General features: G+C 32.3%; 47 protein-coding genes and 1 pseudogene (1 of these 48 only partly in view). 20 read left to right on the top strand and 28 right to left on the bottom strand.

The genetic code is table 11. From position 1 onward, the window contains the following. From GBO31_RS06055 to GBO31_RS06015, 9 genes are all read right to left on the bottom strand, one after another. On the bottom strand, positions 1–982 hold a 982-nt coding region (locus GBO31_RS06055), incomplete at its 3' end, for an acyl-CoA dehydrogenase family protein (protein ID WP_219007433.1). Positions 983–1,099: 117 nt separating this feature from the next. After that, positions 1,100–1,915: a helix-hairpin-helix domain-containing protein gene (locus GBO31_RS06050; protein WP_219007432.1), complete on the bottom strand. Its 816-nt coding sequence runs from the start codon at positions 1,913–1,915 to the stop codon at positions 1,100–1,102. Between the two features lie 165 nt (positions 1,916–2,080). Next, a complete protein-coding gene (locus GBO31_RS06045) occupies positions 2,081–3,682 on the bottom strand; it encodes an alanine/glycine:cation symporter family protein (RefSeq protein ID WP_219007431.1) in 1,602 nt (533 codons plus the stop codon). A gap of 100 nt (positions 3,683–3,782) precedes the next feature. Then, a complete protein-coding gene (locus GBO31_RS06040; RefSeq protein ID WP_219007430.1) occupies positions 3,783–4,790 on the bottom strand; it encodes a potassium channel family protein in 1,008 nt (335 codons plus the stop codon). Between the two features lie 2 nt (positions 4,791–4,792). Further along, entirely contained in the window at positions 4,793–5,014 is a 222-nt protein-coding gene (locus GBO31_RS06035; protein ID WP_219007429.1) for a PspC domain-containing protein, read from the bottom strand. 23 nt (positions 5,015–5,037) lie between these two features. Then, the gene (locus tag GBO31_RS06030) at positions 5,038–6,324 is read right to left on the bottom strand and encodes a DUF2851 family protein (protein ID WP_219007428.1); all 1,287 of its coding nucleotides are present in this window, start codon (positions 6,322–6,324) and stop codon (positions 5,038–5,040) included. A gap of 481 nt (positions 6,325–6,805) precedes the next feature. Beyond that, a complete protein-coding gene (locus tag GBO31_RS06025; protein ID WP_219007427.1) occupies positions 6,806–7,786 on the bottom strand; it encodes a helix-turn-helix domain-containing protein in 981 nt (326 codons plus the stop codon). Between the two features lie 161 nt (positions 7,787–7,947). After that, a complete protein-coding gene (locus tag GBO31_RS06020; RefSeq protein WP_219007426.1) occupies positions 7,948–9,309 on the bottom strand; it encodes a pyridoxal-phosphate dependent enzyme in 1,362 nt (453 codons plus the stop codon). Between the two features lie 100 nt (positions 9,310–9,409). Then, positions 9,410–10,651 carry an ABC transporter permease gene (locus tag GBO31_RS06015; protein ID WP_219007425.1) on the bottom strand — a complete coding sequence of 414 codons (1,242 nt, stop codon included), beginning with the start codon at positions 10,649–10,651 and terminating at the stop codon, positions 9,410–9,412. A gap of 8 nt (positions 10,652–10,659) precedes the next feature. Here GBO31_RS06015 and GBO31_RS06010 point away from each other — a divergent pair, with 8 nt between their 5' ends. The 3 genes and pseudogenes from GBO31_RS06010 to GBO31_RS06000 form a co-directional block, all read left to right on the top strand. Continuing rightward, a complete protein-coding gene (locus tag GBO31_RS06010) occupies positions 10,660–11,994 on the top strand; it encodes an exo-beta-N-acetylmuramidase NamZ family protein (protein WP_219007424.1) in 1,335 nt (444 codons plus the stop codon). 125 nt (positions 11,995–12,119) lie between these two features. Further along, positions 12,120–14,336, top strand: a complete 2,217-nt coding sequence (locus GBO31_RS06005; protein WP_219007423.1) for a tetratricopeptide repeat-containing sensor histidine kinase — start codon at positions 12,120–12,122, stop codon at positions 14,334–14,336. Beyond that, positions 14,311–14,868 (top strand): annotated as a pseudogene (locus tag GBO31_RS06000) (response regulator); the annotation flags it as partial. The gene GBO31_RS06005 and the pseudogene GBO31_RS06000, both read left to right, overlap by 26 nt. 49 nt (positions 14,869–14,917) lie before the next feature. Here the strand turns inward: GBO31_RS06000 and GBO31_RS05995 are convergent. Together GBO31_RS05995 and GBO31_RS05990 are read right to left on the bottom strand one after the other, a co-directional pair. Beyond that, complete coding sequence (locus GBO31_RS05995; RefSeq protein WP_219007422.1) at positions 14,918–15,655, bottom strand: PorP/SprF family type IX secretion system membrane protein; 738 nt, start codon at positions 15,653–15,655, stop codon at positions 14,918–14,920. A 4-nt stretch (positions 15,656–15,659) separates the two neighbouring features. Beyond that, the gene (locus GBO31_RS05990) at positions 15,660–21,848 is read right to left on the bottom strand and encodes a gliding motility-associated C-terminal domain-containing protein (protein WP_219007421.1); all 6,189 of its coding nucleotides are present in this window, start codon (positions 21,846–21,848) and stop codon (positions 15,660–15,662) included. 314 nt (positions 21,849–22,162) lie between these two features. On the opposite strand from GBO31_RS05990, the gene GBO31_RS05985 reads away from it, so the two are divergent. The 13 genes from GBO31_RS05985 to GBO31_RS05925 all read left to right on the top strand — a co-directional run bounded on the left by GBO31_RS05985 (position 22,163) and on the right by GBO31_RS05925 (position 32,587). Continuing rightward, positions 22,163–23,488 (top strand): DKNYY domain-containing protein, encoded by a 1,326-nt coding sequence (locus GBO31_RS05985; RefSeq protein WP_219007420.1) that lies wholly within the window; start codon positions 22,163–22,165, stop codon positions 23,486–23,488. A 372-nt stretch (positions 23,489–23,860) separates the two neighbouring features. After that, positions 23,861–24,283, top strand: coding sequence for a hypothetical protein (locus GBO31_RS05980; RefSeq protein WP_219007419.1), 423 nt, complete (start codon positions 23,861–23,863; stop codon positions 24,281–24,283). Between the two features lie 117 nt (positions 24,284–24,400). Continuing rightward, positions 24,401–24,742 carry a zinc-ribbon domain-containing protein gene (locus GBO31_RS05975; RefSeq protein ID WP_219007418.1) on the top strand — a complete coding sequence of 114 codons (342 nt, stop codon included), beginning with the start codon at positions 24,401–24,403 and terminating at the stop codon, positions 24,740–24,742. 32 nt (positions 24,743–24,774) lie between these two features. Then, entirely contained in the window at positions 24,775–25,464 is a 690-nt protein-coding gene (locus GBO31_RS05970) for a Lipl32 family lipoprotein (RefSeq protein ID WP_219007417.1), read from the top strand. A gap of 127 nt (positions 25,465–25,591) precedes the next feature. Then, positions 25,592–25,792 (top strand): hypothetical protein, encoded by a 201-nt coding sequence (locus GBO31_RS05965; protein WP_219007416.1) that lies wholly within the window; start codon positions 25,592–25,594, stop codon positions 25,790–25,792. 25 nt (positions 25,793–25,817) lie between these two features. Then, the gene (locus GBO31_RS05960) at positions 25,818–26,582 is read left to right on the top strand and encodes a hypothetical protein (RefSeq protein WP_219007415.1); all 765 of its coding nucleotides are present in this window, start codon (positions 25,818–25,820) and stop codon (positions 26,580–26,582) included. Between the two features lie 19 nt (positions 26,583–26,601). Continuing rightward, on the top strand, positions 26,602–27,648 hold the full coding sequence (locus GBO31_RS05955; protein ID WP_219007414.1) for an SPFH domain-containing protein: 1,047 nt from the start codon (positions 26,602–26,604) through the stop codon (positions 27,646–27,648). Between the two features lie 27 nt (positions 27,649–27,675). Further along, positions 27,676–28,773, top strand: a complete 1,098-nt coding sequence (locus tag GBO31_RS05950) for a DUF6620 family protein (RefSeq protein ID WP_219007413.1) — start codon at positions 27,676–27,678, stop codon at positions 28,771–28,773. Between the two features lie 182 nt (positions 28,774–28,955). Then, positions 28,956–29,555 (top strand): hypothetical protein, encoded by a 600-nt coding sequence (locus GBO31_RS05945; protein WP_219007412.1) that lies wholly within the window; start codon positions 28,956–28,958, stop codon positions 29,553–29,555. A gap of 3 nt (positions 29,556–29,558) precedes the next feature. Continuing rightward, positions 29,559–30,428: a hypothetical protein gene (locus GBO31_RS05940; RefSeq protein ID WP_219007411.1), complete on the top strand. Its 870-nt coding sequence runs from the start codon at positions 29,559–29,561 to the stop codon at positions 30,426–30,428. 36 nt (positions 30,429–30,464) lie between these two features. Then, complete coding sequence (locus GBO31_RS05935; protein ID WP_219007410.1) at positions 30,465–31,412, top strand: tetratricopeptide repeat protein; 948 nt, start codon at positions 30,465–30,467, stop codon at positions 31,410–31,412. A gap of 51 nt (positions 31,413–31,463) precedes the next feature. Then, the gene (locus tag GBO31_RS05930; RefSeq protein WP_219007409.1) at positions 31,464–32,105 is read left to right on the top strand and encodes a hypothetical protein; all 642 of its coding nucleotides are present in this window, start codon (positions 31,464–31,466) and stop codon (positions 32,103–32,105) included. 80 nt (positions 32,106–32,185) lie between these two features. Then, positions 32,186–32,587 carry a hypothetical protein gene (locus GBO31_RS05925; RefSeq protein ID WP_219007408.1) on the top strand — a complete coding sequence of 134 codons (402 nt, stop codon included), beginning with the start codon at positions 32,186–32,188 and terminating at the stop codon, positions 32,585–32,587. Positions 32,588–32,607: 20 nt separating this feature from the next. Here GBO31_RS05925 and GBO31_RS05920 read toward each other — a convergent pair whose 3' ends face one another. After that, positions 32,608–33,126 (bottom strand): YkgJ family cysteine cluster protein, encoded by a 519-nt coding sequence (locus GBO31_RS05920; RefSeq protein WP_219007407.1) that lies wholly within the window; start codon positions 33,124–33,126, stop codon positions 32,608–32,610. A 52-nt stretch (positions 33,127–33,178) separates the two neighbouring features. Between GBO31_RS05920 and GBO31_RS05915 the strand changes: the two genes are divergently transcribed. Next, positions 33,179–33,901, top strand: a complete 723-nt coding sequence (locus tag GBO31_RS05915) for a class I SAM-dependent methyltransferase (RefSeq protein ID WP_219007406.1) — start codon at positions 33,179–33,181, stop codon at positions 33,899–33,901. On the opposite strand, the gene GBO31_RS05910 is transcribed toward GBO31_RS05915, so the two are convergent. Then, complete coding sequence (locus GBO31_RS05910; protein ID WP_219007405.1) at positions 33,879–34,409, bottom strand: DUF2059 domain-containing protein; 531 nt, start codon at positions 34,407–34,409, stop codon at positions 33,879–33,881. The two genes, GBO31_RS05915 and GBO31_RS05910, sit on opposite strands and share 23 nt — an antisense overlap. A gap of 43 nt (positions 34,410–34,452) precedes the next feature. Between GBO31_RS05910 and GBO31_RS05905 the strand changes: the two genes are divergently transcribed. Then, positions 34,453–35,223, top strand: coding sequence for a hypothetical protein (locus GBO31_RS05905; RefSeq protein ID WP_219007404.1), 771 nt, complete (start codon positions 34,453–34,455; stop codon positions 35,221–35,223). Positions 35,224–35,226: 3 nt separating this feature from the next. Here the strand turns inward: GBO31_RS05905 and GBO31_RS05900 are convergent, their stop codons facing one another. The 3 genes from GBO31_RS05900 to GBO31_RS05890 form a co-directional block, all read right to left on the bottom strand. Next, positions 35,227–36,852, bottom strand: coding sequence for an amidohydrolase (locus GBO31_RS05900; protein ID WP_219007403.1), 1,626 nt, complete (start codon positions 36,850–36,852; stop codon positions 35,227–35,229). A gap of 142 nt (positions 36,853–36,994) precedes the next feature. Next, the gene (locus GBO31_RS05895) at positions 36,995–37,507 is read right to left on the bottom strand and encodes a hypothetical protein (RefSeq protein ID WP_219007402.1); all 513 of its coding nucleotides are present in this window, start codon (positions 37,505–37,507) and stop codon (positions 36,995–36,997) included. Next, a complete protein-coding gene (locus GBO31_RS05890; RefSeq protein ID WP_219007401.1) occupies positions 37,485–38,045 on the bottom strand; it encodes a hypothetical protein in 561 nt (186 codons plus the stop codon). The genes GBO31_RS05895 and GBO31_RS05890 overlap by 23 nt, the downstream gene beginning before the upstream one ends. 189 nt (positions 38,046–38,234) lie before the next feature. On the opposite strand from GBO31_RS05890, the gene GBO31_RS05885 reads away from it, so the two are divergent. Further along, a complete protein-coding gene (locus GBO31_RS05885; RefSeq protein ID WP_219007400.1) occupies positions 38,235–39,110 on the top strand; it encodes a helix-turn-helix domain-containing protein in 876 nt (291 codons plus the stop codon). Between the two features lie 127 nt (positions 39,111–39,237). Beyond that, on the top strand, positions 39,238–39,873 hold the full coding sequence (locus GBO31_RS05880; protein ID WP_219007399.1) for an NAD(P)-dependent oxidoreductase: 636 nt from the start codon (positions 39,238–39,240) through the stop codon (positions 39,871–39,873). A gap of 105 nt (positions 39,874–39,978) precedes the next feature. On the opposite strand, the gene GBO31_RS05875 is transcribed toward GBO31_RS05880, so the two are convergent. The 12 genes from GBO31_RS05875 to GBO31_RS05820 form a co-directional block, all read right to left on the bottom strand. Then, the gene (locus GBO31_RS05875; RefSeq protein ID WP_219007398.1) at positions 39,979–40,815 is read right to left on the bottom strand and encodes an SDR family oxidoreductase; all 837 of its coding nucleotides are present in this window, start codon (positions 40,813–40,815) and stop codon (positions 39,979–39,981) included. 10 nt (positions 40,816–40,825) lie between these two features. Then, positions 40,826–41,311 carry a DUF1772 domain-containing protein gene (locus GBO31_RS05870; protein WP_219007397.1) on the bottom strand — a complete coding sequence of 162 codons (486 nt, stop codon included), beginning with the start codon at positions 41,309–41,311 and terminating at the stop codon, positions 40,826–40,828. 4 nt (positions 41,312–41,315) lie between these two features. Continuing rightward, on the bottom strand, positions 41,316–41,720 hold the full coding sequence (locus tag GBO31_RS05865; protein WP_219007396.1) for a hypothetical protein: 405 nt from the start codon (positions 41,718–41,720) through the stop codon (positions 41,316–41,318). 90 nt (positions 41,721–41,810) lie between these two features. Beyond that, positions 41,811–42,662: a helix-turn-helix domain-containing protein gene (locus tag GBO31_RS05860; RefSeq protein ID WP_219007395.1), complete on the bottom strand. Its 852-nt coding sequence runs from the start codon at positions 42,660–42,662 to the stop codon at positions 41,811–41,813. A 112-nt stretch (positions 42,663–42,774) separates the two neighbouring features. Then, complete coding sequence (locus GBO31_RS05855; RefSeq protein WP_219007394.1) at positions 42,775–43,686, bottom strand: helix-turn-helix domain-containing protein; 912 nt, start codon at positions 43,684–43,686, stop codon at positions 42,775–42,777. Positions 43,687–43,695: 9 nt separating this feature from the next. Then, positions 43,696–44,208: a hypothetical protein gene (locus tag GBO31_RS05850; protein WP_219007393.1), complete on the bottom strand. Its 513-nt coding sequence runs from the start codon at positions 44,206–44,208 to the stop codon at positions 43,696–43,698. A 10-nt stretch (positions 44,209–44,218) separates the two neighbouring features. After that, a complete protein-coding gene (locus tag GBO31_RS05845; RefSeq protein ID WP_219007392.1) occupies positions 44,219–45,169 on the bottom strand; it encodes an SDR family oxidoreductase in 951 nt (316 codons plus the stop codon). A gap of 217 nt (positions 45,170–45,386) precedes the next feature. Continuing rightward, complete coding sequence (locus GBO31_RS05840) at positions 45,387–45,740, bottom strand: hypothetical protein (RefSeq protein WP_219007391.1); 354 nt, start codon at positions 45,738–45,740, stop codon at positions 45,387–45,389. Further along, complete coding sequence (locus tag GBO31_RS05835; RefSeq protein ID WP_219007390.1) at positions 45,733–48,156, bottom strand: penicillin acylase family protein; 2,424 nt, start codon at positions 48,154–48,156, stop codon at positions 45,733–45,735. Before GBO31_RS05835 ends, GBO31_RS05840 begins: the two co-directional genes overlap by 8 nt. 97 nt (positions 48,157–48,253) lie before the next feature. Then, positions 48,254–49,657 carry an AraC family transcriptional regulator gene (locus GBO31_RS05830; RefSeq protein ID WP_219007389.1) on the bottom strand — a complete coding sequence of 468 codons (1,404 nt, stop codon included), beginning with the start codon at positions 49,655–49,657 and terminating at the stop codon, positions 48,254–48,256. 81 nt (positions 49,658–49,738) lie between these two features. Then, positions 49,739–50,140, bottom strand: a complete 402-nt coding sequence (locus GBO31_RS05825) for a hypothetical protein (RefSeq protein ID WP_219007388.1) — start codon at positions 50,138–50,140, stop codon at positions 49,739–49,741. Between the two features lie 43 nt (positions 50,141–50,183). After that, positions 50,184–51,469, bottom strand: the final stretch of a protein-coding gene (locus GBO31_RS05820; RefSeq protein WP_219007387.1) for an AsmA family protein. The gene runs 1,909 nt beyond the window's last position; the window shows 1,286 of its 3,195 coding nt (coding positions 1,910–3,195); its start codon lies beyond the right edge, outside the window; it ends in the stop codon at positions 50,184–50,186.

Below are 51,469 nucleotides of genomic sequence, written 5' to 3'. Positions count from 1 at the left end.
CTTCATCCGCAATTTTAGTAGACAATAATTTTGACATACTAGCTTCCTTCACTACATATTGACCATCATTTAGCCTTTTTGCGATTGAGTAATTAAACTCTTTACACATCTCAACCTCACTAGCCATATCAGCAACAGAATGTCTTAAAGCCTGAAATTTATCTATTGTTCTTCCGAAAGCTTCACGCTCTCCCATGTATTTGATTGCGTAATCAAGAGCAAACTCTGCCCTAGCGTGCGCATTGATACCCATAATCAATCTCTCAAGGGCGAAATGTTGCATGATATAAGAAAAGCCTTTATCCTCTTCTCCCATTAAATTCGCTATAGGAATTTTTACATTATCAAAAGCTATCTCACCAGTATCTGAAGCCCTCCAACCTAATTTATCTAATTTGGTAGCTGAAATACCAGGAGTTTCTCGATCCATAATGAAGATACTTATACCTTTATTACCAAGTTCTGGAGATGTTTTAGCGGCAACCACAAGATAATCACTATAAACTCCATTAGTGATAAATGTTTTGGAACCATTTATAACGTAAGAATCACCTTCTTTTACAGCGGTTGTTCTCATACCAGCTACATCAGACCCTCCAAATGGTTCAGAAATACAAAGGCACCCTATTTTCTCTCCAGATATACTAGATCTTAAATATTCTTCTTTTATCCTGGCATCACCTTCCTTATTCACATGTGTCATTGCTAAATATACATGAGCCCACATTGCGGCAGCAAAACCTCCAGAATTAATCTTTTGTAATTCTTCTAAAAATATTACTGTATAAAACAGGTCTAGTCCTAAACCTCCATACTCTTCTGGATATGCTATTCCAAAATAACCCATTTCGCCAAATTTCTTCCAAATAAAGCGTTCTATATCACCTGTTTTTTCCCACTTTTCTATATGTGGAACTACTTCTTTTTGTAAAAAATCTTTAAGACTTTCTCTAAATAATTCGTGCTCTTCTGTAAAATACATGTTGTTTAAATGATAACTTTGATTTATATAGCTAACATAATTACCGTAAATAGAGGATATTTAAAACTCAATACAAATTCACATATTGTCAAAATTCACAGTAATTTTTTCCGATTTTTAATTTAATGTCAAATATAATGCTATTCTATCGATTTTTTCTAAAGAAAACCCTTCAATTTTTCCTAATTCTTCAAAGTCAGATATACCATTATTTTGTTCAATGAAATCTTTTATCTCCAGAGCAGTTTCAAAATCAAAATATGGAACCTCCATTAGCTGCTTTACTGAAGCTTTATTAATATTTATTTTATTTATCTGTAACGGTGTTTTTACCGTATATAATAATAGAATTTTATTGTGCTTATTATTATATAAACCCTTAACATCCTTCAGTTGTATATCACTGACAAAACCATTTAATTCAACTCTACGGGCTATAATTCTTTCTGCAATAAAATCCGGAACACCTATCGTTTCTTGTAATTCTTTTGCAGCCACTATATTCAGATCTCCCTTCTCTGCAAAAGATTTTTCAGGAAACTTCTTCTTTCTACTATAAGAAGTTTGATTTTTAGATCTATTTACCCAATCAGGAAATTTGAACAATGGTGCAATAACAGTTAATAAAGAATCCGAAACTCCTGTAACCTTCTTGAAATCTTGTTTCGAATTTATCCATTTATCTTTTTTGCGATATTCTAGTAGTTTATTTAACTCATTTACCGACAATCCTAAAACATATGCTTTATATTCTGTAATGAAATTCGGATTAAAAGGCTTTAATTTATAGGCCTTTTTTTTATTATTAGCTTCTACTCTTAAAACATCAATTTGTGTTTGATATTCGGCTAATTCAACAAAATTATCTGTATTATTTTCTCCATTTGGAAAAAAATATAAAACTAAAATTAGACTAAAAATTAATAATGACAAAAGTAAAATCCCATTCCGGAACCTTAGGTGTATCTCGAAATGGGATTTTGTTAGTTTCATCTGTTTATATATACTATTTTAAGGTCAGATGGAATCGTCATAGAATCATTCCTGTTATGTATCAACCTAATTCTAATGACTTATTTCATGTTTTAAAAAAAGTTCTTATCCTTTAGATGCTTTTATTGCATCAAAATACCTTATCAATTGTTTCTTCACAACAGGGAAAAGGAAATATAAACCTATCATATTTGGGAACACCATTGCAAAAATCATCGCATCAGAGAACGCCCATATAGAATTCATACTTGCTGCTGCTCCAATAACAATAAATGTTAAGAACAATAATTTATATACCAAATCCGCAGTTTTACCTCTTCCAAATAAGAACTTCCAAGATTGTAATCCATAATATGACCATGATATCATTGTTGATACAGCAAACAATACTACTGCTATCGTTAAAAATATATTAGAATACGGTATATACTTAGCAAAGGCTTGTGCTGTAATTCCAGCACCCTCATAAGATATTCCATCAATTAAAACTGATCCGCTACCATCGCCTCCATACTGAAAAGCTCCTCCAGAATTAAATATAATAATTACCAGAGCGGTCATCGTACAGATCACCACCGTATCTATAAAAGGTTCTAGTAAAGCCACAAGTCCTTCAGATGCAGAATACTTTGTTTTTACTGCAGAATGCGCAATTGAAGCCGATCCGGCTCCAGCTTCATTAGAAAAGGCTGCTCTTTTAAATCCTACTAATAAAACCCCAATAAGTCCTCCTACTCCAATAGCTTTTGGATTAAAAGCTTCAGTTACGATCATTCCAATTGCATCATCTATAAATGAAAAATTACTAAAAATAATGTATAGACAAGCCAATATATACATAACTGCCATTAATGGAACTACCTTTTCAGTAACAGAAGCAATACGTTTGATACCTCCAATTATGATAATCCCCACTAGTATTGCCAATACAACTCCGATTACAGTCCCTGCTCCAGTACTCTCTAATCCCATCAACTCTTTTAGTACGATAGTAGCCTGATTAGATTGTGCAGCATTTCCTCCACCGAATGATCCTCCGATACAGAAAATAGCAAAAATTACCGCAGCAATTTTACCTAAAGTAGCAAAGCCTTTTTCTTTTAATCCTTTACTTAGATAGTACATTGGACCTCCATATACAGTTCCATCTTCTCCAACATCTCTATATTGAACTCCAAGTGTACATTCAACAAACTTTGTAGACATCCCTAATAATCCACATACTATCATCCAGAACGTTGCTCCTGGACCGCCTAATGCGATCGCCAAAGCTACACCGGCAATATTACCATTACCTACTGTTCCAGAAACTGCTGTAGCTAATGCCTGAAAGTGTGAAACTTCTCCTTCTTTACTCTCATCTCTTATCGTATCTGGTATATCACCATCCACTCCTGCATTTGGATCACCTAAACTATGATTTTCTAAGTCATCATATTTACCTCTTACTACATTGATTGCTTTTGGAAAATATCTAATATTAGGGAATCCAAAATAAATAGTGAAAAATATAGCACTTAGTACTAATAATATAATTACAAAAGGTGCTCCTGAAAAGACCTCGAAAAAAATTACTTTGGAAAAAAAGTCTGATACTGGCTGAAATGCTTCATCTATCTTCTGATCCAAACCTTTTTCTGCCTCCTCTTGTGCAAAAGTTAAAAATGGAATTGTTATTGCTAAAATTGAAAGAAGAATTCTCTTCATAATGTGTGAGTTAATTGAATTTAGTTTTTTTAGAAGTGAGCAAGATGCTAAAAAAAACATTTGTTTACAATAATTTAACGGTTAAATCTTCAGTAATCATTTAAATATTAAACTCTTTATTTAGTTGATTTACTTGTTCTGGTCTTCCTAAAACGACTACTTTGGAACCTGGTTTCAAGATGGTATCTGCTTCCGGATTTACAATATATTCGCCTTCTGGAGACTTATATCCTATAATAGTACAACCAGTTCTAGATCTCATAGCAATTTCACGAATAGTTCTTTCTTGCAGATCATCAAATAAATCCTCAAAAGAAACCTCTTCTATATTGATAGATTTTTTACCTACAATGGATAAATTATCCAAAAACTCTATTAAATCAGGAACCACAACTAGAGATGCCATATGATCACCTCCTATTCTATCAGGCATGATAACATTATCAGCTCCTGCTAATCTTATTTTTTTATAAGATGCATCTTGGGATGCTCTACTAATAATTTTTAGATCCTTATTGATTTGCCTTGCAGATAAAACGATGAATAGGTTATCTGCGTCTTCTGGTAAAGTACATATTAGACAAGATGCTTTTTTGATTTGTGCTTCGATCAGCACACTATCTTCTGTAGCATTTCCTTCTAGAAAGAAACGCTCATCACTTTGATATTTTTCAATAACTGTTTTATCATTTTCAATAATTAAAAAAGGCTTATTGTATGCAGATAATTTATCAGCCGCTTGTTTACCATTACGTCCATAACCAACGATAATGATATGATTTTCTAACTTATTAATCATTTTTTGCAGTTTTCGATATTGTACTCTTTCGGGATCACTCTTACCTACAATATATTCTGTAATTACAGATAACGAATATCCTAATATTAATGCACTGGTAGTGATTAAAAATACAGTAAATAATTTGGCAGTATCATCTAGGGGTTCCACCTCTCCAAAACCTACGGTAGAAACTGTTATCACAGTCATGTAAAGAGCATCTGTCCAAGAATAATCCGAAAAAAAACGGAAACCAAGAACTCCAACTGCTATAACCGTTACTAATAGTGTTAAGGCTATATATATTTTAGACCCAAACCTCTTAAACATACTTATAAATCAAATACTGAAGTTCTTTTTGTGTAGACTAAATCTTTTAATTTTAACCAAAATGCCATGTTAAGGTATATTACAAAACCTAATCCTGCTGTAGCAAAGGTTAGGTAAATAAAAAATAAACGTACATTTTTAGCACGCATTCCGAATCTATCTGCTAGCCTGCTAGAAACATAAAATCCATTTCTCTCTAAAAAGTGTCTTAGATTGTAAAGCATAATGCAAAATAATTATATTATCCCTAATTACCTTCTTCATTCAACAAATAATTACCAATTGCACATTTTAAACAAGCTTTTCGATCGCAATAGTTGATCTTTAAATGAATCATAGCCTGCGAATGTAATGCATCTTCTATACAGACACCAAGTGTTGTAAATTTATCCACAATAGAATTTCTCTCATATGGTAATTGAGACATTAACCTAAAGATATCTTCTTCAACCTCGACTCCTATGACTTTTGCATATATAAATTTGAGAGGTATTATTGTATTGATTATAATTAAATCTATAAATGGTTTGGTTAATTTCTTACTCTTTGGAGATGAATCTTTTGTAAATGTATAGTGAGTTCTCCAAAAATCACTAGTGCTTACATCAAATAATTCATAGAATTTATCTAGGTCGTTTGCTTTAATAATGCTACTAAAAAGTTGTTTATTTTGAACATACAAGTTTGCTAATTGAGATATGCGAATGGTAGGAAAGTTAGGAGGTCTTAATCTAAAAAAATGAACATTAAGCACTCCTATGTTTTCTAAATGATATTTACGCTTTAAATATTCATAGTGCTTTATTAACTTCTGAACATATGTAATATCCAAATCTTTATCCAATAGATTAGCCTGACCAAACAATAATGCTTCTACTTCCATTAAATCGTCACAGCATTTCCTTAGAATCGAAAAATCAAATGAGTTAGCTAAACTCAAAAAAGCATCACTATTTACATTCAGTCCAAAACCTTTTGCCAATAATTTAAAGAGTACAGCTTCCCAATCATAAGAACAGCCTTCTAACAAATCTATGATCAGCTGAGATTTTTGTTCTAATCTTTCAACATATAATCTTTCTTGCCAATTGAATAGTGTAAATGATGAAACTGTAGGAAGTTGTTTTTCACATTGTATCCACTTCATATTCTGATTACAAAATAGATTTTGATATTTAGTAAGTAGATTATTATTCAAATATTCCTTTAATTGTAATGTTGGTATTTTCGAATTATCTTTTCTAAAGATATCCATATCATCTTCCCAAACCACATGTAATACTACATTATCATATGCAGGATCTATTTCATGATGATGTCGATACCAATCACTAGACTTTAAATGGATTTCAACATTTCCTGCCCATTTTTGATTATCAATAATCAATTGGGTATTGAAAAAATCAGGACCAGATTTTGTTTCATTGTGGTCACCAACTCTTATAATTACCACATCTTGTCCGTCCGTTGTTTTTAGGTTCGAGGAGTTGATCTTTTTATATTTCCATAAATAATGGAGAAAATCTTCATTCATAAAAGGTAAACTATTTAAACAATCATAAAAACACGATTAGCTCTTAGCTATATATTATTGTGTTTTCACATACCGGATTGTTACCTCTTATCTATTATAAGGTTTTAAGAAATGCTCTAAAAATTCTATTCTATTATTAAAAGCCTCAAAATTTGTTGCTATGTACTTAATATTTTACACAAGAAGCATACATGATCGACTCAAAAACTGTAATATTCTATCCAGAATAGTAGTATTTTCCCCCTTTTATTCTTAAAAAAGCCTTAAAAACATTAAAAATGTACTATTGGTAAGATTTTATGTATTAATGGAAATTATTAGCACAATATCATTTCTTTAATTTGTTAAAGAATTAGGGAAGATAAATTCAAAAAACATATATAAAGATTTCAAAATCCTAAGCTTAGTTGAGTTTGTGTTAGGTTATAGATGGTTGTCAGATGACAACCATCTTTATTTTATATAGATTTCTAATTTATATCTAAAATTGAATATCAGGATAGATATCGAACTTGTTAAAGAAAGCTTTTTTAAATTTTGAAGAGTTAGAATAATTGAGATTATCCATCACTTCTTTAATAGACAGTCTTTCAGTAAAGATCATATTGTAGGAACTTTCTAATTTCTTATTATTAAAAAACTCTAAGGGTGTCTGATTATGTATTTCTTTAAACATATTAAAGAAATTTGTTCGACTCATATGCGCCATAGAAGCTAAATGATCTACTCCTATAAATGGTTCGTGTAAGTTATTTTCTAAATAACTACTAACTTTATAAATATTACCTACCTGTGTGCTGTTAATTTTAAATGGATTACTTTCAGTTTCCCACATCAAAACATCCTTCCAGAACGTTTCCAGTAATCGAATTCCTCTGGCTATAAAGAACAAGTAGTTTTCTATCTTACTTATGTCAGGAGATACTATTTGATCAAATAAAACGGATTGTTTATAGGAAAGATAAAACTTATTGATATGTTGATGAGAGTGTCTAATATATCGATCCATTTTCTCAGCCATATCATTATTCTTGAGGAAATAAGGTTTAGTATACTTACTTTTCAATACGATCATGATTGATTTTACTTCAGCACCTTTTGTAATATAAACTCTTTCTCCTTGTTGTGAATTCATACATCTCATATTACCAGGAGTATAACCATCAGAGTAAGAGCTTATAATTTCATTCTTTTTGATTTGATGATCCAATGAGTATTTACGGAAGTGAAGAATAATATCCTTTTCATCTATAGGCTCTCTAACATATTCAATATCAACATGTGCTTTGTAATTATTGATAAAAAGAAAAACTTCTGGCGAAATCTTATAATAACTAAGATATCCCTCTCCAATTTCTGGTGGAAAACAAATTCTATCAGAAGTCCCATTAGGTTCCAATTGGGATCTAAAATAACTTCTTAATACATCTATATCAGCAAAGTCAAATGAATATTTCTGCATAACCCATCGATTTTATACGAATCCTTAATCTAAAGATTACATTTTTAGCATAACGTTGCGTAAAACGAAACTTTAAATCAAAATAAAGTATAAAAACAACCCCTATATTAGTTCCGTAAACTAATAAAGGGGAAACCTTTAATGATATAAATATAAATAATTTATTTTATATGGCTTATTACATCATATTTAGTGATAATATGATGCTTTCCATTTTCAAGAGCTACCAATACAGCAGGATTACCATTTTTGATTAATCCTGATATTTCATCTAATGAAGTTCCAGCATTCACAATTGGAAAAGGATCTTTCATGATGTCCTTAATAGGTGTATCCGCAGTATTCTTATCTTCTAAAAATGCCGAAAACAAAGCACTTTCATCTACTGACCCAACAAAACCTTCGCTGTCTATAACAGGTATCTGAGAAATTTGGAATTTTCGCATTCGTTCGATCGCATGAGAAACCAATTCTTCAGTTTTTACTGTAACTAATGGCTTATCTATATGGTTTTTAACCAAATCTACTGCTGTAGAAACTTCTTCTTCCAAAAATCCACGTTCTCTCATCCAATCATCATTGAACATTTTTCCAACATATCTGCTTCCATGGTCATGAAATAACACAACTACCACATCATCTTTCTTGAAATGTTCTTTTAATTGCAATAAACCTTTGATAGCAGCTCCGGCACTATTTCCAAGAAACATACCTTCCTCTTTTGCTAATCTTTGCGTATATACGGCTGCGTCCTTATCGGTAACTTTAGTAAAACCATCAATAATGGAAAAATCTACATTCTTTGGTAAAATATCTTCTCCAATACCTTCGGTTATATAAGAGTATATCTCATTTTCATCAAATACACCTGTCTCGTGATATTTTTTAAAAACTGATCCGTAGGTATCAATTCCCCAAACCTTTACATTTGGATTCTTTTCTTTTAAATATTTTCCAACACCAGAAATTGTACCTCCAGTTCCAACACCAACAATAAAATGAGTTACTTTCCCATCTGTTTGTTCCCAAATTTCAGGCCCTGTACTTTCATAATGAGCTTTGGCATTAGAAGGATTATCATACTGATTTACATACCAAGAGTTTGGTGTTTCTTCTGCCAATCTTTTAGAAACCGAATAATAAGATCTTGGATCTTCTGGTTCTACATTAGTTGGACATACCATTACTTTGGCTCCAACTGCTCGTAGGATATCCATCTTTTCTTTGGACTGCTTATCTGCCATTACACAAACAAGTTTATATCCTTTTACAATAGCAGCAAGCGCAAGTCCCATACCAGTATTACCAGAGGTTCCTTCAATAATAGTTCCACCTGGTTGTAATCTTCCATCTGCCTCAGCATCTTCTATCATCTTCAATGCCATTCGATCTTTTACAGAATTACCTGGATTAAAGGTTTCATATTTAGCTAATACTAAAGCATCTACATCCTTTACTAGGGCATTCATTTTTACCAAAGGTGTATCTCCAATGGTTTCTAATATATTATTTGCGTACTTCACAAGCTTACTATTTTAATAAAGTCTTCTTTTATTGTTTTTTATGCGGTGCAAAGATACAAATACAAACCTATTAAGTGAATGTAAGATGTACGAATTCCTATTACTGAAAACGAATTGCCTTGGATGGAGATATTTTGGCAATTACATAAGAAGGAATTAGTAGCATAATTAGACATAAAATCATAGTCCCTATATTAAGTAATAAGATATAACCAATACTTATATACACAGGAGCTGTACTAACATAATATGTTGCAGGATTTAGACCAATAATTTCATAATGCTTTTGTATAAAGAGTAAACCTATTCCTATAAGATTTCCCCAAAAGAGACCTACTAGTATTAAATAACCAGCATTATACAAAAACACTTTTCTGATACTCCAGTCATTAGCACCCAATGATTTTAATATCCCTATCATAGAGGTTCTTTCCAAAATCAACACCAATAATGCAGTGATCATATTAATACCAGCCACTAGTATGATAATACTAATAATACCAATTATATTAAGATCAAATAACTTTAACCACTCGAAAATACTACCGTATTTCAGTGTTATGGTTATTGCTTCTAAATCAGAAGGAATATTTTCAAAAATCTGTAATCCTTTTTTATCGATCTCGTTGAAATCATCTATAAACACCTCGAATCCTCCAACTTCATCTTCTTTCCACTTATTCATTTTTTGAATATGACGAATATCAGCAAGGATAAATTTTTCATCAAACTCTTGAAAACCGGAATCATAAATTCCAACAATCTCGAATGCTCTTATATTAGCAGGAATATTAGAACTAGAATTTTTCTTTAAAAAAACTGTATTTGCTTTATCACCAAGCCCCAATCCTAATCTAGATGCAGTATGAGCAGAGATTAAAATTTGATTATTCCTAGGATCTGTAAAATCAGGAATCACTCCTTCTATTATATATTCTTTGAAATGTGACCAATCATAATCTTCTCCTATTCCTTTGACAACAACACCTTCGAAATCATTTTCTGTTCTAATCAAACCACCTTTTGTAGCAAACCCCTGCACATGTTTAATTCCTTTTACATCTGTAAAGGTCGGATAGAAATGTTGATCTTTCTTAATAGGGATCAAGGATTCAAGGCTACTGTTATTATCATAACTAGTAATAATCACATGTCCATTAAATGCGGCAACTTTTTCTCTTATTTTACGTTGTAATCCTATACCAGTAGCAATGGTTATTAACATCATGATCATTCCAATAGCAATAGCAAAAATTGCAATTTTTATGATTGTAGATGATATGCTACTTTTATGTTCCTTACCTTTGATAAGGCGTTTGGCAATAAAATATTCGAAATTCAAGGTTACTTATGGTTTTTATAAGAAATGCTTTCAAAAATACGTTTTTATTCTTTTTTATACTCTTTATTTCTTGTGTAAGCGGAACAAAAACCTCATCTCGGACGTTACAGGATGATGAACAGCCGATTCAAAATCAGAAAAATATCGTTTCTGAGACTCAAATCCAGGATTCTGTAGATGTATTAGCTCCGGTAATCGTTGGAGCGAATCAAACAGAATTATACCTGCCTTTACTACAAAATAAGAAAGTTGCGATTGTAGGGAATCAAACTTCAGTAATTTTTAAATTCCCAAATTTAAAACCACTGCTTCAAACAGAAAAAATAGCAGCTAATTCTTTAAATCAATATACCCACCTAGTCGATTCTTTATTAGCTCGAAATATTAAAATACAAAAAGTTTTCGCTCCAGAACATGGTTTTAGAGGTAAAGCAGATGCAGGAGAATTAGTTGCAGATGAAAAGGATATTAAAACAGGATTACCTATTATTTCTTTACATGGTAAAAACAAAAAGCCATCGGCCGAATCACTTGCAGACGTAGACATTGTTGTATTTGATATTCAAGATGTAGGAGCTCGTTTTTACACCTATATTTCTACGCTACATTATGTAATGCAAGCATGTGCAGAGAGTAATATTCCTGTTTTAATCTTAGATCGACCTAATCCTAATGGTCACTATATAGATGGACCTACTTTAAAACCAGAACATAGCAGTTTTGTTGGTATTCATCCTATTCCTTTAGTACATGGAATGACAATTGCAGAATATGCTAAAATGATAAACGGAGAAGGATGGTTAGGAAATGATTTAAAATGTGAAGTGAATTTTATTCCAGTAAAAAATTACACACATCAGACTTATTACAGCTTAGCTATCAGGCCATCTCCTAATTTACCTAATGACAGATCTATTAACTTATATCCAAGTCTCGGTTTTTTTGAAGGAACAACGATTAATGCTGGACGAGGTACAGAAATACAATTTCAGATTTTTGGATCTCCAGATTTCCCTATTGATCAATATGATTTTGCTTATACGCCTCAACCTAATTTTGGAGCTAAATACCCTAAACATAAAGGTGAAGTATGCTATGGAAAAGATCTAAGAAAAACAGAACGCCTTGCCTCTATTAACTTACAATGGCTTATTGATGCCTACAATAACTCTAATAACAAAGAAGGTTTTTTTAATACCAAATCTTTCACTATCCATGCAGGTAATACAAAACTACAAGAACAAATTCAACAAGGCTATACTGCACGTGAGATAAAAAAAACCTGGATAAAAGATCTTGAGATTTTTAAAAAAATAAGAGCACAATATCTTATTTATGAATAACCCAAAATACGGATATCAAGACCCCTGTTTTCAGGGATATTGAAGACTTTCGAAATTAATACCTTTGATTACTCTTGGGCTTGAATTGTTAAAATCAAATAATGGCGTTATTTTTAGAGTAAGAAATGAAATCTGTTCGTAACAATATATTGGATAATGTAAGAAATAGTATTGCGATACTTCTCTTATTATTTTGTTTTGGCCTGCAAAGTCAAGTTGATACCAAACGAAGGTTTCCATACCCCAATAAAAACGAAAGAGAAATTGTTGATGAGTTAAAATTCCTCGCTGATATTCCTGAAAAACGTAAAGAAAGTTATATAAGAGCTCATCAAGAATTCAAAAAACCTAAAGTTAAAAGCAATAGATTTAAAGCTGATCTAAGTTTAATTTTATGCTCATATTTTAGAAGTATTTCTCAAATTGATTCTATCAAATACTACGCAAAAAAAATCTTAGAACTAAAAGAATTCGGAAACGATACACTTACAAACAACATTCATGGTCTTGCCTACTTCACCCTTGGTCAAGCGAATAGTTTTACTGGTTTAAATGAAAAATCCAAAAAATGGTACCTTAAAGGGATAGATATTTCCTCAAAATACGAAGATAATCGAGTGTATTATATCAATTCTTTTGGCTTAGCGAATATTTACATTGCTACACACGAATATGACCTGGCTTTGGAGCTTTTAGAAAAATGTAAACAATTCGAGAAAAATGAGGAAATGGTATTTGGCTCTATTGTAAATATGGCAAATATTTACGGATATAAAGAAGAGTATGATAAAAGCATATCATATTTAGAGCAGGCCAGAGAACTATGTATAAAAGCAGATAGAAAAAGTTGTATCGGAACGATATCTGTTAATCTAGGTATAACCTATAAAAAGTTGGGCAATCCTGAGAAAGCGTTAATTTCTTTTGACAATGCTTTGGCAATTGCAAAAGCAAACAACTTTGATCGAATGCAAATCATTGGCGGTGTTGAAAAGGGACGTTTGTTAAACGAACTGAACCGAACTCAAGAAGCAGAAGATATTACACTCAATGCGCTGGAAATTGCAATAAAAATAGGTTTTCTAAATGAACAAGAAAAAATTTACTATAGATTAAAAGAAATAGCTGTTGCCCAAAATGATTATAAAAAAGCTCTAGATTATCGCGAAAAATATGACCAAGTAAGTGATTCTATTAGAACCTTGGATAAAGACAAGGAAATACGTGAACTAGAAGTAAAATATAAAACACTTCAAAAAGAAAAAGAAATCAAGTTTCTACAAATTGAAAATACCAATAAACAACTTGAATTAGCCAACCGTGAAGAAGCGATAAGCAATTTAAAATTAAAACAAGAAATAGAAAATAAGGAGAATGAAATCCTTAGAAGGGAAAATGAAAATAAATTATTAACTTTTCAAAACACTACCGAAAAAGCATTAAAAGATAATATCATTCTTAAGAAAAATCAGGAACTCAAAGATGCTCAATTAAAAATTCAACAAGATGAAACCAGTAAACAACGGGCATTTAAAAATATCATTTTATATTCATTCCTAATTCTTCTAATTCCAGTAATAGGTCTGCTAATCACTTATTATCAAAAAATTAAGGTCCAAAGTGAATTAAACCAAAAACAAAAAGAAATAAACGAAGAAAAAATCTCTTCTTTATTAAAAGATCAGGAATTACAAGTAATTAAAGCTTCTCTAGAAGGTCAGGATAAGGAACGTAAGCGTATTGCGCAAGAATTGCATGATAGTATAGGAGGAAACTTGGCAGCCATTAAGCTTCGTTTAAATAATTCTTATAGCAATCAAAATGGAATATTAAAAGGGATTAACGCTCAAATTGACGATACATACGAACTAGTTCGTAACATTTCGCATGACCTAATTCCAAAAAAATTTATTAAAAATAATTTTTGCGATGTAATACAAGAATATATTGATAATATTAAAGGAGCTAGTAATTTGAAAACTTCTTTTCATGCGTATCCAAGAAAAAGCATAGATGCCTTACACGAAAATTTGCAAGTAGAAACATTTAAAATCATTCAAGAATTAGTAACAAATAGTATTAAACATGCTCAAGGTTCTATCATTGAATTACAATTAAATCTTGTAGAAAACGAACTAAATATACTTTTTGAAGATGATGGAGTAGGTTTTGATGTAAGTAAAAAGGCAGAAGGTATTGGATTTAGAAATATAAGAAGTAGATTAGATAAAATAAATGGTACTATCAACATAGATTCAAGAATAAAAAGAGGTACCATCATTAATATAGAAATAACCAACGTAACAACTACTATAAATGAAGTACAACCTAATTATAGCTGATGATCATAAAATGTTTTTAGATGGGTTACTTAGTATTCTAAATTCTGAAAACGACTACAATATTCTCCTTACTGCTAAAAATGGTAAGCATATTGCTAAATATCTAGAAATTAATCCAGATGAAAAGATTGATTTAATTATTACAGATATTACAATGCCAGAAATGGATGGAATTGCGCTGAATAAAATTGTAAAAGAAAGAAATAGAAATATTAAAACATTAGTGGTAAGCATGCACAACAATCCAGATATGATCGATACACTTATCGAACATGATGTGGATGGATATGTGCCTAAAAATGCTGAAAAAGAAGAGCTCTTAAAAGCAATACAAACTATACTGAGTGGTGAAAAATATTTTTCCAGAGAAATTAAGGACATTTATATGGAAAATAAATTCTCCAAAAAGAAAGATGAAGAGGTGAGACTGACGCAAAGAGAAATTGATGTTATCACCTTAATCGCTCAAGAGTTTACTACTCAAGAAATAGCAGACAAATTATTCTTAAGTAAACACACTATTGAGAGTTACCGAAAAAATTTAATTGCCAAACTAAATGTACGAAACCTCGCTGGGCTTACTAAATATGCTTTAAAAATGAAATATATAGTTGTAAAGGAGCTCCAGAAACATACTTTAATAAAACATTTGGTTTTATCATTACTTCTTGAAAACGAGTTGCAAAAAAACGATATCCCATATAAGCGTAATATGGGGTTTCTATAGCTACATCATCTCCAGAAGCTAAAGAAGTGCCTAAAACATTTTGAGCAGAAAAACCTATATAAATACGTTCTCTATTATATAAAATTCCAATTCCTATAGTTGGAATTGTAGTATTTATATTGTTTTCGAAATTAGGATCATTCTGTATTCCTAATTCCTGTAAATTTTCATTAAAAAGAAGTGCTCCTGCAGTAATACCAAAAGATAATACATTAGGATTATAAGACCACCATCTTGCCCTATTATAATTATGATCAAAGATTAGTTTATAAGCATATGAAGCAAACAAATTTGTGGTTCTTGTAACACCAATTTCATCGCTAATAAATCCAGCGCCTAAACCTACTTTCTCTGACTTCAAGGGAGAATTAAAAACCAATCCAATATTTCTAGGACTTCCTTCAAATTGATTTAAATATCCTCTATTAGTTAATGTTATATCTGTATTCGAATAGAACCCAGCATGGGCAGGATTTATAAGTAATGTGTTGTAATTATAATCCGCAAAAACTGGTGTTTGTTGTGCAAAAACTGAACACAAATAATTACTTGACAGCATTATAACTGTCAATATTATATAAATTTTTCTCATTGTATTAACGTTTTAAAACAAGGAAACCAGTTGGTTTTCTCAAATTATTTTCCCCGCTTGTTTTAATATTAAAAAAGTAAGTTCCTCCAGGAAGCTTGTCGGCTCCAAGACCGCGCTTTCTATTAGCAGTTCCATCAAAAACTCGTGATGTATTATTATAACCACTTATTTCAAAAACCAAATCTCCCCAACGATTGTAAATAGAAACTACATTATCTGGATAGTTTTCGATATTATGAATTTCCCAAAACTCATTAATTCCATCTCCATCTGGAGAAAAGCCGTATTTGGTTTCATCTTCAGGAACTAATTCCACAAATACGGTAATTGTATCTTCAACAATACAACCCTCCTCGCTCATAAAAGTTACTGTATATGTCATGGTTTCAGTAGGACTTGCAATGGGATTAAAAATGGTAAGATCATTCAGCCCAATATCAGGAGACCAAACCACAGAACCTGTAGTTGATACTACTGCGTTTAATTGAACTTCTTCTCCTTGCATAATTGTCTCATCTTCTCCAACATCAAGGGATATAGTTTCTACAAAAACTCTAAACCTACACTCCGAACTATTCCCACTAGCATCGGTAGCGGTAATAACTATCTCGGTTCCATCTACCAATTCACTTCCTGGGATTGGAGTTTGAATAATAGTAGGGTTTGAATCAATATTATCTGTTACTGTTAGTAATGGTCTATAATCAGGAACTGTTTCTACATCACAAGAAGTATTTTGCTCGGGTAAACAAGTTATAGAAGGTGATTCAGTATCTGTGGAAGATGTAACTATAAATGTACAACTATTAGAATTTCCACTAGCATCAGATATTGTGAGTTGAATCGTCATTCCATCAGTAAAATCAGTTCCTATTGCCGGAATTTGTTCTATACTTAAATCGGTATCACAATTATCAACCGGGTTAATTAAATTTCTATAATCTGGAAGAACAGCTCCTACAGGTAACATCTGAGTATCTGGACAATCTACTGTAGGTGCCATTGTATCTTCGATCGTAATGGTTTGAGTAACTGTAATACTATTCCCTACTGCATCTGTAACACTATACGTTCGAAGTATTTGTCCAGCAACCGAAGTGTCATCACCCACAAATGCTACATCTGGAGTTCCACAGTTATCTGATGCTTCTGTGACCACTGAAATATCTGGATCAGGAACATCATCAGAACATTGTACAGTAACTGATAATGGATTACTAGCTGTAGGTGTAGTCGTATCTTCGATAGTAATGGTTTGAGTAACTGTAATACTATTCCCTGCTGCATCGGTAACACTATAATTTCGAAGTATTTGTCCAGCAACGGAAGTGTCATCACCCACAAAKGCTACATCTGGAGTTCCACAGTTATCTGATGCATCAGTAACCACTGAAATATCTGGATCAGGAACATCATCAGAACATTGTACAGTAACTGATAAAGGATTACTAGCTGAAGGTGCAATCGTGTCTTCGATAGTAATGGTTTGAGTAACTGTAATACTATTCCCTGCTGCATCGGTAACACTATAAGCTCGAAGTATTTGTCCAGCAACCGAAGTGTCATCACCCACAAATGCTACATCTGGAGTTCCACAGTTATCTGATGCATCAGTAACCACTGAAATATCTGGATCAGGAACATCATCAGAACATTGTACAGTAACTGATAAAGGATTACTAGCTGTAGGGACAATCGTATCTTCGATTGTAATGGTTTGAGTAACTGTAATACTATTGCCTGCTGCATCGGTAACACTATACGTTCGAAGTACTTGTCCAGCAACGGAAGTGTCATCACCCACAAATGCTATATCTGGAGTTCCACAGTTATCTGATGCATCTGTGACCACTGAAATATCTGCAGATGGAATATCTGAATCACATTCTACCGTAATTGGTAATGGATTACTAGCAGAAGGTGCAATCATATCTTCAATTGTAATGGTCTGAGTAACTGTAATACTATTCCCTGCTGCATCGGTAACGCTATACGTTCGAAGTACTTGTCCAGCCACAGAAGTATCGTCACTCACAAATGCTATATCTGGAGTTCCACAGTTATCTGATGCATCTGTGACCACTGAAATATCTGGATCAGGAACATCATCAGAACATTGTACAGTAACTGATAATGGATTACTAGCGGAAGGGACAATCGTATCTTCGATAGTAATGGTTTGAGTAACTGTAATACTATTGCCTGCTGCATCGGTAACACTATACGTTCGAAGTACTTGTCCAGCTACAGAAGTATCGTCACTCACAAATGCTATATCTGGAGTTTCACAGTTATCAGATGCATCTGTAACCACGGAAATATCTGGATCAGGAACATCATCAGAACATTGTACAGTAACTGATAATGGATTACTAGCGGAAGGGACAATTGTATCTTCGATAGTAATGGTTTGAGTAACCGTAATACTATTCCCTGCTGCATCCGTAACACTATATGTTCGAAGTACTTGTCCAGCAACCGAAGTGTCATCACCCACAAATGCTACTATTGGTGGTTCTCCACTATTATCTGCTTCATCTGTTACTACTTCAATATCTGGATCAGGGACATCATCAGAACATTGTACACTGATAGGATCTGGATTGCTTGCTGTTGGATTTTCGGTATCTGGGACAGTTTCTTCATTTACCCAAAAACTACATTCTCCCTCATTCCCACTATCATCAATAACAGTAATGGTTACAGTAGTTGTAGCAGTAAAAGTTGTTCCTGGAACTGGATCCTGAATAATTTCTAAACTAGAATCACAATTGTCAGTTGCAATTACTGAGGTGGTATAATCCGGAAATGAAGATCCTACGGCCAGTACTTGATCATCCAAACAGGTTGTTATTTCGGGAGACTCAGTATCATTGCTTAGTCCTCCAAAAATAATGTGTGTATTTCCTATAACTTGATCAAAAAGATCAGGTATCTCTCCTATAATAACATCATCGAATCCATCACCATTAAAATCTCCAATATTACTAACAGAAGCTCCTATATGATGATCACTAATCTCATATTCATTTCCTATATTTAATCCATTTACCCCATTTAAAGTATTCAGATATAAGGGATCTTCCCAATTTTCTTTTCCAAATACTACATACGCATCTCCTCCTCTACCCCATGGACCACCAAGTATTAGATCATCAATCCCATCATTATTAAAATCTCCAGCAAAGCTTGATGAATATCCAGCCTGACCAATGAACTGTAATCCATAAATTAAAGCACCATTAGTACCATCGATAGTGGACAGGTCAAAAGTTGAGGAATATCCGGTTGATGTTCCGAAAATAACAAAGATTGCCCCATGAACTCTATCATTATTGATATCAAAATCTTCTTCGGGAGCTGTTACTACCATATCGGATATTCCATCATTGTTTAAATCCATTCCTCCAGCTACCGAAGCTCCTAAACGTCCTCCTGAATTTACGGCATTGATTATAAAACCGTTATTTCCATTTAAAGAAGTAAGATCTATTTGAGCTGGACTGGATGAACCTGGACTAAACACAACATAAGCAACCCCTTCTCTACTAACGCCATTAGGTTCGGCATACGAAGCTCCAATAATGATATCATCAAAATCATCTCCATTTAAATCTCCTGCACCCGATACACTTATTCCAAATTGATCTACTGTGTTCAATTCATCAATAAAAAATCCATTAGCTCCATTAATAGTATTCAGATCGAACAAATTACCTGAAATACCTCCATAAATCACAAAAACTTTTCGTGCTCCATTTACTCTTCCGGAAACTATTACATCGTCAATACCATCATTATTTACATCTCCAGCGGCACTAACATCAGTAGGATTAAAGCCTGAAGTGGAAATTTCAAGTCCATCAGTTGCGCTTAAATTTGTAATATCGAATGTAAATGGAAAATTTCCATTTCTTCCATACATGACATAGATACTACTACCATCTCCAATAACCAAATCATCAATACCATCATTATTAAAATCTCCAATAGCATCAACCAAATAAAATTCACTGGCTCTAGCTCCAACAGAAGGCGGTTGCTTGGTAATTTTAAATCCTTGAGATGCTTCTAAGAAAAATAAGTCAAATGTAGAAGGAAATGCTCCATCCGTTCCATAAACAATATAGGCTTCGGCTTCATCATTTTCTAATCTAAATGCATTGACATCAAAAGAACTTGGTTCATTATCAATAATGCAAACGATAAAATCATCTCGCCCATCATTATTAATATCTCCCGCGCCACTAACAAAAGTTTGTCCTCTGGGACTGTCAGCGACATTTGGACTGGTGAGTGTAAATCCATTTTGACCTGATAATTGCGAAACATCTAAAGGACTTGTACAATGAGGTTCTTCAATATTTTCTACCCTTATAGTAAACTGACAGTCTGTTGTATTTCCCCGACGATCTGTTGCGCTAATAATAACTACCATTCCATCTGTAACAGGGGTACCTCGCACTGGAGTTTGAGTAATGGTAAGACTATTGTTTGGTTGACAGCCATCAGTAATCCCTTCATACAATGGCTGAATATACTCTGGCAATGTAACATCCGGTGCCATTACTTGGTCCCCGGGACAATTAATTACAGGAGGAGTATTATCTATACTACCATTTAGGGAACCTCCATAAATAAGATATCCTTTCCCTTCAAGATTGAAGGAAAATATAGTTCTCGAGATAGCACCTATAATTACATCATCTCTACCATCGTTATTAATATCTCCAGCGATACTAACATCAAATCCAAATTTTTGTCTACTAAATCTATCGTCGTCAGAAATTTCAATACCATTAATCCCGTCAATCAAATTAGTATCAAAAGAAGGTTGCCAACCGGTATTTTTACCATAAATTATATAGACTCCACCTCCAGATTTAATTCCATCTCCGCCAATGATAATATCATCTAGATTATCGCCATTATAATCACCGGCTGTACTTACAGATCTACCAACAAATCCAAATGCTTCATCTCCAAGAATAGAAAACCCATTATTTCCATCTAAAGAAGAAATATTTATACTGGCATCAAAAGCTGTCGTTTTTCCAAAAAGAATATAAGCTTTTCCAGCTCGTGAATTATCATCTACTGTCTCTCCATCGGCACCAATAATCAGGTCATTAATCCCATCTGCATTCATATCACCTGCCTTTGCAACTGAACCACCAAATCTACCAGAAGCTGACTCTCCAACTATTTGGAAACCATTGGTTCCTGTTAAATCAGAAAATGTCATACTAGCAGAAAATCCTGTATTACTGCCAAAAACTACGAAAGCAAGTCCGGTTTGCTCAGTACCATTCGAAAAATTCGGAAACCCAACAACAATATCATCAATTCCATCATTATTAATATCTCCAGCTGTATTAACTAATCCTACTCTTTGTGAAGAACTAGTATCAAATGTATTTTTGTTTATTTCAAATCCGTTAGTTCCGTTTAAGTTAGCTACATCAAAAACATTCGGAAATAATGTTGAAGTACCGAAAACGATACTAGCTTTTCCTGCTACGGTATTATCATTACTTTGGGAATATATAATGATATCTGGTATTCCATCATCATTTATATCTCCAGCTGAATTTACATCTGCTCCAAACCTAACATTATCGCTTGAGATCATTCTAAATCCAACAACATTCATTATACTAGATGCTTCTATTACATCAGGAAATATGTTATTTCCAAAAACAACATAAACACTTTCATTACCAGATTCACCAATTACAAAGTCATCATAACCATCATCATTAAAATCTCCAATCCCGCTTAAAGAACTTCCTAATTTACCTCTAATTGTTTCCCCTCTTACCGTAAATCCGTTAGTACCATCTAGTGAAGAAAGTTCAGTTTCTAAATCAAAAGGTTCATTTTTACCGAATACAACATAAACTTCTCCAACATCTTCTTCTACTTCATCCGCTAAATACGCACTAATTAGAAAGTCATCTATAAGATCTCCATTCACATCTCCTGCGCCACTTACAGCAAAACCTGCTTCGTCATCTTCAGAAATACCGTTTAATACAAAGCCATTAGATCCATCAATATAGGTTAGTGGTATTTCCGGACATTCATAGGGCTGATTCAACTGCGCTTTTAATTCCAAAGTTCCAATTAGTATAAGCCAAWTGAGAATGCTATATTTTAATTTATAATCAAACTTTAATATACTTTCCCTCATAATATATTAGTTGTGAGTTATTATATGGGACAAAATTAACTGCCGAGTGATTCGTTTAAATCACCAGAAACCGTAGTTTTCATAAAACAGGCACACCCCTGTTTTCAGGGTATAACTTTCACAGAAAAAAGTGTTTCTTCATATATCTATTTATCCAAAACTTGTACCCTTATATCAGAAGTAATAATTTCATTTTTTTTACAAAGCAAACAACTCATTATCAACCTATAAATGAAAAATGTGTTACAATATTTTGATATAAAAAAATGACAAATGGTAAATTACTTATAGCTTCAAAAACAATAATATAAAAGATGAAAGTATTACAGATCATAGGAATTATCATTGCTGTAATGATTGGAATAACAATTGTATACTATGCTGTAGCTATTGCACTATTTTCCTGGGTCTCTTCACCATCCACAAATGGAGCAAAAATCATAAACAAAGAGCTTAGCAATCAATATTACTACAAAGAAAATACTATAGTATTTGTTCAAGGAGCCAATTTCTTTAGTCTAGGAGCTCGAAAAATCAAGAATGTAGATTATGAAACTTTTGAAGTATTAGCGAATAATTTAGGTAAAGACAAAAATCATGTGTATTTCAATGAAAAAGTTCTTGAAGGAGCACAACCAAAAACATTTGAGATTATATCAACCGAAAAAACAGAGACAAAGTATCAATATCATTATTATTTCAAAGATACTACAACAGTATATTACTTTAGAAACCCTATAAAAGGTGCGAATCCAGCCACATTTCAATATTTATGGGGTGATTTTTCAAAAGATACAGCAGCTATATTTTATCAAGAAAATAGGCTTTCAACATTAAATGACACAGTATATTCAATAAAAAATGACATCAAAGGAAACTATGTCAGAGTAAATGATAGTATCTATTATAAAGATTTATTAGTACAAACAATTGATGCAAAAAACTTTGAGGTAATTACCGAAAATTTTGCTACGGATAAAAAAGCTATCTATTTTCAAAATCACATACTCAAGGATATTGATCCTGAAAGTTTCACTGTTCTTAATTCAGATTACCAAAAAGATAAAAATCACCTGTATTATAAAACTCAAATAATTTCCGATAGTGACCCAGACAGTTATCAATTTATTAGTACGTTGTTTTCCAGAGATAAAAACAATCTATATTATATCGGAAAAAAAGTAATGAATCCTGACTTCAAGAAATATAGTATTAATAAAATCCGTGACATAGAAAGTAGTTACCACTATAGAACTTTAAGTTATGATGAAGATCATATCATTTTTGTCCGAAAAAAGGAATTAATTGAACTTTCCAAAATTCATTCTATTTATAAAGAAGAAATCTATGCACTAAATAATAGAATTAAAAAAGCAGATTATAAAAGTTTTAAGGTATATGAAAACTCTGAAGATCTGTATGCAAAGGATCATAAACAAGTATATTATTTATCTTCTATAATACACAATGCTGATATTTCATCATTCGAAATAATTAATTCTCAGTTTTCCAAAGATAAAAACCACGTTTATTATTTAGAAAAACGATTGCTCGATATTCATCCTGATACTTTTATTTATCAAGAAGGAATGTATGGGGAATCTATTGATAGTTATTCCGCTAAACTTATTTATCCATAATTCCATAATTATTTTTTGTTCTTAAAAGGCAAAGCACATTTTGTTTATTTCATCAAGGCTAAAAGATTACAAAGCCAATAGATTCTTCTTTATTAGCCCATTCTAATAGTTTAGCATGGATATCAATAGCTATCAGACATCTAATTTACAGCTTTAAAAAATAATTTTTAAACAACTAAAAGCCAGATAATTAAGCCAAAATATGTTATCAACAAAAAAACCATCCTCCCTGTTTTCAGGGTAGTCATTTTCACCAGAAAAGGTGTTTCTAAGGGCTTGTTTAAATAGCATCTTTGTACTGTAGTTTTTGATAAACAACTAATCAAATTCTAAAAATTAAACTAATTACTAACCCTATAAAACCATTAAGATATGATCTGGGGAATCTCATTAATTTTATTAAGCATTTTAGCAGTGCCATCATTATTACTTTCCAAAAAGCCTAATGCAAAAGAACTTTTAGAAAAAATCGAACCTTACCAAGGATGGATTGGTTTTGTATTTTGTTTTTGGGGTATCTGGGGAATTATTTCAGCAATTTTAAACTTAGGTTGGCTTACAACCTATCCAATCTGGTGGGTAACTCTATTAGCAGGTAATATCATTTCTGCTGCACTTGGATTTATGTTAGGTTTCGGACTTATCAATAAGTTCTTCTTATCAAAAAATGAAGCAGCAAAAGAAAAAGCAAACGAATTACGAGCAAAGCTAGCTCCTAAGCAAGGAAAACTAGGGCTCTTTGGACTTATCGTTGGAGGATGGATGATTGTAGCGTCATTCCTTTTCTTCACGTAATATGTTAGTTAGTTGAAGAATGGAGAGAGAAATGAACTTGTAACCAGGTTGTATTCTCTCTCCCATTCTAATCAAGCAACACTCTTAAAAACCGTTTAATCGCTAACATAAATCGTAATGATCATATTCGGAACAAGTAGTTCTACAATCCATCCTGCTAAACTCGATGGAGGTTACTGCCCTTATTGCAAAACAGAAAATCAAATGTGGATTCAAGGATATAGAAAGTATTTCCATGTATTTTGGATCCCATTATTTCCTATCGGCAAAAAAGTATATGCTGTATGTAGTCATTGCAAAGGTGCTTTCGAAAAGCATGAATTAACAAGCGAAAAACTAATTTCAAGTTTTGAAAACTTCGAAAAAAATGAAGTAAGAATTCCGTGGTATCATTTCACGGGTACAATCATTTTTTTATTACTAATAGTACTAATCACAGTACTACCTTTTTTTAACTAAATAAATTATCAAATCACTCAAATTTTTAAATTATGAAAACAAAAATTTTATTTCTTTTAAGCATTATTGTTCTTGGAACTACATCAACCTTACAAGCACAAAAACTAAAAAAATTCGGAAGCTCTATTGAGAAAAAGATAGGTCCGAAAACTATCAAGGTTCCATATACAGATGTAGTATCTTATCTAGGATATGCTGCTCCAGGAAATGAAGATGAAGTAAAAGACGGAAAAAAATTCTATTACATTTATGTTTGGGTACCTGCTGTAGCTCCAGAACTTGGAGTAAGAATGATGTCTCCTGTGGGAAAAGCTAAAGTAAAAAAACCTATAAAATCAGAAGCATATACAAAGAATGCTAAGTCTGGTGATTACTTTGATACCTATATCACTTTAGAAAGATCCGACATTATCAGTACTGCAAACATTAGCCAAGATGCTGTAGATAGTGCAAATTGGGTAATATTAGAGCGTAATGACGACAGCGGAGAAATGCCAAAACAACCAAGTGGTAGTACCTACAACTCATTATTAAGATATAAAAGTGATATAAATGATCCTTTAAAAGCACTTACTGTGGGATTATATAGAATCGGTTTTACAACTTATAAAACAGGAGAAGTAAAAGGTACTTTCTTAGCTGAGGTAGCTGCTCCAGTAAAACTTCCAGGTGTAGTAATGGCTAAAACTATTAAAGATTTAAAAGAAGGTCTTAGCAAATAAGATTTTTCTATAAAATAAGTAGAGATAGTTATTTCTTAAACTAACCAATAAGATTACAGAAATAACTATCTCTCATTGATAAAAATCACAAGTTCTTTCTACAAACCACTCAAAGCTCTTTACAAAAATGAAGGACAAAACTGACAACAATAAAAAGGAAGAAAAGAACCTTCTCGATAGTATTTTAGGTAATGCACTTTCTTCTACAAATAAATTTGAAGAAACGAATGCAGGACTTGAAACCAAAAAATGTAAAAGTTGCGGAGCGGCAAGACCAAGTGACACCAACCTTAGATATTGCGATTTCTGCGGAACTCCATTCTATTAAAACCTAACAAACAAAACTCTAAATCATGTCTTTCATTGCTACACAACAAAGATGGGATACGTTCCTAAGTAAAATAAAAGATCGATTTCACGAAGTACTAAGTAAGACAGAAGAGGCTTTACCCTTATTATTTGAAGCTACTGACTTTGAAACCACAACTTTCTTAAATGCTTGGACAGGAATCTATTCTCAAGCTAGAGATCTTGCCTCTAAAATAGAAGATACTTGGTTTGAAAAAGTAGAAGAGACATTTTTAGATCTCGATTTAGAGTACGACTCAAAAAAATTTGTACAAGAACGCACAAAAGGGTTTCAATTACAACATGAACTACATCAAGAATTGAAATCATATGAAGTACGAATTTTTGCAGATGCAGCGAAAAAATTAGTCACTCAGGTTAAAGAAACTTTGTCCAAAGATTTTTCTTGTACACAGTGTCAAGCAAAACTACCAGTGAAGGACAATTTTTTCAGATCCTATTATGCTACTTGTGATTATTGCCAGACGGTAAACACATTCGAGCCAGGAACAAAAGCCAGAAATGTAGAACATTTTGCAATCAATGCATTAGGAGAAGAGGCTGCACTTCAACATCATTTGGAATATGAAAACCTCAAGTTTCAAAACTATCTAGCAGATAGAGATATTTTTAGCAAAGACGAATTACTTATACCATATCGCAAATACATAGAAGCTTTTCTTAAAAAACGAATTGAAATCATTCCTGATTATCAAGAAAGATATGAGAAGGATCTCACCGCAAAAATGTCATTCGTAATCGATTATTGATAACTAAAAAAGAAATTATATGTCAAATTCATTTAGCAACCAACTGCGCTCTGTAATTGAGTGGAGTAATCCTAAACCTGATACACTTTTCGAAAAATGGACACAAGATGGTGATGAAATTAAAAATGCTTCAAAACTTATTGTAGGCCCAGGACAAGGATGTCTTTTTGTATATGAAGGAAAAGTTGAGGGTTATTTTGAAGAAGAAGGACTTTATGACCTTAAAACTGGCAATATTCCTTTCTGGACAACTATTAAAAATATCATGTATAAGTTTGAGTCTGCTCATAAAGTAGGGATTTACTTTTATAGAAAAGCAGAAATGCAAAATATACGTTGGGGAACACCTTCTCCTATTACTTATAAAGATCCAGTATATAATTTTCCTGTAGGATTGGGTGCTTTTGGAAATTTCTCATTTAAGATTACAAAGGCGGTTGATTTTTTTACCAATGTAATTGCTGGCGATGATTATTATCCAGTAAGAGCTATACAAAAGGTAATCTTATCAAGAATTACACAGCCTATTAGTGATTTTCTTGCTAAAGCATCTTTTAGTTATATAGATATTGATAAACATAGAAATGAGATTGCGGAGTTCTCTAGAACTTCTTGCGAATCTATTTTCAATGATTTAGGATTTCAGCTGTTAGATTTTAGAATAGAAGGAACCAATTTTGATGAGGAAACCAAAACAAGAATTGGTAGAATAGCTGACATGAGTGCCGAGGCACAAGCAATGAGAGAACTTGGAGTGAGTTATCAAGATTATCAGCAGCTTGAAGCTCTAAAAAATATGGCAAAAAACGAAGGTGGTGGAAATTTAGGTATGCAGATGGGAGCAGGTTTAGGTATGGGACAAATGATGGGAAATATGATGAATAGTCAAAATCAACAACCTCCTCAACAGCAACAGTATCAACAACCAAACAATCCACCAGCATCTACTTCAGACCCTAATGATCCAATGCAAAAGCTAGAAAAGTTAAAAAAGATGTTTGAAGCTGGACTCATTGATGAACAAGAATACAAACAAAAAAAGCAAGAGATTCTATCTCAGTTTTAATTTAAAACAAATTTAAAATCAAAAATTATGAGCAACATACATAAATTCACAGATCACGACAAAACTGAACAAGGGCAAAAAGCTATCGCTTTAGGTATAAAAAATAAACAATCCTCTTCACAAAGCAGCTATGACTATACTACGCAAGAGGCAGCAGATTTTAGTTGGCCAGATATTAATCCAGATCTAATTGGACATATTGAACCTTGGTTATGTTATAGTAAAAATAATGACGGAACTACTGGAGGATGGGTTGACCTTAATCAATTCGCTAACGGTGAGGAAAGAAAATTAAATGCTTGTTTACAAACACTTGGTTATCCAGAAGAGCTGAACACAACTACTGATAGAGCAAGAGAAATATTAGATGAAATTAATAACAGTGAAAGTTTTGAAGAAACCGCAGCACAGTATGGTTTTAAAAGTAATAACCATTTTTCTTTAAAAGATCATGTTGCATCTTCTTTAATAAAAATAGAAAAAGCAGAAGGAAAAGCTTATGATGCCGCAGATGATTTTCTGAAAGAACAAAAAGCAAAACTAGATGCTCAAATGGATGCTCATATTGAAGCGGCTGAAGCTGGAGGATTATTAGATCCTATTAAGGGAATAGATATGGAGACTTGGGCTGCTGCAAATGCTAAAATTGCAGGTGGAATGGATCTAGAAGAAGTATTGAAAGTTGTAGAAACGGAAAAGCCTATCTGGGATGAAGTTTCTGCAGAATGGACTGCTAGAATGTCTCAAGATACAACCTTTGCTATTTCCAAAGTATACGGAGATGCTTTTATGAACTCTAACATTGGTAAATTCGCAGCAACCGAAACTAATGAAACACCTTCTTCAACTGGTACAGATGGAAGTCCTTTAGACAATGTAATGGAAGATTTTGACCTATATATCAAGATTATGTGTCACCAAAATATGGGAGCAACACAAGGAAAAGATGCAGCTTCTATTCTTAATGAATATGGTCTTAGTGTTACCGATTGGAGTTCAGTAGGTTCACAATGGACAACAAAAATGGCAACTGACACAAGACTTGCCCTAAAAATGGGAGAGCTAATGGAAAAATATAATGCAGAATTTGCAACAGCTGGCGCAGGAGACGATATCGATTTCTAGTAGAATTCGTTTTTAGATGAGAATGACCCGATGGACATCAACAATTCCATGACATTAGATTTAGATAATATACCGATGAAAATCGGGTCATTTACTATCTTCAAAACACTCCTAATAACAATAAAGTGGAAAAATCTATAATGAAACCAGTTTTTTTATTAATCCTATGTTGTTTCTGCAAAATGTATTCACAAAACATAAACCCAACTGAAGAAATAAAACAGCTGATTGCATCTGGAAAAAATCATATTATAGTACTAGCCTTAGATCAATTAAAGAAGAAAGAAAACATATCTTTTCAAGAAAAAGATTTTCATTTTGTTTTAGTAAAAGCTAGTGATAAAAGAATATTAGTACAATTCGGATATAATGTAATGTATCTTCCCAAGAACACAAGTTACTACTCCGATATCATTGTAGAACTACCCTCAGGTTCGATCTCTAAAAGTAGTAAAAGTAACGATGAAACCAATACTACCTATTATTATCCTAACAAAGCTGACTTACAGACGATCCATTCCATCATGAACCCAGATGGTATTAAAAAAGACATTTTCAATATTGGAATTCCAAATCCGCCTACCATCATTAAAGAAACAGAAAATAGTTATTTAGTATATTTTTCTTCAAGAGAACCCTATTTAGGTGGAGTGTTTAGTGAAGAAGAAATAGATAAAAAAACCGGAGAAATAATTTCATTTATAAATGGTCATTATGAACCAATTCCAATCCTACCAGATGATACTGTGCATCAAGAAAAATTTATCGAAATAACCAACTGAAAAATGAAAACCAAAAATATAACCACCATAAGTAGTAACCTAAAGCTTATATGTTTAATGATAGTTGGTTTTAGCACTTTCGTATTTCCCCAAGATAAAAATCATGTAGATAAATCCATAAATCAGGAAGAAACAAAAAAGTTTTTGTGTGTGGAAATATATGGTGAAAAAGGCAGTAATGTCAAGGTACGATTAAACGATATTCCTGTTTGCGAATTATTAATTAAGAATGAAGATGGCTCTGGTAATGCTTTTACCTTTGCCAATTTTTATGCAATCCCAGATATCAATACATTATCAGTATATCCTTTGTCTAAAAAAGGATCCGCAACTATTCGCTTGGCAAGGTATAAGAAAGGTGATATTACGGGAGAAAATAATGGAGAAACATTAGTGAAAATTGAAATTGAAAATGATGACACTCCTGTTCATAAAAAGATAAAACTATCTCCAAACAGACAAAAGTGGTCATGGATGGAAACCGATCTAATCACCAATGAAAGTAGTAAGAAAGAAGCTATTGCATTTGCAAAATCATTTTATAAAACCATGCAACAAAGCAACGTTGAAGAAATGGCTGCTGCTGCAGATCCCATTATAGGATATGAGGCCTTATCCAAACCTGAAACTTCCAAACAAGAACTCATTAATCAATGGACCGAAGGTCTGAAAATGGTTTTTACTGATCAAAATACATTTGATGATATTAATTCAATCTCCATCAAATTAACTCCTATTGCAAATGGTAAACTATTTAGAGTAACAAGAGCAGATGACAGTCCATTATTTTGTACTTCTAATGAAAATGAATCCAATATAGGGTTTAAAGATATTATTGGCCGTAAAAACGGAGTTTGGAAATTTTATCATTGATTTTAATTGTCAGACAAATTAACATTTATTAAAAATATGAAGGATATAAAAAAATTAAGAAAGTTGTCCAAATCATTCAGAGAACATATTGGACCTCATCGAATCGAAATCTCTAAAAACAATGATTGGCAAGGTATTTCAGGTAACCAACCTATATTCTTTTTTGATTTTTTTGCCATTGGAAAATCATTGCGATATTCCATAGTTTCATATATCTCTGAACTATGTGAAATCAATATATCTTCAGCAGATATAGTTTGGGTAGATGGGCAAGATCAATTTTTAAGAGATGGATTGTTATCATTCTGGTTCTGGAACCAAAACGATTTAATTCCGTTCGCTTTTATCGGTAAAGAAGCACATAAAGGTCCTTTTCATCCAATTGATGGTGTGTTATTTCTAAATACGAATACGGGAAAAGACCTTTCTACAATGGAAATCCTGCTGTTAAGTACGAAAAGAGAACATAAGCTAACACGCGTTGCAAACAAACTAGATGAGCTGATTATTATAAAAACAAGTCCTGATCGTGAACAATCCGAACAAATTAAACAGGAAGGAAATGCCTTATTTGGTCAAGGAAATTTTGATGCTGCTGCAAAGAAATTTTATGAAGCTATGTTAGTCGACCCAACAAATCCAAACCCCTACAATAATATGGGAATGATTACTCAAGTTGCTAACATCATGCCGAAACGAGGTGAGTTTTTCGTACAACTTTCTTATCTAGTGGATTCAGCATATACCAACGGAATGAGAGGTTACAGTGGATATCCAGCAAGTCAAGGTAACTTCAAAAAATCTATCAAATTGATGAAGAAATGTATAGATATAGAACCTTCTGCCCAGAATTATGGAATTCTAACTAGATTCTACTTTGACTCAGGGAAATATAAAAACGCACAATATAATGGAAAAAAAGCCTTACAATTGGATCCTGATCATCCAGAGGTACTTGATATCATGGCTAAACTTCCAATATAATATTTTAATATCAACATTTAATTTTAATACAATTAATTAAAATACAGCATTATGTGGCAACATCTTATCGATAAACAGGATAAAAATATAATACGAGAGCATCTAAGTTTTATGATCAAAAACAAAGAAGATGAAAAAATCCTAGATCTTATCATCGCTCAATTTTTAAAAGCAGAAATTGATAGTAATAAGCTATTACTTACCTTTAGAAGCGAAGCGTATGATGAAGAAGTGGTATTAGAATGCAATGCACCATTTGAAACTGAAAAAGGTCCAAAATCTTGGATTGAAGTTTCAAAAGTTCATAACGGAATATCTTGGGAATCATTAGGTGGAGGATATCTTGGATTTAATGGAATTCAAGAAGGAGGATCTGCAATCGAACAAAGTTGGGAATATTACTTTTTAGAAGAAGCTGAAGAGGAAAATGAAGAATTCATTACTTCCTTAAAAGATAACGGTTATGGTATTGAAGATACCGAAGGAATTATTGATTACGGACAAAATTGGGTTATTGCACATCCAGGAAAAATTAACCAATTAGGAGAGCCTACGCTGTATTTTGTATCTCATGGAGATTGTGAAGCTGTGCTTATTGAAGAAGCACAAAACTTAGAAATGGGACAAGTTTTACTAAGAGTAATCGCAGAGTACATTCTGGATGAAGATTATTTTGAAGAAACATATAATTAGAATAGAAGATAATGCTCAGAATAAATCTTCAAATACTTATATTACTCTTTAGCTATTTTTCGTATTCACAAAATCAATCAATGGAAACCGAACCTACAAAAAAGAAATACGGATCAATTATTAAAATAAAGCTCAAGAAAAAAGTAATCTTAGAAGATGATCTATGTATCTCCTTAGAATCATTCTCTCATAAACACTCGGTAGATCGTACGTTCACGAAAGCTTCTGCATATCTCGTTTTATCCATCCACAATGATCAAACAGAAAGACTATTATCCACATATAGTAATGATCATTTAAAATCTGAGGAAGAATTAAATTCTTTCGAATATACCAGAACAATAGAACAAGAAAATGGAATGATAGTTTCCGCAACTTCACAAAATAATGATCGATTTGTCTTTTGGAAGAATTATCAAATTCAACTAAAAGAATTTGAATATGATGAATACATTAAGATTATAGTTACTAAAAAACAATAATAATTATCTACAGTTTTACGTTAAGTTCGTTTATTACTCTTGTGTTCTAAAGGCATTGTCGCTTTCATCTTTTCGACAATGTTGTAAGCAGCAGGGCAAATCGCTACGTTATGCATTGTTAAATTAGAAATCTGATAAAACTTTTTGCGATCTGTATGAGGGAACTCTTTACAGGCTTTGGGTCGCACATCATAAATCAAACAATAATTATCATGGGCTAAAAAAGCACATGGTGTTTGTTTCAATACAAAATCTCCATCTTCATCTTTTCTAAGATACTGTTCCTCGAACTGATACGATTTCATTTTTAGATGCTTGGCGATTCTATCCACATCAATATCCGTAAAAAGTGGACCTGTAGTTTTACAACAATTGGCACACTCTAAACAATCCGTTTTTTGAAACTCTTCATCATGCAATTCCTGCATAAACTGATCTAAATGTTTTGGTGGTTTCTTTTTCAGTTTCGCAAAATACTTTTTATTCTCGTTCTGCTTATCTTTGGCCAGTTCTGGTAATTGATCTATGAATTCTTGCATAGTGCAAAATTACAAATTATGAACAACGAATTTTGAATTGAGAACTATAATCATGAGCAAAGATATTTTTGGAGAAGCGATCAAAGATTTTTATCAAAATCAATATAAAGAAGACATTGTAGTAAAAGCTCCAGACTTTGACGATGATATCATACCAATTCCTTATTTGTTTAGATCCTATGAAGAAATGCCAATACTAGAGCAAAAAGCATTAGATCTTGCTTATGGAGAAGTGCTAGATGTAGGTTGTGGTGCTGGAAGTCATAGTTTATTTCTTCAGGATTATAGAAAGTTGGAAGTCCATTCCATAGATATCTCTAAAGGAGCGATAGAGATTTGTAGAAAAAGAGGAGTTGCTAATGCTTCGGTTCAGGATATTTTAAAATTAGAAACGAAACAATATGACACACTGTTGTTTTTAATGAATGGAAGCGGAATTATCGGAAAATTACATGATATCGATTTGTTCTTTACGCATTTAAAAAAATTACTAAAACCTGGTGGGCAGATCCTTATGGACTCCTCAGATATCTCTTATTTATTTGCAGACGAAGATGGTAGTTTTTGGGTAGATACCTCTAAAGGTTATTATGGAGAAATGCAATATCAATTGAAATATAAGAATTTGGAATCAAACTGGTTTGATTGGTTATATATCGATTACAACACCTTACAAAACGCTGCTAATGCAAATGGATTTCTTTGTGAGCTTGTTACACAAGGAGAAAACAATGACTATTTAGCAAAATTAACTAAGGCAATTGATACCCTTTAGATTTCAACTTTTTTACGGTTTGCTCATATAAATCCCTACTCCATTGCTCACTTACTTCTGCTACCATTGTTCGTAAGGAATTGCTTTGATTTTGTACTTTTTGCCCAACTTCAGAAGTGAAAAAATTCGATAACTCCACTTTTTGACGATCATTAAGCTGGGATCTATCTTTTACCATTTGTTGTCCAGTTTCTGATTCATAAAAACCAATTAATTGCTTAATATCTTCATGAGTAAAATTACTTCGATATGCAGATACTAATAACGATTTAATGTCATTTATGGACTTTTTCTTGTCTACTTTTATCTCTTTCCAAACATTTTCCGGAATCTGTTGCCCACTATATTGCTGTTTCAGCAGTATAAACATTTGATCAATCGCCTCATCATACTGCTGTTCAGTACCGTTCAAAGAAAAATATCTCATGGCGTCTTCATGGTATGATCTTTGTGCAAAATTTGCCGTAACTGTTAAAAATAACGTTAAAACAAAAACTAAATATCTCATAAATTCGTTTATTTACTAACTACCTCTGGAAAACCAATTTTTTATGCAAATTACAAAATTCTTAAGCATTCTTTTCTTCGTATCATTTTTAGTCGTTGGATGTTCTGATGATGATGAAAATAATTTTGTACTTGATACCGAAACTGGTAATACAAAAGCACTAGGAACTTCCGCGAATGATTTATTAAGTGATACAAATTTTAGAGGATTAACTGTAGAAATTATTTCCGTAGAAGGATTTGCACCTACTACTACTGCAATAAACTCATTTAGAAACTTTTTGGAAGATCGATTGAATAAACCTGATGGAATTACCATTAATCAGCGTACAGTACCTTCTTCTGGTTTAGCTCCTTTTAATATTAGTAAAATAAGACAAATTGAAACTGTAGAAAGAACCTTGTTTAATGAAGGTGATGAAATTACAGTGTATATCTATTTTGCAGATGGCAGTAATGAAACCGATAATAATTCCAAGGTAATATTAGGATCAGCTTATCTCAATACTTCTATAGTTATATATGAGAAAACCCTTCGTGAGTTGAGTAGTAATCCTCTTGCGCCAATGTTATCAACCATAGAAGCTGCCACTTTGAATCATGAATTTTCTCATTTGCTAGGATTAGTAAACATCGGAACCCCATTACAATCACCTCACGAAGATAGTTTATCGCTAGGGCATTGTAGTTCTGAAAATTGTTTAATGCGAGCAGCCATTGAATTTGAAAGTGGAATGATGGATCTCATGGGAAATGGTGTTCCAACTTTATGTCCAATATGCCTTGCTGATTTAAGAGCAAATGGAGGAAAATAGGTTTTAATATACCTTTTCTCCTCCTAAGTATGTCGCATTTACCTTAATATTCGGAATTTTATCTTCATTCACTTCCATGATATTTTCTTCCAGAATTACAAAATCTGCAAACTTACCAACGGTAATACTTCCTTTTTCATTTTCTTCAAAATTACTGTAGGCGGCCCAAATCGTCATTCCTTTTAGAGTTTCTTCTCGGGTGAGTGCATCTTCTTTCTGAAAACCACCTTCTGGATATTGTTTTAAATCTTTGCGAGCTACTGCTGCATAAAACGTATAAAACGGACTCACGTTTTCTACAGGATAATCCGTTCCTAATGCCAATTTACCAGTTTTGTTAAGCAATTGTTTATATGCATAGGCTCCCTTAATTCGTACTTCACCCAATCGTTCATCTGCCCAATACATATCACTAGTGGCATGCGTGGGTTGTACACTCATTACCAGATTATCGTTAAGAATTTTAAACTCTTCAGGAGCTACTACTTGTGCATGTTCTACGCGCCATCTTCTGTCACTTTTATTTTTTAACACATCATAATATGTATTCATTACAACCGCATTAGCAGAATCTCCAATAGCATGAGTATTCATCTGAAAAGGAGAAGCGGCTAGTTTTTGGGCTAATTCTTTAAATTCTTTAGTCCCGATTACCATAGCTCCATAATGATCATGTTTATCAGAATATGGTTTTTTAAGTACTGCTCCTCTAGATCCTAATGCCCCATCAGCATATACTTTAAAAGAAGACACATTAAGTTTTTCAGTTTTATAAACTCCCTTTTTTAAGTAATATTCCACATATTCTGGTACATTACTAACCATCGTATACATCCTGATTTTTAAATCTTCCGTTTTTTGTAAACTATCAATTACAGAAATCACTTGCGGACTTAATCCTGCATCATCTACCGTCGTTAACCCATAACTAAAGTTAATTTTCTCAGCATCTTTTAAAGCAGTTACTTGTTCTGCAATGGTTGGTTGTGGAAAAATAGCTTCCACCAACTCCATCGGATTATCGATTAATACTCCAGTTAGTTTACCTTCTTTTTGGATAATTTCTCCACCAGCAATTTTTGTATCTAATGTGATCTTCGCTAAATCTAAAGCAGCCTGATTTGCTAACATTGCATGTCCATCTACTCTAGTAATCGCCACCGGTGTTTCCGGGAAAAGACTATCAAGTTTTTCCTTTGTTGGAAATTCTTTTACTTCCCAATCATTTTGATCCCAACCACGACCTGTAATAAATGGTACTTTTTTCTCTTTCTGAAAAGCTATAATACGATTTAAAACTTCTTCATAACTAGTAGTACCAATAAGATTTACCTTTTGTTGTTGTAGTCCTAATCCATAAAAATGACAATGTGCGTCAATTAATCCTGGAAGGATAGTTTTTCCTTGCGCATTAACAGAATCTGTGAAAGTATATAACTTATTTAGTTCTTCTAAGCTACCCACAGCAACAAACTTACCATTTGTAATAGCAAAAGCCTCTACCTTAGGTTTGATATCATCTACCGTATAAACATTCGCATTAAAAACAAGCAAATCTGCTGTTTCTTTAGATGGTTGGCAAGAAATAAAAAGAAAGGTACTGACAATGAATAATAGTACTTTTTTCATAGTGTGTTGAGTTTGAAATATGATGTGTAAGTGGTAAAAATAAAGATAAAAATACTCTTAAAGTGGTTTTATTGTTTTCTTAACTTTTGTTATAGGATTCAATAATTGATTCTTTTAAATTCAATTTATAAAACAAATTTGATCAGAACTCCTCTTCTACATCTTCTACCTCTTCAATTATATCTCGTTCATCCCAATACTTTCCTTTTTTAAAATTATCTAAAATACGGATAGATTTAGGAGTAGTTTCAAAATCTTCAACAGTAAATTCAAAAAAGAAAAAACAATCACAATCGGCTAAAGTGTAAGAAGTTTCTATCTCATAAAAAACATTGTTTTTCGTACTATCGATTCTCACTGTATCGATGTCATGTGGTCGATCTAATTCTAACACTAAAGTATCTGAATCATATATCATGTCTCTTAGATACCCTTGTTTCCAAGAACAATTCACAATATGTCCTAATCTTACATATAAATCCCCATTTCTAATTTTATTCAATCGTACTCCCATAGAATCAACTCCACAATCCTGTTTACATTCGGAAACTTGAAAATTCTTAGTTCTCTCTAGTAAAGATTTTGGTTTTGTACATCCCAAAATAAATAAGGCAATACACAAAAAATAAAGACTATTCTTTAATACTTTCTTCATACAATGCTATTGCTTTAAGATAATTGATAGCTCCATTCATTGTTAAATCATAAATAAATCCATCAAGTTCAGGATGGTTTATTTTAATCCAACTTACTAAAGAGTCTCTTTCCTTTTCCCATATTGACCAATCCGCATCGATACAATCTAAATTTTCAAATTTGGTAAGCTTATTACCTTCAAAAGATATTTTATGTTTACATGTCAACGGGTTATTTTTTAAAAACTTAAATCTCGGTGAATGAACTTCTACAGTTGCAATAATATCACTTCCTGATTCTTGTATATCTATTACTTTATTTGTTGGTCGAAAAACAGAATCCCATTTAAAATGTTCATGAAAAGTAGGATGCGTGTATCCCATGATATAATCCCCTTCAATAATCGTAATACTATCTGTAATTAGTTCCATTACCTGATTATAATCTGAGGTATTAAAGGCTTCATAATACATATGCACCTTTTCTATTCGATCATCTTTTTTATGACAACCAACAATCAAGAATAAAATAAATAATACAACTAGTATGTTTCTCATGACCTAGACTTTAGATGAATATTTCATCTTATCAGTATTAAAGAGCTATAAAATGTTACTCGGCTGCTAAAATTTATGAAATAAATATAAGACGTTAATAATTGTATTAAAATAATAGATCTTTCATTTTAAAAAATTAACTTGTTGATTCTTCTATAAGAATAGCACATTTATTTGAACTGAAAACCGATGATAGAACGATTTTCATTAGAAAAATTAAAGGAAACTTTTGCAGATAAAAGTCTAATGAGAGATTTTTATTTACCACAAACTCATGAAAATTTAAGAGTACCTACAGAACCTTATAGATCCGAACTATTCGGTTTTAGTTTGTTCTATAAAGGTGAGAGTAATTTAATAGCCGATTTGAAAGAATATGAAGTAACGGCTCCTTCTTTAATAATGATGAGTCCTTCTGTGATTAGACAATGGACTATGAAAAGTTCTAAAATTTCCTGTTATACATTTTTTTTCAAAGAATCCTTTCTTTTAGAACATCTCGGAAACAATTCAATATTTCAGAAATTTCTGTTTTTTAAACAAGATGCTACTCATGTTCTTCAAATCTCTGAAGAAGACTATACTATATTGAGACCAGCCTTTGATGATTTGCTCCATGTAAACAAAAGCAATACTATTCATAAAAGAGAAATTATTAGATATGGAATTATAACGTTGTTATTCAAAATTGCCAATATTTATAATCAAGCTACAGAAGAATTATCTATTAGAAAAGATTCATTCGTAACCACGGTAGAAAAATTCAAAAGTTTAATAAATGCTAATTTTATTGAGGAGCGTTCGGTTCAATTTTATGCTGATCAAATGCATATCACTGCGAAACATCTATCCAAAGTAGTGAAAAACAAAACTGGACATTCTCCTTCCTTTTGGATTAACAAAGCTATTATTTTAGAAGCAAAAGCTTTATTGCAAAATTCATCATTATCTATTTCGGATGTAGCCTATAAACTACAATTTGATGACCCATCCAACTTTAGTAAATACTTCAAAAGAAACACTAATCATTCTCCAAAGTCATATATCAAATCGTTAGATTCTTAAAATATTTATTTCAAGGAGAAATATCTACCTGAATAAGCGAATTATCTACCTAAACCTTGGATTATTCTCGGCATATCTTTGGATCATAATTCAAAGAAAAAAATTAGTAATCCTAAAAATAAGAAAAATGAAAATTGCGTTATTTGGTGCTACAGGAGGAACAGGTTTAGAATTTTTAAGACAAAGTAAAAATTACAATTTTGATATTACTGCTGTAGTAAGAAGCCCGGAAAAATTAGGAAATGAATTTCCAAACTTAAAGATCATTAAAGCTTCCATTGATGATACTCAAGTTTTAAAAGAACATGTAAAAAACTTTGATGTAGTGATCTCACTAGTTGGTATTCCTGGAATTTTACAAGCTAGAAAACCTAATGCCTTATATGAAAGAACAGCCAATGCACTCGTAAAATTGGCTAATGAAAATCATATAAAAAGACTAATTACTATTACGTCTGGAGGAGTTATTGAATCTCCAGGAGAACCTTGGYTTTTTAAATACTTACTAAAACCAATTTTCCTAAACAAAATGTACGATGATATGAGAATAATGGAGCAAATCATGACAACCTCTAATATCGATGTTACTATAGTAAGACCTCCTTATCTCACCAATGGTAAATTAACTAAAAAGTATCGTGTTACAGATCAAGGTTGGTTTGAAGATGATAAAGATCTTTCTAGAGCAGATCTTGCACATTTTTTACTCGAGAATGCTAATAATCTATCTATGGCAAATCAGACTATTGGAATATCTTATTAAGCTAAGAATATACAGCAAAGAAAAGACTGGAAATCATCCAGTCTTTTGCTACATTAAAACCTATTTTATTTAAAAATAAACCTCAAAACCTTACTTCAAATAGAATTATACAGTCGCTACTTGATTCCAAATTCCTGTTTTGGCAGTTTCTTGAGCATATGCCAAAAATGTTTTGGCTTTTCTTCCCAAAACTCTCTGGATATCATTAACTACTTTTTGATTTTCTGGATTGGTTAAAACATGACTAAATAAATACTCTATTAACCAAATGACATCATCTGGCACCTGCATTTCTTTCATCCCAGCAGTGTACTCTTCTAAGGAGATGTTGTAAAGGTTTAGATTTCTATTGGTTGTTTCTGAAATCATAGTAACGATATCTCTAAAAGTAATCAATTCTGGACCCGTTACCTCAATAATTTCTCCGTTGTAGCTATCATCTAGTAAAACGGTTGATGCTACTTCTGCAATATCATTTGCATCTACAAATGGAATTAAAACATCCGACAGAGGCAAAGCTACTTCACCCGATATAATCGGCTCTAAAAAGAAACTCTCACTCCAATTCTGGTTAAACCAAGAAGCTCTTACAATGGTGTAATCCATCCCTGAATTTATTACAATTTGTTCGCAAGCTTCAGCCTCAGTTTCACCTTTTCCAGACAGCAATACCATTTTTTTAACTCCCATTTCTTTTGCCAAATAGGTTAAACTTTGTATAGCTTCTTTTGCTCCTGGAACCGCGAGATCCGGATAATAAGTCACATACATTCTTTCGATACCATTTAAGGCTTTTACCCAAGTTTCTTTATCATCCCAATCAAAACTTGGTGAAGCTTTTCTGGAACCAATTCTAGGTTCAATTCCTTTTTTTCTTAATTGCTCTACTACTCGGCTACCAGTCTTACCGGTTGCTCCGATCACTAAAATATTTGTTTTCATACGTTGTTGTTTAAAATAATTTTTGAATAAATGTTGCTATCAGTAAAAGGATAAATGAAATCAGTCCTGAAACCGTTCGGATATTGTGGTAATAATTCCAGGAACGTTCATAATATCCTCTAAAATTCTTTAGTTCTAATGTGCTTAGTTTTGCAATATCCAATGCATCTAATTGATTGTTTAAAGGGACATTTCCAAAAGCAGTAATTCCAAAGGTTCCTATTAGATATACTATTGTTGAAGCCAACACAAACCAGAAGATTGGTTTTATATTAAAATACATGAATGTAGTTATCATCAATGTAATTAAGCTGCCAATAAATACTATAAAGAATACTGGATTCAGGATTTCTCTGTTGATATGCTGCATGGTTTCCAAGTATGTAAAATCACTAACTTTTTTTGTTCCTAAAATCACAGAAACTGACCACGAAAAGAAAAATCCAGCAGAAAGTGCATTCAATACAACCGTTATAAATAAAACATAGGTTTTCATCTTATTATAACTTATTTAATGTTGCGGTTTTTTTGGTCAAATAACTTCCGTAATACCATACAATGAAATAGAATTCAACTAAAATGGTATAAAACATAGGATCTCCAAAAAACTCTGAATAACTACCTCCATAAGTCATTATAAATACAGGAACTGTGATGAATACATCTAATACAGTCGCTACAATTACAAAGGTTAATGCTAGAACTGCTGGTTTCATATATCCATTGGTATAGAACCAATACGTTCCTAAACAAGCACTCGGAATAATTGCTAATACCAAAACGATATTGGATTGTAATTCTGGATTTTCTAAAATGGGTATGTAAAATGATAAGAGATAAAAACTAACGCCTAAAATCCAAACCAATATGGCGCATACAATGCTAAATAATTTGTTGTTAATCATAATTGTTGGTTTTAAATTATGACACAAATCTATAGCAACTGTAAACCAGCTACTTATTCCAAAAGAATTATGATTTATTCGAAAAGAATTCTATACTTGGCTAGGTCTATAACCAAACTTTTTTTCGAAGGCATTAGAAAAAGAACCTAAACTATCATAGCCAACAGCCCAAGCTGCTTCCTGAATCGTTTTTTGTTCTTTCTTGATTAAATTGTAAGCTTTCTTTAAACGTTCGTTTTGTAAATATTTAAAGACTGGAACACCAAATTGAGCTTTGAATTCCTTTTTCAATTTATTCGTATTCGTTCCAATCTTATGCGCCAACTCCGTTAATGAAGGTGGATTTTCTAAATCAGCTATTAAAATTTCTTGAGCTAGATTGATTTTCTCAAGTTGGGAAGCATCTATTTTAGTGGTTTGCTGATTGGCTAATTCTCCAAAATAATGGGATAATAAAGCGGTCATATGACTTTTATAAAACATCATTTTTAGTTTGCCTTCATAGGAATTACTAAAAAATTGTTCTACTAACAGAAACATTTCTGGATTCATATGAAATACAGGACCTTCTACATAATGATCTTTTGGATGTACTAGTTGATATAATAATTGTTCTAGAAACTGCCCTTCGCCATTAGGCAACTTATCCATATTTCYAATGGTAGTTGCTATTACTAAACATTGCAAAGGTTTCTGGTCCGAAACTTGATGCTGAAACTCTACTTTTTCATCCGCATAAAAGGATAACACCATTCCTTTTGTATGATGGAACTCTTTAGTTTTTCCGTCGTATTTTACTGTAAGTCCAACATCTCCTGCACCATAAAAGGCAATTGCTATCACAGGTTCATCAAAGAAACAAGAATCAACCAATATTTTATCTGTAGAAGCTTCTTCTAACAGTATAATACAATCATTGATGTTGATCATTTCCYGATTCATGAAAAACTATTTAAATTCTTAAGCATTGATACAATGCCATTTATTTTATAGTATTTAAACTTAAAAATAAATTTATGAAGACTCAAATGATAAATTAAATTTTTTTGTCCAATTAATTCATTTTATACTTTTCTCTATATGCAGATGGGCTCATACCTTCTTTCTTTTTAAACAACCTTGAAAAATATTGGGGATATTCAAAACCTAAGTCATAGGCTACTTGAGAAATACTTTTATTAGGTTTCAATAAAATATTTTTTGCCTCATCTATTAAATATAACTGTAAGTGTTCTGTAGTGGTCTTACCAGTTTCTTTTTTAAGCGTATCACTAAGGTATCGTTGTGACACAGATAATTTTTCCGCTAATTGTTCGATGCTTGGTATACCCTTTTCTTCCAATTGTCCTGATTCAAAATACCCTGATAATTGTTGGTTAAATTGCTCCAACAAACTATTAGAAAGTTCTTTTCTATGTAGAAATTGTCTTTCGTAAAAGCGATTAGTATATTTTAAAAGTGTGCTTAATTGCGAAATGATAATCTCTTTACTAAATGCATCAGGGTTATTATGATACTCTACTTCAATGTTTTCTACAATAGATTCTATGAGTTTTTCTTCTTTTGGAGATAAATGTAAAGCTTCATTAACAGCATACGAAAAAAAGCCATATTTCTTAATCTGATGGGCTATTTCAGTACCTTTGATAAAATCCTTATGGAAATTTATAGAAAAACCTTTTTGTTCAAAAACCACACTGCTATCCCATTGCAAAACTTGTCTTGGAGCAATACAAATTAAAGCTCCATTTGTAAAATCATATTTTGTTCGCCCATAATTCAAGTCCCCTTTCACAACCTTCTTTAAACTTATTGTATAACATTCATTAGTGATCGGTGGAGAACTCTTTCTTGGGCATGGTAGGAAATCTTCTTTTGTTGCCATTAAAACGCTCAACATAGGATGCTCTGGAGAAGGAAGTTCCATATACCCTAAATATTCTGAAAGTGTTTTGAAGTGCTGCATAGTACCTATTTAGCTTTTTAGTTCTTTTTGCGCAGAAACCAGTTCTTTATTGTAAGCTTCAATTCTAGCATTAGCATTACTATCTATCAATAAAATAATTGCTAATAGTGCTATGGCTACCATACTACCAATCCTCCAACTAGGTCTATCAATAAAGATAATTAACATTGCTGCAATTATAATCATCAATGGAATAATTTTAAAAACTATTAATTGATATTCTTTCATTGTTTTTTCTGTTCGGGTAATTTCCGATTGCACAAATCCCAAAGCATCACTCTCATATGCTATAGGAAAACTTGAAATTCGGGATGTATTAGAGTACACTAACCCGCACCCAATAATCAAAAGTAAAATTCCTGCGACTAATGTCGGCACCATAAAAGCCTTAGCAAACTCAGATTTTCCTAATTGCCAAAAACCTATAGTTGCTATTAAAAATAGGACACCAAAAAGAATAAAAAATGCTGATGAAAAAACTTCAGCTTTTGCCCAATTAATTGATGCTTTTAAAATTTCCATATCTCCAGATTTAAAAATTCCACTTAAAATTAGTTGCTTTTTCTGATACTTCCCACAGCTTTTCTGCTACTGTTTTATCTTTTGCATGAGGTTCTAATGTACATTCTCCCACTGGACCTGTCCAATAATTTCTACCTGTAGGTCCGTAAAAACCATTTTGATCTAAGTTTGGTTCCGTTGCACACATCAATTCTGGATATGCACCTTTTTCGGCAGACTGTACTAATGGCGATAGTTTCATTAATTGCCAAATGAAACGTGTAAGTAAACTACCATTAGTTTTTATTAGTGATGTTCTAGAAGCACCTGGATGACAAGCATAAATCTTAACATTAGGGTTACTGGCTTTTTTTAAACGATCTTGTAATTCATAAACACACATGATCTGAGCCAATTTACTTTGACTATATACTCCATTAGGGCTGTAGTTCTTATCCCAATTCATATCATCAAACTGAATAGTTTTAATACCTAAATTATACCCCATACTCCCTACCACTACAATACGTCCTTTGGATTCTTCAATTCGTGAGTAAAGTAATCCTTGTAGTAAAAAATTACCATAATGATTTACACCAAGTTGACTTTCAAAACCATCAACAGTTAACTTTTGTTTCGGAACTTGTGCAATTGCAGCATTACATAGTAATGCATCTATATGAGGAACAGTCTTCAAAACTTCATCAGCTGCATTGCGAACGGAAGAAGGACTTGCTAAATCAATTTGTATATTGGACACGTCTATAAAATCCCCCAATTCTTGCTTTAAAGTTGCAATAGTATCCTCTGATTTTTGCGGATTTCGGTTCAGCATTACAACTTTTGCTCCTTTTGACAGCAATATTCTCGCAGCTTCATACCCAGTACCACTCGTGGTACCTGTTATGACATAAGTTTTGCCGCTTAAACTTTTAATTCTATCAGGAGTCCACCCATTTCTACCAAATTCTTTTGTATTCATTTTCTAGTTTTTTTACTTAAAAGAATACTACAAAGATAGGTGTGACAAGACGCTAACTATTTATACTAAATTTCGAATCTTGTATATTTTTTAGGCTTGCTTCAATTCAAATTTACATTCAGTGATCCGGTTTATGATCAAATTAATAAAGTAAGATTATTCAAAAGGGGTAAGCTTTATTTTAAGAACAACGGTAAAAAAACTCTAGATAGATTTACTAGTTCTTATTAAACGTAATGATCTGTTTACCAAAAATAGCACTAAAACCAGCTGCTAATCCTCCAATTATTCCAGTAACCAAAATCAATAGATATGGATTACCTCCTATTTGTAACAACTGAGCTATTCTTTTTGCTAAGGTAAAATCATTCGCATTACTTAATATGAAACAATAAACCGCCCAGAATACTAATATTGCTAAAAAGGGAACAAAAAAAACAGCTATCTTTTTTAAAGGTATAGTTATAGATGTAATCAAAGCTGCAACCATTACCGACCACCATGGTAAAAAAAGAGATAATATGAATCCTAATATGATGGTAACTATAAAATTGATAATATTCTTATTCATGATTAGCTGGGATTAAAGTTTGTGTACCAATGATTGCATTTGTAATTTCATCAGATTGTAAAAAATTAAGGTTGTAATATTCTCCGGCAGCCCAGTCATCGATAAAATTATCATAGTATTTACTACCAGGATTTCCTGATTGACCACCAGGATATATCCCTAAAGCAGTTGGTGGAGAAGTCATCTCTACAATCATTCTCCAAGAAGGTCCATGATCTTCAGAAGTAGCATTTACAATATTACGATCACCACCAATAGGAATATCGAATCGAGAGAATGCTGGTAAGCTTTGTAATAAATGTCCTGCATAAGTACCCTTATAATTTGCCCATGAATAATCTCCCTCTTCTTCTTTTATTTCCTTCAAACGTTTAGCCGCTTCTTTAAATGCTAATAGAAATAGATCTTTAGAAGTCTCTGTTTTATCTTCTGTTTCTTTGACATCCATAAATTCATGGTTACCACAATTCTTTAACAAATAAATAGTTTGATAGGTGTAAGGAGTTGTCAATGCTATATCTTCTACATCTAATTCGTCCCAAAGCATTCTATATAATTTACCATACCATTGCCTCCAGATACTTGGACCAACTTCGTTAATATCATTATTAAAATTCCAGGCTTTAATTTCTTCGTAAATAGCTTTTTCATCAGCAGATAAGGATGAGGTTTCCATATGTTCTAACATATGTGGAACTAATTCTGCAGCCTTGAGGTTGTAATTATTGTTATGAAGATTCTTAAAATCTTGTACACTAAATTTCTCTTTTGAATTAAAAAAATCATTAATCACTCGGTTTCTGTAGGTTTCATAACCATCATTAAACACGTAATAAGGATAGTTTTCATCTACAGGATGTTGATTGGCAGAACTCACAAAACCACGTTCTGGGTTTTTGGTATGGGCATTGAATTTCTGTGGAATAAAAGATTGCCATTCATTTTCAGGATTACTCCCATCCATTAAAAATTTTCCCTGTCCTTCCCATTTATTCGCAAATTTTCCTTGTATCCATAGTGCTATATCGCCTTCTGTTGAGGCAAATACAAAATTCTGAGCAGGCGCATTCCAATACTGTAAAGCATTAACATACTCATCATAATTTTTTGCCTTATTAAGTTCTATAAATGTTTTTTGATTATTACTTCCATCGTGTGCTATCCAACGCATAGCATAACCCGAACGCTGATTCTCAGATTTAAAGTTTTTATCATAAACTACAGGTCCGTGATGTGTATACAATATAGAATCTTTATAACTTTCTTTACCTTTTATTTTAATATCTTCTACCCTTACCGAAACATCTTTCCATTGGTTATCATATTTGTATTTCGTTCGATCCTCGTTAAACTCAATTTTATACCAATCAATAACATCTCTTGTGGCATTAGTTTCTCCCCAAGCGATATACTGGTTAAACCCAGAAATAACTCCCAATGCTCCTGGAATGGTTGCTCCAAAAGCATTATGATCTGGTGTGCTTAATTGCATTACAAACCATATCGAAGGCAATTTAAGACCTAAATGTGGGTCATTGGCTAATATTGGATTGCCAGTAACCGATCTTGCCCCAGAAACTGCCCAATTATTACTTCCATTATCAGGATGTGGCTTTTCAATGGTTTCTGCAATTGTATCTAATACCGCTTGGCTACCTGGCAACTTAGTCTGCGGTACATCTATAAAACTCCAATCAGTTTCCTTAGGAATAACCGGTTCTGTAATATCGAAAAAATCGGGAAAGAGTAATTCAAAATTTTCTTTCCCCACAAGACGTAATACATTAGTATATTCTAAATCATCATCATACCCCGCAAGCATTTTAGTCATATACATCAATAGCAAAGCTGTTTTTTTCGGAGTCCAAGTTTCTGGTTTGTAATCCAACAATTTATATTCAACAGGATAATTTTCTGGAGTTAATTGATCGATATACGCATTTACTCCATCAGCATAATTCTGAATAAAACCTAAAGTTTTAGTATCGTATTTTTCCATGTATGCCATTACTTGTTCTGCTCCATACCCCATACCACGTCTTCGTTCTGATCTATCATAATCCAACGCTCTTTCTCCAAAAAGTTCAGATATGCGTCCTGCAGCAGCATGAGTTTGAAACTCTAATTGCCATAAACGATGTTTTGCTGTTAAATAGCCTTGAGCTTTGTATAAGTCTTCTTCGTTTTGTGCAAAGACATGAGGAATCATAAATTCATCATAGTGTACAGTTATCTTATCTTTTAATCCTGGTATTATTACTTCACCCTTTATGGATTCGTTTGTTTCGTTTTGCCAAATTCCAGAAGTAGGATTTAAGAACTTACCTAATGGTGGAATGGCACCAAGTTGTGTATTTAATGCGTAAAAAATTCCAATGGTGAGTACAAAGGAAATGAGAAGTTTAAAGTATTTCATTAAGTGTATCGTTATGAGTACTTAAAAATACCAAATATTATTTTAACATAATCAAATCAATAAAAACCTATAGGTTTTTAGCCATATCCTAATTGCTTCAAAACAAAAGAATATCATTTAGTTCTTTTATAAACTTCATTGTTTCCTGTTCAATATTCTTAATCAAACCTTTCTTATTATTAAAATTCGGTTCTTTTATGATGATATGATCCATAATTGATAAACTACTATCAATTGATGCTGCTAAGTGATACTTATCCCAGTCACTATCTTTAAAAAGTCTCCAATATTTTTTTCGAATACTTTTATTTTGCCCCGATAAACAAATGGAGAAATTCAAATTTTTATGGCTTAAAACAATAACGAATTTGAGTTTTTGTTTTTTCAATTCTTCTGTGGTTAAAGAAAAGTAAGAATAATCAGGACTGCCTTGATAGACATTCCCTAACTTAAAATACGTTTCATATTCTTTACTAAAAAAAGATCTCATTTCTTTCATGAATCCTATTAGAGAATGATAATCTAATACTTCTGCAGATTGCTTATTTTGACTTTGATTATCGGATAGAGCAATATCTTCAACTTTATTTAGTCTAACATTTTCCGTTTTTTCTATCGGAATACATATGTCTACTATAAACTTTTGTTCTGGATGCGAAGTATGATCATTATGATACATTTCAAAAAAATCTCCATCTCTAAATTCATAGCCATTTTCAATGACCCAAATGCACATATTTTTCCAGGCTTTTGAAATTTCTTCTGCTTTAATTTCAAAATGCCCAACTATATAAATTCCCTTTTCTAAAGTTATTTGTCTAATTTCTTCCTCTGGGCTAAGATCTTCTTTAATCGTTACACAAGTACTGAATCTTACTTTTGGTGTTTCCGTAACATTAGGATTATCATGATATAGCGTGATGGCTTTAAAATTTGAAGTATGCAATACGCCTTTTTGATATCCCCATTCCATAAGTTTTTGAAACATATTACCAATTTCATCAAATTCTCCAATATGAGATATACTAGCTAGCTTTAGTTCCGGAATTTCTTTAATTGTTATTTGTGCATTCATTTTCATCCATTGTTTATTATTATCAATAGAACAAATGTATTTTTCAGATGAAAAAGGTTCTATACCAATCTTGCTAAGTATCGTTTTTCCCTTAGATCTAAATTTTGTGGGGCTAACGCCATAATACTTTTTGAAAGCTCTTGAAAATGAGCTATCACTATTAAAACCGTATCTATAGATTACATCTTTTAATTGGATATTTGGTGTTACTAAAATAATGGAAGCAATACGTTCAATTCGCTTTCTGATAATGAATTCATTGAGTCTTTCATTTACTACTGCTAAAAAAACTCTATGAAAATGAAACGGTGAATAATTGGCCTTTTTAGATAAATATTCAAGAGACAAATCCGTATCAAGGTTGTTTTCAATAAAATCCAAGACAAAATTAATTCGTTTAAGATATTCTTGTCTTGTTTCATTCATTACATTCAAATTTTAATAACTTTTTGATATACACTTATCTTTAGATATAGCCCTGATTTACTAGACTTTCCATAATTGCTATTAAGATTTCAGCACTGCTGGTTCTTTAGAGATTTCTTCATAAGAAATAATCTTAGCTAAACCTACCCCACCAAAAACTAAGCGTTTTGTTTCAAACTTAAATTTGATAGTATAATTCTTTTGTTTCATCGTTATTGGGCTTTCGGGATGAAGTTTACTAAAGTCAATTTTATTTATGTATAGGTATGTAATATCTTTAAAATCATCTTTTAAGAATATTCTCTTTTTCCCCAATAATGATTCGAAAGAATATCTCAAAAAATCGTCCTGACCCAAATCGATCATTTTATATAGAACTTCAGATTCGCCTTCTATTTTTTGCGAGTATACTAGTCGATATCTAAACACAACTAGCATACATAAAAGAGTAAATACAAGTATGGTATAGAGGATAATTTCCATTACTATTTTACCGCTGATTAAGTGATTGCCAACTATTCAAATACTACTTTCCTTTTTTCTTACCTAATGAGATTTTGTAGTCATCGATACTTCCTTTAATCTTTAGATTGAGATACTTTATTTTTTCATTAGGATCCACTTCTACAATCTCATCTTCTTGCTGTGTTGTATTGATTGTATCCTTTTTATTCCCAAATAGTTTTTGCCAAGAAGCCTTTCGTACCGTTTTCCAGGGAATACGCACATAATAATCTATATTTTGGTTGCTATCATGAGTACCTGATAACTCCATATGCCCCAAAGTGGATTCAATAGTCATTGCGGGAATATTGATTTTTCCTTTATTGATATCCAAGTTATTTTGTAAAGTATCAAATCGTATATTCTGCAAGTTTTTATCTCCCATATAATCCGATAGCGCTAACATTGGATCATAATTTTTCAATCTCCCATTTAGTACTTTCACATCCATTTCTACTGTAGATTGATCTAAATCAGGAACCATATCTGGGTACACTCTTATCTTTCCTTTGATTCTGGAAGTAAGTTTTCCTTGTAAATTTTCTGAAACCAAATGATCTTGCCCAAAATTTTCAAATTTGAAAAGTAATTTATCTAAATCTACATTGGTCATTACCAAATCTGGTCGCATATAGATATGTTTGGGATCACTACCATTAAAATATCCATTTAATGCTATATTTCCTCCGGCGGCATCCATATTTAAGGTATCTATATAAATATAGTGATTAGGAGTTGTTCTTATATCTGCTTTGATATTTTGAAGATCAATTCTATGATAGATAAAATGTGCTATATCAGCCTTAAATTGCATATCGGTAAAGGGCAATTCATATAAATTAAAAGCCTCTGCGTGCTCTTTTACATCAGCTGTTTTTGAAGTTGTAATTTCTGAAGATTTTGGTGGATTTACATCAAACTTAAAAAGTGCATCAAAATCTATATAATTTGCTTTTACAGCTAGGTAATTATCTCTTTTCTTTATATCCTGATCTTCTCCTAGATAGTAGTTAAGGTCAAGATTAAAATTAGTAGCTCCAATTTCTCCATGAAAATCTTTTATCACAATATGTTCATCCTCATAATGAATATTGCCTCTAAAATTATCAAAGCGTAGAGGATGTAATTTCATTTTAGTATCCAACTTATCTAAAGCCACATCAATGGAATGCAATGACGAATCCTTATAATGCATACTAGAGCCAAAATGTAATGCCAACTCATCAAATTCCTCATGTCTGTATTCTTCAGGAACATAATTTTCTCCTTTGTACGAAAAGACATCTTCTAATCTCAACTTTTTAGAAG

The sequence above is a fragment of the Aquimarina litoralis genome (genome assembly GCF_019295435.1).
Taxonomy (GTDB): domain Bacteria; phylum Bacteroidota; class Bacteroidia; order Flavobacteriales; family Flavobacteriaceae; genus Aquimarina; species Aquimarina litoralis_A.
This window is presented reverse-complemented; position numbering and strand designations above follow the sequence as displayed.

Bases quoted from the DNA above. Each gene is read 5' to 3' on its own strand.
- GBO31_RS05915 (WP_219007406.1), top strand. From the start codon at position 33,179: ATGAGCAAAGATATTTTTGGAGAAGCGATCAAAGATTTTTATCAAAAT.
- GBO31_RS05920 (WP_219007407.1), bottom strand. From the start codon at position 33,126: ATGCAAGAATTCATAGATCAATTACCAGAACTGGCCAAAGATAAGCAG.
- GBO31_RS05850 (WP_219007393.1), bottom strand. From the start codon at position 44,208: ATGGAAATTTTAAAAGCATCAATTAATTGGGCAAAAGCTGAAGTTTTT.
- GBO31_RS05910 (WP_219007405.1), bottom strand. From the start codon at position 34,409: ATGAGATATTTAGTTTTTGTTTTAACGTTATTTTTAACAGTTACGGCA.
- GBO31_RS05845 (WP_219007392.1), bottom strand. From the start codon at position 45,169: ATGAATACAAAAGAATTTGGTAGAAATGGGTGGACTCCTGATAGAATT.
- GBO31_RS05985 (WP_219007420.1), top strand. From the start codon at position 22,163: ATGAAAGTATTACAGATCATAGGAATTATCATTGCTGTAATGATTGGA.
- GBO31_RS05995 (WP_219007422.1), bottom strand. From the start codon at position 15,655: ATGAGAAAAATTTATATAATATTGACAGTTATAATGCTGTCAAGTAAT.
- GBO31_RS05925 (WP_219007408.1), top strand. From the start codon at position 32,186: ATGGAAACCGAACCTACAAAAAAGAAATACGGATCAATTATTAAAATA.
- GBO31_RS06045 (WP_219007431.1), bottom strand. From the start codon at position 3,682: ATGAAGAGAATTCTTCTTTCAATTTTAGCAATAACAATTCCATTTTTA.
- GBO31_RS05975 (WP_219007418.1), top strand. From the start codon at position 24,401: ATGATCATATTCGGAACAAGTAGTTCTACAATCCATCCTGCTAAACTC.
- GBO31_RS05885 (WP_219007400.1), top strand. From the start codon at position 38,235: ATGATAGAACGATTTTCATTAGAAAAATTAAAGGAAACTTTTGCAGAT.
- GBO31_RS05950 (WP_219007413.1), top strand. From the start codon at position 27,676: ATGAGCAACATACATAAATTCACAGATCACGACAAAACTGAACAAGGG.
- GBO31_RS05980 (WP_219007419.1), top strand. From the start codon at position 23,861: ATGATCTGGGGAATCTCATTAATTTTATTAAGCATTTTAGCAGTGCCA.
- GBO31_RS05945 (WP_219007412.1), top strand. From the start codon at position 28,956: ATGTATTCACAAAACATAAACCCAACTGAAGAAATAAAACAGCTGATT.
- GBO31_RS06025 (WP_219007427.1), bottom strand. From the start codon at position 7,786: ATGCAGAAATATTCATTTGACTTTGCTGATATAGATGTATTAAGAAGT.
- GBO31_RS06010 (WP_219007424.1), top strand. From the start codon at position 10,660: ATGGTTTTTATAAGAAATGCTTTCAAAAATACGTTTTTATTCTTTTTT.
- GBO31_RS05935 (WP_219007410.1), top strand. From the start codon at position 30,465: ATGAAGGATATAAAAAAATTAAGAAAGTTGTCCAAATCATTCAGAGAA.
- GBO31_RS05960 (WP_219007415.1), top strand. From the start codon at position 25,818: ATGTCTTTCATTGCTACACAACAAAGATGGGATACGTTCCTAAGTAAA.
- GBO31_RS05875 (WP_219007398.1), bottom strand. From the start codon at position 40,815: ATGAAAACAAATATTTTAGTGATCGGAGCAACCGGTAAGACTGGTAGC.
- GBO31_RS05970 (WP_219007417.1), top strand. From the start codon at position 24,775: ATGAAAACAAAAATTTTATTTCTTTTAAGCATTATTGTTCTTGGAACT.
- GBO31_RS05825 (WP_219007388.1), bottom strand. From the start codon at position 50,140: ATGGAAATTATCCTCTATACCATACTTGTATTTACTCTTTTATGTATG.
- GBO31_RS05840 (WP_219007391.1), bottom strand. From the start codon at position 45,740: ATGAATAAGAATATTATCAATTTTATAGTTACCATCATATTAGGATTC.
- GBO31_RS05955 (WP_219007414.1), top strand. From the start codon at position 26,602: ATGTCAAATTCATTTAGCAACCAACTGCGCTCTGTAATTGAGTGGAGT.
- GBO31_RS05965 (WP_219007416.1), top strand. From the start codon at position 25,592: ATGAAGGACAAAACTGACAACAATAAAAAGGAAGAAAAGAACCTTCTC.
- GBO31_RS05870 (WP_219007397.1), bottom strand. From the start codon at position 41,311: ATGAAAACCTATGTTTTATTTATAACGGTTGTATTGAATGCACTTTCT.
- GBO31_RS06035 (WP_219007429.1), bottom strand. From the start codon at position 5,014: ATGCTTTACAATCTAAGACACTTTTTAGAGAGAAATGGATTTTATGTT.
- GBO31_RS05830 (WP_219007389.1), bottom strand. From the start codon at position 49,657: ATGAATGAAACAAGACAAGAATATCTTAAACGAATTAATTTTGTCTTG.
- GBO31_RS05905 (WP_219007404.1), top strand. From the start codon at position 34,453: ATGCAAATTACAAAATTCTTAAGCATTCTTTTCTTCGTATCATTTTTA.
- GBO31_RS05895 (WP_219007402.1), bottom strand. From the start codon at position 37,507: ATGAAGAAAGTATTAAAGAATAGTCTTTATTTTTTGTGTATTGCCTTA.
- GBO31_RS05855 (WP_219007394.1), bottom strand. From the start codon at position 43,686: ATGCAGCACTTCAAAACACTTTCAGAATATTTAGGGTATATGGAACTT.
- GBO31_RS06030 (WP_219007428.1), bottom strand. From the start codon at position 6,324: ATGAATGAAGATTTTCTCCATTATTTATGGAAATATAAAAAGATCAAC.
- GBO31_RS05930 (WP_219007409.1), top strand. From the start codon at position 31,464: ATGTGGCAACATCTTATCGATAAACAGGATAAAAATATAATACGAGAG.
- GBO31_RS05900 (WP_219007403.1), bottom strand. From the start codon at position 36,852: ATGAAAAAAGTACTATTATTCATTGTCAGTACCTTTCTTTTTATTTCT.
- GBO31_RS05835 (WP_219007390.1), bottom strand. From the start codon at position 48,156: ATGAAATACTTTAAACTTCTCATTTCCTTTGTACTCACCATTGGAATT.
- GBO31_RS06040 (WP_219007430.1), bottom strand. From the start codon at position 4,790: ATGTTTAAGAGGTTTGGGTCTAAAATATATATAGCCTTAACACTATTA.
- GBO31_RS05940 (WP_219007411.1), top strand. From the start codon at position 29,559: ATGAAAACCAAAAATATAACCACCATAAGTAGTAACCTAAAGCTTATA.
- GBO31_RS05890 (WP_219007401.1), bottom strand. From the start codon at position 38,045: ATGAGAAACATACTAGTTGTATTATTTATTTTATTCTTGATTGTTGGT.
- GBO31_RS05865 (WP_219007396.1), bottom strand. From the start codon at position 41,720: ATGATTAACAACAAATTATTTAGCATTGTATGCGCCATATTGGTTTGG.
- GBO31_RS06005 (WP_219007423.1), top strand. From the start codon at position 12,120: ATGAAATCTGTTCGTAACAATATATTGGATAATGTAAGAAATAGTATT.